Source organism: Streptomyces sp. NPDC053474 (assembly GCF_044544845.1).
Taxonomy (GTDB): domain Bacteria; phylum Actinomycetota; class Actinomycetes; order Streptomycetales; family Streptomycetaceae; genus Streptomyces.
On record NZ_JBITXV010000010.1, the window covers coordinates 1 to 57671 of the forward strand.

Below are 57671 nucleotides of genomic sequence, written 5' to 3' on the forward strand. Positions count from 1 at the left end.
GACCACAACGGCAGCCGACCGACAGCACACGCTCCAGAATCCAGACCGGCATTCCGCGGCGCGACGCGCCCGACGAGTACAGGACGTGGGGACAGCTCTACGAACGGCACCGCCGCTGGCAGCGGAACGGCACCTGGCGCCAGGTTTTCACCCGGCTCCAGTCCCCGGCAGCAGGACGGCGAGGAAACCACCGCAGTTCGAACTCGTGCTGGCAAAGGCCCGCGTTCCCCGCATCAAGCCGGGCCAGCCACGCATCCGCCCCGACCGCGCGAGGGCCGACAAGGCCTACGCCTCCCGCAGAAACCACGCCTACCTGCGCCGCCGCGGGATCCACCGCACTATCCCGGGCAAGGCCGCCCCGGCCCGCAACCGCGACGAACTTGGTTCCCACGGCGGCCGACTTCCGAGGTTTACCCCGGGGGATCACAAAACCCGCCACGCGGTCGAGTGCGCCATCAATCGCCCCACAAGGCACCGCGTCGTGGCCACAAGGTACGACAAGCTCGCGGGCCGCTACGAGGCGACCGTCCTTATCGCGGCCATCAACGAGTGGCTGTGATGGGCATGTTCGATCCACGCCCTAGTCGGGGGGTGACTCGTCGGCGAGCTGGTTGCTGCGGTCGATCTCCGGCATGTGCGTCTCGGCCCAGACCCGCAGGGCGGAGAGCGGCCCTTCGAGGGACAGGCCGAGTTCGGTGAGCCGGTAGTGGACGGCGGGCGGCACGGTCGGTTCCACACGGCGCATGACCAGGCCGTCGCGGACGAGGCTCTGCAGGGTGACGGACAGCATCTTCTGTGAGATGCCCGGGATACGGCGCCGCAGTTCCGCGAAGCGCAGCTCACCCGGAGCCTCCTCGGCCAGCACCTTGACCGTCATCGACGTCCATTTGGTGCCGATGCGGTCGAGTAGCTGGCGGGTCGGGCAGAGCGGATCCAGCAGGTCCCCGCGCGCACCGGGTCGCTGGTCACGTCCGCCGGGCCTCGACGTGGTCACCTGGGGCTCACCACCTGAAGGGAAAGTGCCGTCTTGGAGGAACCAGGTTAGTTCCCTAACGTGACGTGGTCACCATTCCTCACCACACCTGGAGCCTCTCCATGCCCGAGCTGCGGCGCGTGCCTGTCAACGGTGTCGAACTGAACGTCGCCCTCGCCGGATCGGGCCCGGCCGTCCTGCTACTGCACGGCTTCCCGCACACCTGGGAGCTCTGGACGGACGTCATGGCCGGTCTGTCGGGCTGCTACCGCGTCATCGCGCCGGACCTGCGCGGATTCGGCGCGAGCAGCCCAGCCGCCTCCGGATACGACGCGAGAACCCTGGCCGAGGACGCCGCGGCGCTTCTCACCACACTCGGCGTGTCCTCGGCCGCGGTGGTGGGCATCGACGCGAGCACCGCGCCAGCCTTCCTCCTCGCCCTGCGCCACCCCGGTCTCGTCCGGCGCCTGGTCGTCATGGAGTCCCTTCTGGGCAGGCTGCCCGGCGCCGAGGAATTCCTCGCCGACGGGCCGCCGTGGTGGTTCGGCTTCCATGCCGCCGCGCCTGGCCTTGCCGAGACCGTGCTGGAGGGCCACGAGGCCGCCTACGTCGACTGGTTCCTGCACGTCGGCACGCTCGGCGACGGGGTGCGCCCCGCCCTCCGGGATGCCTTCGTCCGCGCATACACCGGCCGCCAGGCATTGAGCCGCGCACTCTCGTACTACCGGGCCCTGCCCGAGAGCGCAGTACAGATCGAGCAGGCCCTCGCCACTGCCCGCCTGACGGTGCCAACGATGGCGATCGGCGCCCGGCCCGTCGGTGCGGCACTGGAACGCCAACTCCGCCCCATCACCGACGATCTCACCGGGCACGTCATCGAAGACTGCGGCCACATCATCCCCCTGCACCGCCCCCGCGCCCTGCTCACGCTCCTGCGCCCATTCCTGGCCGGTGAGGACGCGGAGGCAACGTGACCGGGTCCGAGGGGCTGAGTTTCGATAGAGGCCCTACGGACTCTGGGACGTGCCGCGGGCTGAATCGGCCAGTCGCTCCGCGTCTGAGGTACCGGGTGCGGCGGGTCCGAGCACGAGCTGCTGTTCTGGTGCACCGGTGTAGCGGAAGGTGTCCCAGTCGAGGGTGAGTTCGCCGACGGTGGGGTGGGTAATGTGTTCGCTGCCGAAGTCCTGGTGCGCGACGCGGTACTTGGCCTGCCAGACCCGGAATCGCAGATCGGCGACGGCCAGCTCGCCACAAGAGCCGTGGGGGCTGGATCGGCCGGATTCGTCCCGGCCTCCATCCGCAGGTCCTCGACGCATGTCCGCGCCACGCCGTGCGAGCGTCCCAGCCCGTGATCGCCAGACTCGGTGAACATGCCGCCCAGTGGCTCCACCAACAGCAACCCACTGACGAACCACACCCACCTACAGCAAAACCGCGGTGACCGCCCACTCACGGCCAACGCCCGCTGAACAACCCCTTTGACCAGGCCTGCTCGCGTCGACAGCCCGTAGAAGGCGTCTGGGATTCCTCCCGCACGGGCGTGGCGGATCTCCCGTCACGGTCATGGTGCCTTTGAACAGGGTGCCTTGGAGAGGTGGCCTCGCTGTCGTATCGGCTGGACCACAGCGCGGAACTGCTTCCACTTCTTGACACACCGTTCGATCGCGTTCCGGCGACGGTACGGGGCCTTGTGTGAGGCAGGGGACGATCACCGGCCCGGCACTTCCGTCTGCGGTTGGCTCGCTGGTTGTCGGGCGGGGAGCGATGGACGCCGTCGCCGCGGGTAGGCGCGGTTGTCGCGGCTGGAATACGCCTTGTCGCCGCGGACACGGTCCGGACAGCTGCGCGACCGAGCCCGGCTCCCGTCGCCGGATCCCCTGCCGGGGGCGGTACGGTTCGGCCATGTCCGGCCACGGCACGCCGGTGCGGGCCCGGAACAGCACCGCATTGATCACTTCGCGATGATCGGCCCATTGCCCGCCGGGCTTGCCGTTGGCGGGCAGTAATGGCTCGGTCTCCTGCCCCTGTGTGTCCGTGAGTTCATGTCACCGTGCTACGAGAACCGGCTGCCCAGCACTGCTGCTGGGCGGGCTGGGCTCGCTCAGCGTGAAACTTCGGGAGGGTGGCTGCGGGCCCGCGCGGCGGCCAGGCCGTCGCTGGTGTTCGCGGTGATCAGCCGTGCTGCAACTCGATCCCGCGCTCGCCTGGGGCACGGTGTCGTTGGTCATGGCAGCGATGGCGGGCGCCGCGTGGGGCGTGTTCCGGGTGTGCGGTGGTTGAGTTGCCGCAGTGCGGCGCTGGTCATGTCCGCGGCTCGGCGTACGTTGTCGGCCAGGGCGGCCAGGCGTGGGGCGTCGAGCACGGAGGCGCCGACCGCGGCGATGATGGTCCCGTCGGGCGCGTACACGGGTGCGGCCGCGGTGTGCACGCCCAGCGTGTCGCTGTGGCCGACGGCCAGGCCCCGGTCGCGGGCCCGGGTCAGGAGCCGTTCCCATTCGCGTGCGGAGTACGGCGACGGCGGCTCTGTCCGGGGGGTGTCGATGGACATGATCTGTTCGGCGACCGATCCAGGCGGCAGCAGTGTGCCCGAGCCGCAGGGCAGGATCTCCTCGACCTCGCCGAGGATCCCGCACATGATCATGGTGCGGTCGGTCTCGGCCACGGTCAGGCCGATGCTGGTGCCCGGCGCGAGCGTGGCCAGCTGCCGCAGGGGATGGCCCGCGGCCATGCGCAGGGTGCGTGCGGAGGACTGCCAGGACTGGCCGAGCCGGAACATGCGCGAGCCCATCCGGTAGCGACCGGCCCGGCGGCGCACGGCACCGAGCGCCAAGAGCTGCTCCAGCAGTCGGTGCGCGGTCGCCTTGGGCAGGTTCGCACCGGCCGCCAGCTGCGTCAGACCGGCCTCCCCGACCCGGCTGAGCTCTTCCAGCAGCGCGAACGCGCCCTCTAGCACCCCGCGGCCGCCGCCCCCGGGCGCTGGTGACCTACTGTCCACTGCCGCTCACTCCTCCTCGGTAGGCCCCGGTGCTCCCCGCCGTGCCGGGCGACTCGGGCACGTGTCGGTCCGCTCAGCGGACCGAACCCTGGCCGTGCTGCTCGTGCTCGGAGACCCTCATTCACGCAAGGCCCGTGCGCTACATCAAGTGCACTCGACCAAATCCGGGGGAGCAACACTATGGAACGCACGTCGCTGTCGACGCAGGAGCACGGGAGCCCACACAACGCGCTGGCGCGCGACACCTCGTCGGCCTCACCTCACGCGCCGCCGCTACCACGGCGCCCGCGCCGTCCGCCCGCCGGTCAGGTCACCGGCACGTTCGCGGAACAAGCCCCAGTACACACTCGTCAAAGGCACCGAGCACCATGACGGGTTCGAGGCCCTGGTGAGGGCCGCGAGCAGGCCGTCCCCGGAGGGCGGCCTGGCCGGTGGAACAGCGGGCGACGCGTGCGACCGCCGTCGGCGAGCAGCGGTTCCGTGACCGGACTCCGCAGCCTGGCCCGCACGTCCGGCGTCGCTTAGCTGATCCAGTTACGGGGGGGCGCTCCCGGGCCCGGAACGCGCGGGCCCGGCGAGCCGCGCTCCCCCGGATGAAGTTTCTGCATGACAGCGGTCACTTGAGGGCCGAGACAGGCCTCGTGACCGGCGTACTCCGGGTGCGCGCGACGCGCAGTCACACGCAAAGCCCTCGGCGGCCATCAGCCAGAAGCCGTCGTGCGGCAGGAAGCGTCCGATCAAACGCACGTTTTCCTCGACCGCGTCAGCGTCGCTCGGCCCGAAGGCCCGAGGCGCCCTCAGGCGCCCAGGCGCCCCCCCATCCCCCCCCATCCCAGCCCTCAAGGAGGAGTCATGCCCACACCCACCCTCGCGAGAGGTCCACGCCCGGCGCCTAGCAGCAACAGCCTCGGCCGCCACGGACCGTTGCGGCTCGTCGTGTCGCTCGTCATCGCGACCTGCCTGGCCGTGCTCTTCGGTCCGGCCACGGCGTCCGCCGCGACGGGCACGTGGACCGACCAGCGTGCCTTCGGCGGCAGCACGAGCGCGAGTCCGGCGCTCGCCGAGTTCAACGGCCGCCTCTACGCGGTGTGGAAGGGCACGGGCGACGACCAGCGCATCTTCTACGCCTCCAGTCCCGACGGCAGTCACTGGACCGACCAGCGCACCGTCGGCGGCGCCACCAGCACCGCCGCCGCGCTCGCCGAGTTCAACGGCCGCCTCTATCTGGTCTGGAAGGGCATCGGTGACGACCAGCGCATCTTCTACGCCTCCACCGCCGACGGCACCCGCTGGACGGGGCAGAGCCCGCTGGTGGGCGGCACCAACACCAGTCCGGCGCTCGCCGAGTTCGGCGGCCGCCTGTACGTGATCTGGAAGGGCATCGGTGACGACCAGCGCGTCTTCTACGCGTCCTCCGCGAACGGCTCGGCCTGGTCGGACCAGCAGACGCTGCGTGACGCACGCACCGACAGGGCCCCCACGGCGACCGCGTTCGGCGGGCGGCTCTACGTGGCCTGGAAGGGCGCCGGTGAGGGGCGCGTCCACCACGCGACGAGCTCCGACGGCCTGGTGTGGGACCAGCGCGGCCCGCTCGGCGGCGTCGGCGGCACCAGCCACGGCCCCGCCCTGACGGTCTTCCACGACGCGCTCTTCGTGGCGTGGAAGGGGGCAGGCGACGACCAGCGCATCTTCTACAACGCCAGCGCGAACGGTCAGACCTTCGGCGACCAGGCCACGCTCGGCGGCGGCACGAGCAACGGCCCGGCGCTCGCGCCCTTCGACAACCGCCTGTACGCGGCGTGGAAGGGCCAGGGCGGCGACGGGCGCCTGTTCCTCTCCTCCAGCGCCGACGCCCGCCCCTGAGACGACCGTCTGTCCCTGCCCCTGCCACCACCTCGTGCGGCAGGGGCAACAGGCCCCTGATCCCCAGGTGACCACCTCCTTGGGTCGACCGCGTGGCGAGGCGCCTGTGACCAGGTCCTTTCCTCGCGTTCAGGCTCTCAGGCTGTCGGCCATGTGGTCGCTGAGCTGCGGCAGCCAGTCAGCCCGGGCGTTGCCGAGCAAGTGGTCGCCGTGCGGGACGGACAGGTAGGTGCCGCGCGGTGCAAGGCGGGCCAGGGGCTCGCCGTTGGTCACGCCGGGGATGACGTCCTGGCCGCCGTCCACGACCAGGAGCGGTGCCGCGATGCGGGGCGCCAGTGGGGCGAGGTCCACGTGACGTACGAACGCGCGGGCGGCGTCGGCACCTCCGGCTCGCTGGGCCATGAGGTCGCGTACGGGCGGGGGCAGTTCCCGCCACTCCAGGCGGAAGGGGCCGCTGACGGTGGCGACGGCTGCCACGCGCGGCTCCAGTGCCGCGGCCCGGGCGGCGAAGTAGCCGCCCAGGCTGAGGCCGACGAGACCGACGCGGGCGACGCCGAGGGCGTCGACGACTCGGCCCACGACCCGCTCGTAGTCCGGCACGAACGTCGTGGTGGCCGCGAGTACGCCCTGCCCGGGGCCGTCCATCGCGAACACCGCGAGGCCCCTGGCCAGCAGCGCGGACACCAGATCCAGGAACTCCTCCTTGGCCGAGTCCAGGCCGGGGACGACGACCACGGTTCCCAGCGCGTCGGCGGGGCCGCGCAGCCAGCCGGTGAAGCCCTCGCCGCTCACCCGCCGCACGCCGGGCTCCAGCACCGTGAGGGCCCGGCCCAGGGCCCGGTCCGCTTCTACGGCTGCCCGGTGCGCTTCCGCGTACGGCGCGAGGGTGGCCAGGTGGAACCACCGCACCGCGGTCAGTAGGTACTCCCCCGCCGAGAGGGACGACCCGGCACTGTCCGCGCGCTGGAGGTAGGCGTGCCCGGTACGCAGGAACGCGGGCCCCCAGTCGGTGGCGGAGGCGAGGTCCTCGGTGACGCGCCGGTATTCGTGCGGGTCCACGCCCGCGCCGGTGGCACGGGTCCACTGGGCGGCGGCGAACTCGGTGGCGCTCATCGTGCTCCTCCGATCAAGAGGACGGCCTTGCCGCGTATCCGGCGTTCTCGCAGGTCGACGAGGGTCTCGGCGGTGTGCGCCCAGTCGGCGGTGCGGCCGATCTCCGGGTGCAGTCGACCCTGTTCCACGAGGCGTACCAGTGCGGCGAGATCGGAGTCGTACGGGGCGCCGAAGTAGTGGAAGTGCTGGATCGTGGCGCGCTCGGGCCCGCTGAGGAGCTGGAAGAAGTCGAGGGTCACGGGGGTGCGACTCGCCTGGCCGAACCAGACGAGGGTGCCGCCCGGGCGTGTCTTCGACAGGGCCAGCGGCAGGTCGGGCCCACCCGTGGACTCCAGCACGACGTCGAACGGGCCCCGCGCCGCGGCGACCTCGTGCACGATCTGCGCGCCGAGTTCCGCGAGCCGCTCGCCACGCGGTGGCGTGGCCGTCACCGCGGTCAGCTCCGCTCCGGCCCCGATGGCCAACTCGGTGACGTAGTGGCCGACGCCACCGGAGGCGCCGGTCAGCAGCACCCGTCGACCGGCCAGGGAACCGGCCGTACGCAGCAGCCGCAGGGCGGTGATCCCGGCCAGCGGAAGGGCCGCGGCCCGTGCGCTGGTGATGCTGCCCGGGAGCGCCGCGAGCGAGTGCGTGGGCACGGCGGCGTACTCGGCCCAGCCGCCCTGTGCCGGATGCCCGACCACGCGGGCGCCGATGCCGGGTCCGGAGCCGTCGGCCGCCGCCTGGACGACGAGCCCTGCGACGTCCTTGCCGGGCAGCAGCCCCGACTTGGGGTGTTCGAGGAGGAAGGTCTCGCCCCGGTTGGGCGCGAACGCCTCGACCTTGACCAGTGCCTCACCGGGATCCGGCACGGGCTGGGGTACCTCGGCGAAGGCGACGGGGCGCGTCGCTTGCCCCGTGGGGATCAGTCTTTGCATGCCGACGATGCAACCCCCGCGGCCCCGCCGGAATCCAACAACGGCCGGGCGAAGACCGACAACCATTGGTTGTCACCTATGGTGAGAGCCATGGATCTCGACGTGGCGCAGGTACGTGCCTTCGTGCGCACCGCCGACGAACTGCACTTCGGGCGGGCGGCCGGGACGCTCTCCCTCTCCCAGCAGGCCCTGTCCAAGAGGATCGCGCGCCTTGAATCCCTGCTCGGCACCGAGCTGTTCCACCGCGGCGGCAGCGGCGTACGCCTCACCGAGGCCGGACAGCGCTTCCTCCCACCGGCCCGGCAGGCCGTCGCCGCGGCCGACGCCGCCGTCACGGCGGTGGTCGGCAAGGACCGTCCGCTGCGCGTGGACGTCTGGGGACACCTCTACGCGCCGATGCGGTCGCTGGCCCAGGTCGCCGGACGGGCCGGGGAACTGGCGCTGGGGCACGGGCGCGACCTGCCGTCGGTGACGGCGTCGCTGCTGCACGGCGACACCGACGCGGCCTTCGGCCGCGTCCACCCCCCGCTGCCCGACGGCCTCGCCCACCGCCTCGTCCGCCTCGAACCGGTCGACGCCGTCCTCAGCGCGGACCACCCCCTCGCGGCCGAACCGGCCCTGCGGCCGGACCAGTTGCGCGACAGCGTGCTGTGGGCGCCCGGCACCCTGGACCGGCTCGACTTCCTCCACCAGTTCGCCGTCCGGTTCGGCATCAGGGACACGGCCGCCAGCGTCAACCTGGGGCTCGCCCACTTCCTCGCCGAAGTGGCGCAAGAGCCACGACGCTTCTCACTGGTCCCCGCGGACGTGCCCCTGCCGGAGGTCCCCGGACTGCGCTCGGTTCCCCTCGTCGCACCCACGCCGCTGTACGCCTGGTCGCTGCTGTGGCGCACCGGCAACGGACACCCGGGCCTCGACGGGCTCGCCACCGCCTGCGCGGAGGAGGCGAGGCGGAGCAGGTGGCTGGAGTACGACCCGACCCGGGACTGGCTGCCCGAGCCGCCGCTTCGGTCCGCCGGGTGAGGACCACGAGTGAAAGCCACGGGTGAGGGCCATGGGTAAGGGTCAGTCGCAGAACGCCTCGTCGAGGAGCGCGTCGACGGCGTCGTCCGGGTCGCCGCGGAAGTCGGGCGTGAGCGCGACGGTGACCTGGCGGCGCCGGTCCTCGGTGGTGAACGACCAGGCCTGATAGGCCAGGGCGTCGCCGTCGTTGCCGTACACACGCACCCCGCACGAGGTGTCCTGCCAGCGCAGCCCCAGCCCGTACGTCTTGTCCTTGCGACCGGGGGTCTGCATGGCGTCGAGCAAGTGGCGCGGCAGGAGGCGCCCGCCGAGGAGCGCGGCCATGAACCGGTTGAGGTCGCTCGTCGTGGAGATCATCTCGCCGCCCGCGCCCAGCAGCGACGGATTCATCACGGTGAGGTCGACGAGCTGCCTTCCCGTGGCCCGCTGGATCGGTACGTAGCCGTGCGGGTGCGGCCCTCGAAGGCGCGGGGACGTCCCCGGCACCGAGGTGCCGCGCAACCGCAGGGGTCGGATGATCCGGCGCTCGATCTCCTCGCCGTACGGACGGCCGGTCACCTTCTCGATGATCTGGCCGAGCAGGAGGTAACCGGTGTTGGAGTACGCGTAGTCGGAGCCCGGGGGTTCGAACGTCGGCGGATCGGCGACCGCCCGCTGAATCAGCTCGGCCGCGGACCAGGTCCGCAGGCGGTTGTCCAGGAACTCCGGCGCCGGTGGCATCGGCAGCGCGCGGCGGTAGTCCGGCACCCCGCTCGTGTGGTTGAGCAGCTGCCGCACGGTGATCAGGTGACCGTTGGGGACGACACCGGGCAGCCACGTGCCGACCTTGTCGTCCAACTGCAGGCGGCCCTCGGCCACGAGTTGCAGGACGACGGTGGCCAGGAACGTCTTCGTGATGCTGCCCATCCGGAAGCGGCCGTGTGCCGGGACCGGTCGCGTCGTGCCCAGCTCGGAGACCCCACTGGTGCCGCGCCACACGCCGCCTTCGTCCCGTACCTCCATTAGCGCGCCCACCGCGCCCACCGCGGTGATCTCGTCCAGCCCTCTCTGCAACCCGGTGCGATCCGCTTCCCCCGGCACGGCGAGCGCCGCGGTCGGCGCCGCGAGCACCGCGACCGCCGTCGTCACCGTCACCAGCACCCTGTGTACGCGCTTCATCCCGGCCTCCCCATCAGCAGGACTGACTCGCATCCGTCCTCGGCGCAGGGCCCGTCCTGCGGTCGGCCCCGTGGGACATGAGCTTGCTGGAGCGGCCGTTCAGCCGCGATGGGGCTCGTCGCCGTATCCGGTCGGGGGCTACCCCCACCGCACTGCTGCGGCGCCCTCTGTGCCGGGTCCGCCAGGATCGTCCACACCGGTCGACGATTCGGGCCAGGGCCTGACCTGGCCTTAGGGTGGCGTTTCTGGCAGGACGCAGGTGTATGGGGGCGCGGTGCGGGGGGGTTCGGAGGGTGAGGGGCAGCCGGAGTCGGTTCTCCGTGGCCGTGGCGGTCGTGCTGTGGGTAACCGCTCTGGTCGCCTTCGCGATCCCGCTGCGGCACGCGCTCGTCGCCACGCAGGCCTATCGGGCCGGTTACTGGGCAACGATCACCGACGGGCGCGAGCTCGACGACTTCGCCTGGAAGGACCCGACCGGCCAGACCCTTCACGGGTCCGTCGAGGGCGTTCCCGAGGACGGCGTGTGGGACGAGGAGGGCGAGGGGACGAGTGACATCACCGGTGACCGCGTCTGGGTGTCACGGAACGGCGTTGCCCACATCAGCGAGTCGCCCGTCGAGAAGGACATGGTCGTCGGGTACGCAGGCGCGGGCGCCGTGGGTGGCATCGCCCTGCTGGTGCTGCGCGCCCGGTACGGGCGCCGCACGGAGGGACTGGAGCGGAACAACACCCCCTCTCTGTGGTCGCTCAAGGGAAGGTAACGGCCCGAACCGGAGTCGACGCCGCGCCGGAGTGACAGCAGATCGCTGGCGTCTTCGACGCGTGCCCCGGTCGACGGTGTGCGGTTGCCTGGGCAAGACCCCTGCACAGCCCTGGCGAGCCCGCCCTCACGTACCGTTGCCCCCATGTGCTGGAGCGCAACAGCCGACCTCGTCGCGGGTACGGGCATCACAGCCGTAGGAGTCGCCACCGTGGCCCGGGCGGCGCGACGCCCCCGCGATCTGCCCCTGGCCGCACTTCCCGTCCTCCTGGGGGCTCATCAGCTGATCGAGGCCGTCGTCTGGCACCACAACGGCGGGACCGGGGCCGCCACCACCACGTGGGCCGTCATCGCCCTGCCCCTGCTTCCGCTGTGGGTACCCGCAGCCGTCCTGTGCGCCGCGCCGCCCCGCGCCCGCCGCCGTCTGCTGATCCCCCTCGCCGCGGGGGTCGCAACAGCGGCAGTGCTCGCGTACGCGCTGGTCACTCGTACCGTGAGCGCCGAGATTCGCGGGCACACGGTCGGCTACGCCCTCGGCCTTTCCCACCCGGAGTTGACCGTCGCGGGCTACCTGCTCGCGACCATTGGCTCCCTGCTCGTCTCCGGTGACCGCGTCCTCACCCTCCTCGGGGTCCTGACCGGCATCGGGGCCGCGGTCTCCTTCGTCCTGTGGCGGCAGGAGTTCATCTCCACCTGGTGCGCTGCCGCCGCGGTGGCTTCGGTGCTGCTGTACCACTGGGCCGGGCAACGCCGCTCCGCCGCCCCCGTGGTGACGTTCCGCTGACCGGAACCGCGCTGGCTGCCTTCGGAGCCGTGGGGCAGGGTGAGGGTCCCTCGATGCACCGGAGGCCCAGGGAGGTCCGGTGCCGGGGTGAGTCTTTGGAATCCGTCCTGCGGGCGCTGGTGCGCGTGATCCGCGATGCCGGGGCCCGGCGGAGTGAAGGAGTCACACATGGACCTGAGACAGCCCAAGCCGGGGTCGCCGCGGGACAGCGGCGACACCGAGAACCCGGACCGGCGCGCCATGCTCATCACCGTGCTCAAGGCGACCGCGGGCGCGGCGGGCGCCACCGCCATGGCCGGGGCCGCCCACCGCAAGGCCGGTTTCGACTTCGTCCTGCCCTATCTGTAGACGGGCCTCGGTATCTGTAGACGGGCATCGCTGGCAAACCGTCCTGGCGCGGGCGCCGCGGGGCGCACCACTCACGCGGGTAGGCTGTGCGGATCGCCACGTCGGGCGGTACTTCGCGCGGGGCGCGGTGGTCCGCCGCACGGTGTCACCGCGGCGGACTCACAGGGCGCTCACGGCAGTCACCGTCGCCGCACACGGCCCGGTGCCCCCTCAAGCTCGCCTGTCACTGCCTTGCCACAGCCCTCGTGATGCGTCCCGGCAGCCCATCAGGAGACGGATGGCGGCGGCTGTCACACATTCGCCCGATTACTGTGTGTGATCTTCGCTCGAAGGCCAGGATGGCATCCACGGGAAGTTGGCTGGTTTCTTACCGGCCGATGGGGCGTGGAGGTGCCGGGTGGATCCGTTGGTGATGGCGGCAGGGACAGCGTTGGTGACGGCGATCGCCACCGACACGTGGCAGCAGGCGCGGGCCGGGGCGGTGGCCCTGTGGCAGCGGGTGCACCCGGAGCGGGCCGTGGCGATCGAGGCGGAACTGGACCGCGCACGGGCCGTGTTGCTAGCCGCCCGGCGGGACGGTGACGTACGGACCGAGGGCGCCCTGGCCGACGAGTGGAGGGGGAGGCTGGCTCAGCTGGTGGCCGCCGACCCGGACGCCCTGGCCGAGATACGACGGGTCCTGGAGCAGGTCTGGACGCCGCTGCTGCCTCCGTCCGAACGGCCCGCGGTGCGGCACATCACGATGCACGCCACCGCGACCCGTTCCGGGCGGGTGTACCAGGCAGGCGGCGACCAGCAGATCACGGGGCCATGACCGGGCCGGACAAGCCGGTCCTCGGCGGCGAGAGGACGGTGCTGCGCGCCCTGGCCTCCCGTCGAGCCCGGATCTACCAGGCCGGGCGGGACCTGCACATCGCGGAGCGCGACCTGCACCTGCACTACGAGGACGGTGTCCGCCGGGCCCGGCAGTCCACGTCGGACACCCGCGGCGGGGAGTGCCCCTACCCGGGCCTGGCAGCGTTCGCGGAGAGGCAGGCCGGGTGGTTCTTCGGCCGGGACCGGCTGACCGCCGAACTGCTCGTGCGCCTTGACGAACGGGTGCGCGCCGGAGGAGCGCTCGCCGTGGTCGCTCCGTCCGGCGCGGGCAAGTCCTCGCTGTTGCAGGCCGGTCTGCTGCCCGCGCTGGCTCGTGGAGCCCTGCCCGGGTCGGCGGGCTGGCCGCGGCTGCGGCTCACCCCTACCGCGCGTCCTCTGAGTGCCCTGGCCGCTCAGCTGGCGCGCGCCGCGGGCGTGAGCCCCGAGGCCGCGGCCGAGGCGGTGGCGGACGGTCCCCGGGCGTGTGTGGCGCTGGCGTGCGGCACCGCTGTGCGGGAGGGACAGGACGGCGGCGCGGATGACGGGGACGGCAGCCCGGACTCCGGCCGCGTACGACTCGTCGTCGTGGTCGACCAGTTGGAAGAACTCTTCACCGAGTGCGGCAGCGCGCAGGATCGCCAAGCCTTCCTCGACGTACTGAAGGGTCTGGCGCAGGCGGACTCCGCCGGTGCGGGCCCCGCAGGGCTGGTCGTGCTCGGGCTGCGGTCGGACTTCTACACGCCGTGCGCGAGTGACCCATGGCTGCGGTCCGTGCTGCAGAGCGGCCAGCTCGTCGTAGCGCCCATGACGGAATCCGAGCTGCGCCAGGCCATTGTCCTGCCGTCCCGGGAAGCAGGCCTGGACGTCGAGCCAGGCCTGGCGGAACTGCTGTTGCGTGATCTCGGCATGGCCACGCCCGCCCCCGCCGGTCCCGCAGCCCGCGCTGTCGACCCGGGCCCCGCCGCCCTCCCCGAAGGACACTGCCCTGCGCCCCCGGCCGCCGGCCGCTACGAGACGGGCCGACTTCCGCTGCTGGCCCACGCGTTGCGTGCCACCTGGCAGCAACGGCACGGCCATCTCCTCACCGTGGAGGGCTATCGGGCCACCGGCGGCATCGACCGCGCCGTCGCCACCGCCGCCGATCGCGCCCTGGCCACGCTGGACGAGTCGGGGCAAGCCACCGCGCGGCAGCTGCTGCTGCGTCTGGTGCACATCGGCGACGGCACCGAGGACACCCGGCGCAGGACGCACCGCGACCGGCTGCTCGCCGAGCTGCCCGACCCCGAGCTGGCCGCGCGGGTCCTGGCCGTGTTCTCCACTGACGACGCCCGGCTGGTCACCGTCGGCCAGGACGGCGTCGAGATCACCCATGAGGCCCTGCTGCGCGCCTGGCCCCGGCTGCGCGCATGGATCGACACCGACCGCGCCGGGCTCCTCGTCCACCAGCAGCTGACGCAGAGCGCGTACACGTGGGAGAGCGACGGACGCGACCCGGCCTGTCTGTACACGGGCAGTCGCCTCGCCCTGGCCCGCGACTGGGCCGAGCGGGACGCGCACCGAGCCGGGCTCGGGCCGCTCGCCCGGGCCTTCCTCGACGCCAGCGTCCAGCAGCACACCGCGGAACTGCGCGCCGCCCGCCGCCGTGCCCTCCGGCGTACCCAGCTCACTGTCCTGCTGGTCGTCCTGCTCGCCATGACCCTGATCGGCGGGGGCCTCGCCTTCCAGCAGTGGCAGGAGGCGCGGGGCCAGAAGCGTGACGCCGCCGCCCGGAACCTGCTGTTCCAGGCCGAGTCGCTCCGCACCAAGCAGGCGGGCGACTCCTTGCTCCTCGGCATCGCCGCGGCGCGCACCACCACGGACCCTCGCACACGGGCCAGCCTGGTGACGACGCTGATGGGAACCCACTACCGGGGCACCCTCCCCCGGCATCGCGGTGGGGTCTCCGGTGTGGCCTACCACCCCCGGCAGCCCGACGTCATGGCCACCAGCGCCGACCGGACCGCCCAGCTGTGGAACGTCGCCGACCCGGCCAGACCGCGCCGCCTCGCCACGCTCGCCGGACACAGCGCGGGGGTCAACACCCTCGCCTTCAGCCGCGACGGGACACTCCTGGCCCTGGGCAGCTGGGACGGGACCGCGTCCCTGTGGGACGTCACCGCCCCCGGACGGCCCCGGCTGCTGGCCGTACTGCGCGGACACAGCGAGCCGGTGTTCGCGGTGGCGTTCAGCCCCGACAGCCGCACCCTGGCCGTCGGGAGCTGGGACAAGACGGTGTCCCTGTGGGACATCACCGATCGGGCCAGTCCACGCCGTCTGGTCCTCCTCCCCCACCGCGACACCGTCTCCGCGGTCGCCTTCAGCGCGGACGGGCGCACTCTGGCCACCGGGGGCGAGAGCCGCAAGACGACCCTGTGGGACGTCCGCCGACCGGCCCGCACACGCCGCGTGGCCACGCTCACCGGCCACACCAGCACCGTGTGGGCGGTGGCGTTCAGCCCCGACGGACGCGTCCTCGCCACCGCGAGTGCAGACAGGACCGTGATCCTCTGGGACGTCCGCGAACCCGGGCATCCGCGCGAACTGGGTACGCTCGCCGGTCACGGCAACTCGGTCAGGGCGGTGGCGTTCAGCCCGGACGGACACACCGTGGCCACGGGCAGCTGGGACAGTACGGCCGCACTGTGGGACGTCACCGACGCCGCGCACCCCGTCCGCCTCGACGTCCTCGCCGGGCATTCCCGCGCGGTGGAGGCCGTCGCGTTCCATCCCGACGGGCGGAGCCTGGCCACCGGAGGCGCGGACCGCTCTGTGGTCCAGTGGGATGCCGTGGCGTCGGCTCCTCCGCGTCGGCTGACCTCCCTGCCCGGTCCCGCCGGGGCCGGGCGAGGCGTGGCGCTGAGCTCGGACGGGCGCACGGCCGTCACGACCGACGGCAGCGCCAGCAGCAGAGCCACGCTGTGGGACCTCACCGACCGGGCACGCCCCCGGCGGCTGGCTTCCCTGGCCGGGCACACGGCCGCTGTCGGCTCGGTCGTGATCAGCCGGGACGGTCGGAGGGTGCTGACCGGGAGCACCGACGACACCGCGATCCTGTGGGACATCCACAACCGCCGTCGCCCCCGTCAGCTGGCGTCCTTGAGGGGTCACACCAACGACGTGTACGCGGTGGCCCTCAGCCCCGACGGTCACACCGCGCTCACCGGCAGCACGGACTCCACAGCCCTGCTGTGGGACCTCAACGATCCGCTGCGCCCCCGTCAGCTCGCCACGCTCAGCGCCCACGGCAACTGGGTCAACGGGGTGGCGTTCAGCCCCGACGGCCGTCTCGCGGTCACCGCGGGCGGCGACGGCAGGGCGATCCTGTGGGATGTCACCCGCCCGGCGCGGCCTCGGCGCCTGGGGGCGGCGGTCCACCCCAGCGGCGCGCTGTACCAGGCGGTCTTCAGTCCGGACGGCCGCAAGCTCGCCACAGCGGGTGACAACTCCACCGCGGTGCTGTGGGACATCGCCGACCCCGGCCGGGTCCGGCGTCTGGCGACGCTGAGGGCTCACGCCAGCTCCGTGTTCACCGCGGCGTTCAGCCCCGACGGACGCGTCCTGGCCACCGGCAGCTGGGACAAGACCACGAGTCTGTGGGACATCAGCAACCCCGCCGCGTCCGAGCAACTGACCGTCCTTACAGGCCAGTCCAAGGGCATCGGCGCGGTGGCGTGGAGCCGGGGGCGCCACCTCCTGGTGACGGCCAGCCACGATGGGTCCACCCTGCTGTGGGACGTCAGCGAACTGACCGACGTGGTCGCGGACCCCGTCCGGCGCGCCTGCACGATCACCGACCGCGGCCTCAGCCGCGAGGAATGGGCCGTCCGCGCCAAGGGCCTTCCCTACCGGCGTACGTGTGGCTGACCCGGAGCGCGAGGAGTTGGGGCGGGCCCCGCGGGGACGGGCTTCAGGGGGAGGAATCCTTCAGGAGGTCGAAGGTGAGGCCGCTGGAGCGTTCGCCGTGGCCGGTGGCGCGGTGGGCCGAGAGCCAGACGACGACGCGGCCGTCGCGCCACCGGGTCCTGCTGAAGGCGACGGTGACCCGGGTTCCGGTGCGCGTGCTCGGTGTTGTTGGCCGGGGTGCCCTGGGGCAGCAGCCCCTCCCGCCTCACCTGCCCGACTCGGCCGTGCGCCCGCGCGGCCTGGACCGGCGTTCCAGCGTCTGTTGTCCCGCGACCCGGTAGAACTCGTAGACCCGGTCGATGAACTCACCTCGCCCCCCGGGGCGCGCACGCCCCGCCGCCGCCCCCGCACGAGTTCGTCAGTCGTCCCCGCCGGAGCCGCGCCCCGGCCAGTCGGGGGCGGGGTCCTCGGCCAGCAGGGGCCGCAGGGCCCCGAGGACCGCGCCGACGCAGACGTCGCGCAACTGGGTGCGGGTGCACGTCTCATGGGTGAGCCAGTCGACGCAGAGGACCTGGACGAAGACCAGCCAGCTCTTCAGGACGCTGGAGACGGCCTCGCGGGCGCCCTCGTCCGCGAGGGGGAGGACGTCCAGGAGCCGCGCGCGGAGGGCGTCCAGCTCGTTCGCCATGATCGTCTGGATCACCGGGTCGCCCGCGAGGACCCGGTTCGCCGCGAGGACGGCGTGGCGATTGGCCACGAAGTAGTCGAGGTGGACGTCCATCCCCTGGACGAGCTGTTCCACCAGGGAGTCGGCGCGGTCCAGCCGCGTCCGCGCGAGCAGCTGGTCCGCCGCCTGCTGGTAGACGGCCGCGAAGAGGGCGTGCTTGCTGGGGAAGTGCCGGTAGAGCAAGGCCCGGGAGACCCCGGCCTCTTCCGCCACCTCCTCCATCAGCACCTCGGCGTACGGGCGGGCGGCGAAGAGCCGTGCGCCGACGGCGAGGAGTTGGGCGCGGCGGTCCGCGGGGGCGAGGCGCTGGCGGGGCGTCATGAGGAAAGGTTAGTTGACACACGTCTACTCACGCGCCACCTTAGTAGACGCGTGTCAACTACGCTCCGCCGGGATATCTGGGAGAGATCGTGGCCAAAGCTCTGCGCACACTCATACTTCTGATGGGCTGGGCCTGCGTGGCAATTGGCCTGTTCCACGTGGCGCTCGGCAACGCGGCGCTCCCCGGGGCCGGTTCAGCGGGTGCGACGGTCGACAGCTGGGGCCGCTTCATGGGAGCCATTTTCGTCGGCTACGGACTGGCCTGGATCTGGGCCGCGCGACAGCGCCCGATCCCGGCCCAGGCGGTGCGGTGGCTGGCCGGTGTCTTCCTGCTGGGAGGCGTGGCCCGGCTGCTGTCGCTCGCCGTGCACGGCTGGCCGCACTGGTTCCAGATCGTGCTGGCGGCGATCGAGCTCGGCCTGCCGCCGGTCTTCTTCTGGCTGGCCGGGGCGGAGGAGAAGGGCGGCGCCCGCGCGGCGACGCGGAGGCCGGTCCCGGAGAGCGCGTGAGCTGAGCGAACTCACGCGCAGGCGGGCCCGCCCACGTCCGCCCGAAGACCCCGCCGCAGGCGGCTGGGTTCCGCCTACGCGGCCACCTATTCGTCCGCGGATGGCCCCCTCCTGGAGGGGCTACCCTCCTTCGCCCCATCAAGGCGACGCACCTTCCACTCGATCAGCCCCGGCGCCGAGCCGCGGCCTCGGCGGCAGCGCCCCTCCGACACCGACCACCAGCTGCCGAACCCAACTCCCTGCCCGGGCGACGTTCCCACCGCCGGGCCCATGCGTCCATGGTGCTCCCGGCCGGGATCACCGCTGCCGCCTGATCCACCGGGGCGGGTGGCGACACGGCCCGCCGCGTCCGAGGGGCGGGGAGTTAGCCCCCGGACGCGGCGTTCGTCGAGGTACCTCACGGGCGGGACAGGTCGAGGCGGATGTCGACGACGCCCTCGACCGCACGGGCGGCCCGGGCGAGCACGGGGACGAGCGCCTTGTCTCGCAGGGTGCCCCCGAGCGTGACGACGCCCTGCTGCACGCGGACCTCGATCCCGGCAGAGGACGGCAGAGGGGCGAGGATGCCGCCTCGGATCTCCTCGGCGATCTCCTCGTCCTCGCGCAGGAAGACCTTGAGCAGGTCGCTGCGGCTCACCATGCCTTGCAACAGCCCGGAGCTGTCGACGACGGGCAGTCGCTTGACACGTCGCCGTGCCATGATCCGGGCGGCTTCGGCGAGGGTGGCGTCGGCGTGGACGGTGACGGCGGGGCTCGACATCAGCTCGCCCGCGGTGACCGCTCCCGCCTTGGCCATGTCGGACAGGCGGTGCAGGACGTCGTAGCGAGCGGGGTCTGCATCGCGGAGCTCCTCCTTGGGCAGCAGGTCCGCTTCGGACACGACGCCGATGACACGGCCTTCGCCCTCCAGGACGGGCAGGGCGCTGATCTTCTACTCCTCGATGAGTTCGACGATCTCCTTGAACGGGGCGTCACGGCCGATGGCGATGGTCGTGTGGGTCATCACGTCGCTCACGCGGTACGGGGAGATCACGGGCGGTGGGTCGGTGCGCGGTGCGTCAGTCATCTGAGCCTCCGGTGGTGCGGGTGACGGCCAGGTCGAGGAAGTGGGTGAAGCGGATGTGCGGTGTTGGTTGCGAACCGTGCGTACGCACGGGTCCGTCAGTTCCGCGGAGGCCGGGTCGTCCGCGGCGAGCCCTTGGGACGCGGCGCGCCGCCGGTCGCATTCGATCGCGCCCCTGTTCCGCGCGGTAGGCGGCACGAGCAGGGTGGCGATGACGGTGTCGGCGTTGTCCGGCGTACGGTCCGCCACGAGACGCTGCGGCTGCTCCGGCCGACGACCGTGGTTCCCGGCACGTGGGCATGCGATGGAGGGGGACGTTGGCGAGGGACGCGGCCGCCGAGCAGTGCGAGGAGAGGGCGCCGGTTCGCTGCGGACGCAGGCCACGCTCGACGCCCGGATGCCGAGTGCGGGCCAGGCCGATCGCACTGTCGCCGACGGCGCGGCCCATCGCCATCAGAGCGGCGAGCCCGTCCCTGCGATCACTGCTGCGGCTCCACATGACGGCCATGGCCCCCTCCTCCACGGTGCGCGGTGCGTTGCGATGTCCCGGGCCCGGGACAGGGCCGTACCCGGGGTCCGGGTAGTGCCTCATCGGGCGCCGCTCAGCCCGGCGGGGCCGTCAGCGGCAGGAGCTCGCGCGCGACGTCCTCCGCCCAGGCGGACACCGCGTCGACGTCGCGGAAGTCGCCGCCCGTCCCGGACTTGACGATCATCCGCGCCAGGCGGCCCTCGGCCCGCTCGTCGAGCCGCCCGCCGAACGTCATGTGCCCACGGGCGCCGAGACGGCGTACCAGGCGCCGCACCGAGGGCGGCGGCGGAAGGTTCCGCTGCGCGGCCGAGGCGTCCAGCGGGCCGCTGCTGAACAGCCACAGCGGCAGCCGGGCCAGAGCCACGCGGTGGCGGCGCGCGAAGCGGCGGGCGTCGCGCTGCCACCGCCCGGCGTACAGCGCGCCGCCCAGGACCACCGCACCGTACGGCGCCAGGTCCCGTATCAAACCCGCGGACCGCACCTCGACGAGCAGTCCTTCCTCGCGCAACACGTCGCCGATCGTCCGAGCCAGTTCAGCGGTCGAACCGTAGGTCGATCCGTAGGTGACGAGGACCGTGCGTGGCATCGTGCCACCTCCCTCACAGCTTGCGCAGCCAGTCGTCGGCGACACCCTTGAGGGCCTCGTCGGTGGGCCGCAGATGGGAGTCGTCGTAGTGGTAGGTGAGTTTGTCGACGACATCGACGACGCCGTCGATCTGCTGGGTCATGCGCACGGCCACGGGCATCTCGCTACGGCGCTCCAGCTGTCCGCGCAGGGTCACCACGCCGTCGAGGACTTCCACCTCGATGGTCTGCGGGGCCAGCCACAGCGTGTCCACCAGGACCTGCTCGACGACCTCGCGGCGGATCTCGTCGTCGGGCCGCAGGAAGACCTGAAGCAGGTCCCTGCGGGTGACGATGCCCACGAGACGGTCCTCGTCGTCCACGACCGGCAACCGTTCGACGCGGTGTTTGGCCATGGCACGAGCGGCTTCGGCGATGGTGTCGTCGGCGTACACGGTGAGGGCCGGTTGCGACATCAGCAGCCCGGCGATGCGGGCGCGGGCCTTGAGCGTGCGTTGGCGCGCACCGGGCAGGAGTTTGCGCCACGGGATCGTGCGTGGAGGTGCGTTCGGATCCACGGCCTCCGCCTGGTGCACCATGAGGTCCGTCTCGGAGAGCACGCCGATGACGTGCCCGTCGGACTCCACCACCGGAAGGCCGCTGATGCGGTGGCAGGCCAGGAGTTGGGCCACTTCCTTGAACGGGGTGTTGTACGTCGCCGTGACGACGTCGCTCGTCATGACCGAGCCGACTTTGCTGTGCTTCATGTACGTTCGCCTCCTTGGCGCACCGCTCGGGCTCAGCGGAGTTGTCGCAGTTGTCGCAGGTAGGGGTCGTGGGAGTAGCGCGGCAGGAGCCGGATCCGCGCGTCCAGGGCGGTGATCCGCCCGGGCTGGGCGAGGACCGGGTTGAGGTCGGCCTCGGCGAGCTGCGGCAGGTCGCTCGCGAGCCGCGCGAGCCGCAGCAGCAGTTGCTCCAGGCCTTCGAGGTCGACCGGTCCGTCGCCGCCGCGCCCGAAGAGCAGCGGCGCGCAGCGCGGCGCGGTGATCAGGTCGTGCACATCGTGGTCGGTGAGCGGGGCGAGCCGGGCGGCGTGGTCGGCGAGCACCTCGGTGGCGGTGCCGCCGAGGCCGAAGAGGACCAGCGGCCCGAAGATCTCGTCCTGGACGACGCCCGCGAAGAGTTCGGTGCCGCGCGGTGCGAGCGGCTGGACGACCACGCCGGTCATCAGGTGCCCGAAGCGGGTCTCCAGGTCCCGGAAGGCGGCACGGACTTGGGAGTCGCCGCGCAGGTCGAGGTGGAGCGCGCGCTGCTCCGCCTTGTGCAGCAGGCCCGGCCAGTGTGCCTTGAGGACCACGAGTCCCCCCGGGCCCTTGAGCCGTTCGGCGGCCAGGACCGCGTCGTCCTCGGTCTCGGCCCAGGCCCAGGGCAGCTGGGGGATGCCGTAGCAGTCCAGGAGTTCGGCGCACTCGGCCGGGTCGAGCCAGCCGCCTTCGGGGTGCCGGTCGAGGTAGGCATCGACGGCCGCGCGGGCGCGGGGTGCGTCCACGTCGAGCTCGGGCACGGTGCCGGGGGGCCGGGCCAGCCACCGGCCGCGCTCGGCCGCGTGGGCCAGGGCGCGGGCGGCCGCCTGCGGCTCGGCGTACGCGGGGACGGTGCCGGTGGTGGCGGTCAGCAGGCGTACCGGCTGCTCCTGGTCGATGAGCACCGCGGCGACCGTCTTGTCACGACGCCGGTCCGGGGCGTGGGTGAGGGACCGGACCAGGACGTCGCCGGTCGCCGCGGCGACCGCGGTGGGCACGAGCACCACCAGGACCGCGTCGACGCACCCGCTGGCCGCGACGCGGTCGACGCAGGCGCGCAGCTGCTCCTCGCTGACGGCGGCGGTGGTGTCGACGGGGTTGGTGGCGCTCGCCCCCGTGGGGAGCACGCCGAGCACGTCGTCGATGAGGCACGTGTCGAGCGGCGGCAGGCTGAGTCCGGCCTCGGCGCACGCGTCGGCGGCCAGGACCCCGGCGCCGCCCGCGTTCGTGACCACCGCGACACGGCCTCCCCGCGGCAGCGGCTGGGAGTGCAACAGGGCCGCGGCTTCGAGCAGTTCGGAGACGGAGTCGGTCGCGGTGATCCCCGCCTGGGTGAACAGGGCCCGGCGCGTCATCGTCCGGCTGGCGGCCGCCGCGGTGTGGGACGCGGCCGCGGCGCGGCCCGCCTCGGTCCGGCCGGCGTCGACCGTCAGGATGGGCATCTTCCTGGTCACGCGCCGGGCCGTGCGGGAGAAGGCACGCGGATTGCCGAACGACTCCAGGTGCAGCAGCCCCAGGTCGGTGGTTCCGTCCTCCTCCCACCACTGCAGCAGGTCGTTGCCGCTCACGTCGTACTTGTCGCCGAGGGAGACGAAGCTCGACACGCCGACGCCCAGCCGGGCGAGGCCGCTGAGCAGCGCGATGCCCACGCCACCGGACGCACGGCCACTCCCGCCGTACCCGGGGCGGGGCGCGCGGCGGCGAAGGTGGCGTCCAGGGCGATGTCCGGCTCGGTGTTGGCCAGGCCCAGGCAGTTGGGGCCGACCAGGCGCATGCCGTGGACGCGGCAGGTGTCCAGCAGGGCCCGCGCCTGGGCGGCGTCCAGGCCGGAGGAGACGGTGAGCAGGGCGCGCACGCCGAACTTGCCGCACTCCTCGGCGACGTCCGGGACGCGGTCCGCGGGCACGGCGATGACAGCGAGGTCCGGGACCTGGGGCAGGGAGCCCACGTTGGGGTAGGCGTGGACGCCGAGGACCATGAGCGCGCGCGGGTTGACCGCGAACACCCGGCCCTGGAAGCCACCGGTGCGCAGCTTGCGCAGCACGGCCCGGCCCACCGAACCCGGTTTGCTGCCGGCCCCGACGACCACCACCGACTCCGGGCGCAGCAGGGGCCGCAGGCTCGCCACGTCGGCGGTGCGGCCGCGGGCCTCGACGGAGGTGAGATAGGCCTCGGTCTGGTCGAGTCGGACGACGCACCGCACCTCTCCGCCCTCGAAGCGGCGCGTGGTGCTCAGCCCGAGGTCCGCGAACACCTTCAGCACTTCGTGGTTGTCGGCGAGCGCGTCGGCGGTGAACGCGGTGATCCCCTCGGCACGGGCCGCGGACACCAGGTGCTCCAGCAGGAGGGTGCCCGCGCCCCGGTGGTGCCATTGGTCCGCGACGGCCAAGGCGATCTCGGCGGTGACGGGGCCCGATGTCGCGGTGTCCGCCCCGGTGGTCTCGTACTCGGCGATCCCGATCAGGTGATCCTCGTGCTCGGCGAGGAGCGCGCGATATCCGGAGCGGGAAGCTCCCGTGGAACCGGCGGGCGCGGTGCGCCTGCGCACGCGGGCCGCGGCCTGCGCGGCCGTGCGCTGGCTGGCCACGAAGAACCTGAACCGCAGGTACTCCGGGGAGATCGCCTCGTACAGGCGCAGCACCGCGTCGTGATCGTCCGGCCGTGAGCACCGGATGCGGATGGTGGTGCCGTCGGCGAGCAGGGCGTGCGTGACGCCGTCGGCCGTCGTGCGGGGTGCGGGTGAGCTGGGAGCGGTGCTGCCGGTCATCACGGACCTCGCGATTCGGTTCGATCGGTGGACGTCTCCAGCGTCCGGTCCGGCGGGCCCGCGGAGCAGTGGCCGGGCGGGCAGGGGCCCGGGCCGGGCGGCATCGGCGGGCGGGCCGAACGGCCCTCGGGGGCAGCGGTTCGCCGCGTTCGCCCTCGACCGCGAACGCGGGCAGGCAGCCGTGCGACCTGTGGCGGCCAGGGCCGGTCGGTCCACGCCGGGGGCCGGTACGCCCGTGCCCCTGTCGGTCGTGTCGCGCAACGCTTGCGGCACAAGGAGGTGAGGCAGATGCTTCGGTCGATCGTGGTGGGCCTGGACGGCTCACATGAGAGTGTCGCCGCCGCGGACTGGGCTGCCAGGGAAGCGTTGCGCCGGGGGCTGCCCTTGCGCATGGTGCACGCCGAAGAAGGGCTGCCCGGCACCGGGGAGCCGGTGAGCCTGCCCGAACTGAGCGCCCCTCAGTACTGGGCCCGACGCATCCTGCGGGGCACCGAGAGCCGACTGCGCCAGCGGTACCCGCAGGTGCCGGTGACCGCCGAGCAGATCCACCGGTCGCCTGTCCCGGCGCTGCTGGCCGAGGCCGAGGCCGCAGAGCTGCTGGTTCTCGGCAGTCAGGGATTCGGAGGTTTCAGCGGGCTCCTCGCCGGTTCGGTGGCGATGGCGGTGGTGGCCCATGCGGCGGCTCCCGTGGTCCTGGTGCGGGCGGGTTTCGACGCCGTGGCCGAGCACGTGCCCGAGGGTGCCGGGGCGGCCTCGGCGAGCACGCCGTACCGACCGGTCGTGGCGGCCCTCGACCTGAGCCACGCCTGTGACTCCGTGCTTTCCTTCGCCTTCGAGGCGGCCCGGCACCGTGCCGCACCGCTGCACGTCGTGCACGCCTGGCGACTGCCGAACACGCGCGGCGGCACCGACGGACAAGGGCATGTGCCGACGCAGCGGGATGCCGAGTGGGTGCTTGGCTCCGTGCTCGAACCGTGGCGGGACAAGTACTCCGGCCTGACCGTCCACGCGGCCGCGGACCAGGGCCGCCCGGTGCACGTGGTGCTGCACGCCGCGCGCGGCGCGGGGCTGCTGGTGCTGGGCCGTCAGGTGCGGCATGGCGGGGTGGGCGCCCATGTGGGGCGCGTCGCGCACATAGCCATTCGACAGGTGAGCTGCCCAGTGGCTGTGGCCGCCCACGGCTGAGCTTGACCGGGGAGCGCCGCCAGCGCTCGCGGCCCATCGGCACGGCGGCTACGGCAGGTCCCCGCCGACATCGTCGAGCATCTTGTTCTTGTCGAAGTCTCCGTTCTCGTCGACCCAGCCCGATTCGTCGAGGGCAGCATCGACGACGAGCGCGCTGAAGTCACCGTCCTTCACGCCTACGCACTCCTCGGGGCGTCCCTCGCCCCTCTCGGTGTGCGGCTCCTTCAAGGCTCGGGCGCAATCGTTCACGCGATCGTCGTAGGTCGGCTGAGTGAGCCAGAGGACGGCCCCGGTCAGGCCTCCGGCGACGGCCAGGACTCCGGCGGGGATGAGGATCGTCGAGCGGCGCATGAGTACCCCCGAAGGCTGTTGAAACCCCGGAGCGTAGCGCTGTGCTGGGTCTGATCGGCTGAGAACGTGGATGTCAGCTTCTCGCCGATCACAGGGGGCCTTTCCTGATCACGGTTGGCCTGATCCTCTCAACATCAAGGTGAGGCCGTTTCCGAATTCGTGCCCGTGGTGGGCCAGGTGGCATCCGGCCCACGGGCCGGACGGGCCGTCGGCGAGGATCCCGTACCTGGCGTGGCAGTGGAACCGTGTTCGACGCTGGCGGAGCCGCACGGGCAGGGCGACCAAGAGGACCACGTCGTACGCCCGCACGCGGCGGAGGGCCCCGGCCTCATCCGATCCGCGCGAATTCCCCGCCGACTGACCCTTCACCGCCCCCCCCATCGACCGACCGCTCCCCGCGTCCTACCAGCGACGTTCCACAACTCCACGGAGGAAGGAAGCACACCGCCATGGTCAAGTACATGTACGCGTTCACCGAGGGCACCCGCGACATGGCCGACCTGCTCGGCGGCAAGGGCGCCAACCTGGCCGAGATGACCCGGCTCGGCCTGCCCGTGCCACCCGGCTTCACCATCACCACCGAGGCCTGCCGCGCCTACCTGGCCACCGGAACCGAGCCGGACGGCCTGGACGACGAGATCGCCGCACACCTGGCCGCCCTGGAGGGGGAGTCCGGGCGGCGGCTCGGGCAGGCGGACGATCCGCTGCTGCTGTCCGTGCGGTCCGGGGCGCGCTTCTCCATGCCCGGCATGATGGAGACCGTCCTCGACATCGGCCTCACCGACGACTCCGTGCGGGGCCTGGCCAAGGTGTCCGGTAGCGAGCGCTTCGCCTTCGACTCCTACCGCCGGCTCATCCAGATGTTCGGCAGTACCGTGATGGGCGTCGACGCCGCCCTGTTCGAGGAGGCCATCGCCGGCCTGAAGGAGTCCCGGGGCGCCCCGGACGACCTGCACCTGGACGCCTCCGATCTCGCCCGGCTCGTCGAGACGTACAAGGACCTCATCCGCGAGCAGACGGGCCAGGACTTCCCCCAGGACCCCGCCGAGCAGCTGCGCCGCTCGATCCGTGCCGTCTTCGCGTCCTGGAACGGCGAGCGGGCGCGCCTCTACCGCCGCCGCGAACACATCGCCGACGACCTGGGCACCGCCATCAACGTGCAGCGCATGGTCTTCGGCAACGTCGGCCCCGACTCGGGCAGCGGCGTCGCCTTCACCCGCGACCCGGCGACCGGCCGCAGCGGGCCGTACGGCGACTACCTGTCCAACGCCCAGGGCGAGGACGTGGTCGCGGGCATCCGCAACACTGTGCCGCTGACCGAACTCCAGCTCCTGGACCCGCCGTCGTACGCCCTTCTGCGTCAGCATCTGGCCACGCTGGAAGCCCACTACCGGGACCTGTGCGACATCGAGTTCACCATCGAGCGCGGCACGCTGTGGATGCTGCAGACCCGGGTCGGCAAGCGGACCGCCGAGGCGGCGTTCGCCATCGCCGCCGCACTGGTCGACGAGGGGCTGATCACTCCTGACGAGGCGCTGGCCCGCGTCGGCGGCGAGGGCCTGGCCCGGCTGATGTTCCCGCGGTTCGACGCGTCCGCCGTCGGTGAGGCGCTGGCGCACGGCCTTCCGGCGTCGCCCGGCGCCGCGGTGGGCGTGGCGGTCTTCGACTGCGCCGAAGCCGTGCGCCGTGCCGCTACGGGGGAGAACGTCGTCCTGGTACGGCAGGAGACCACCCCGGACGACCTGCCGGGCATGGTCGCCGCCCGGGCCGTCGTGACCAGCCGCGGCGGCAAGACCAGCCACGCGGCCGTCGTCGCCCGCGGCATGGGCAAGGTCTGCGTGTGCGGCGCCGAGGCACTGGCCGTGGACCCGCTGGAGCGTCGCTTCACGGCGGGCGGTGTCACCGTCGAGGAGGGCACGGTCATCTCCGTCGACGGCTCCACGGGGGCGGTGTACGCCGGGGCGGTCCCGCTCGTCGACTCCGTGGTCATGCGGTACTTCGAGACGGGTGAGCGCTCCGCCGGGCTCGTCGACGCCGTGGCCCGCGCCATGGAGCGGGCCGACGGCGTCCGGCGCATGGAGGTACGGGCCAACGCCGACACCCCTCAGGACGCGGCGCGGGCCCGCCGCTTCGGTGCGCAGGGGATCGGCCTGTGCCGCACCGAGCACATGTTCCTCGGTGACCGACGACGGCTGGTGGAGGCGATGATCCTCGCCCGTACCGAGGAGGACCGCGAGCGAGCCCTCGACGCGCTGCTGCCCCTGCAACGGCAGGACTTCGTCGGCATCCTGGAGGCCATGGACGGCCTGCCGGTCACCATCCGCCTCCTCGATCCGCCGCTGCACGAGTTCCTGCCCGACCGCACCGACCTCGCCGTCCGCATCGCCGCCGCCGAGGCGCACGGTGACGGATGCAGCGAGCACGACGCCGAACTGCTCGACGCCGTGAACCGCATGCACGAGGAGAACCCGATGCTCGGCCTGCGGGGCGTGCGTCTGGGTCTGGTGGCTCCGGGCCTGGTCGCCATGCAGGTACGGGCCATCGCCGAAGCAGTCGTGGAGCGCAAGCGGGCCGGAGGAGACCCGCGGGCCGAAATCATGGTCCCCCTCATCGACACGGTCGAGGAGCTGCGCCTCGTACGCGAGGAAGTGGAACAGGTGCTCGCCGAGGTCTCGGCGGCCGCGGGCGTCCCGGTGTCGTGCCCGGTCGGCACCATGATCGAGCTTCCCCGGGCGGCGCTCACCGCCGGGCACATCGCCCGCGAGGCCGCGTTCTTCTCCTTCGGTACGAACGACCTCACCCAGACCACCTGGGGCTTCTCCCGCGACGACGTCGAGGCGGCCTTCTTCTCCGCCTACCTCGACAAGGGCATCTTCAAGGTGTCCCCCTTCGAGACGATCGACCGCGAGGGCGTCGGCCGCCTGGTCCGGATCGCCGTCGCCGAGGGCCGGGCGGCTCGGCCCGGCCTGAAGATCGGTGTCTGCGGCGAGCACGGCGGCGACCCCGACTCGGTCGGCTTCTTCCACGCGGCGGGGCTCGACTACGTGTCCTGCTCCCCGTTCCGTGTGCCGGTGGCCCGGCTGGAGGCGGGCCGGGCAGCGCTCGCCGGTACGGACACGAGCGACAGCAGGTGACGCCCCTCTCGGGGCCGATCGGCCCTCCCCCTCAGGGCCGTCAGCCCATCACTCGTGGCCCAAGGGGGGATCGGCTCCTGCCCGGGACATGAACGAAGCTGCTGGTGGTGGGGTTCCGACGCCCCGGAGCCCCCCTTTTTCTCGCCAGCCGCGCCGCGGCCCGGCCCTCGACGACGGAGGCCCACTCTCATGACCCTCCACACCGACTCCGCGACCGCTTCCGGCACGGGTGAGCCGTCGGGCACCGCTGCCACGATCGACCAGCTGGTGTCGGCCGGGCTCACCGCTCTTACCGCGTACGAGCACCTCACCCAGGAACAGGTCGACCACATCGTCAACAAGGCTTCCGTCGCCGCCCTGGACCAGCACACCGCGCTGGCGCGCCTCGCGGTCGAGGAGACCGGGCGCGGCGTCTTCGAGGACAAGGCCGTGAAGAACATGTTCGCCTGCGAGCACGTCACGCACAGCATGGGTCCGATGAAGACGGTGGGTGTCATCTCCCGTGACGACACCGAGGGCATGGTCGAGATCGCGGAACCGGTGGGTGTGGTGTGTGCGATCACCCCCGTCACGAACCCCACCTCCACCACGATCTTCAAGGCGCTCCTCGCCCTGAAGACCCGTAACCCCGTCGTCTTCGCCTTCCACCCGGCAGCGCAGCGGTGCAGCGCCGAGGCCGCGCGGGTCGTGCGTGACGCGGCCGTCGCCGCAGGGGCGCCGGAGCACTGCGTCCAGTGGATCGAGGCCCCGTCCGTCGAGGCGACCGGCGCGCTGATGCGCCACCCTGGCGTCGCACTGATCCTGGCCACCGGCGGCAACAGCATGGTCAAGGCCGCCTACTCCGCGGGCAAGCCTGCCTTGGGCGTGGGTGCGGGCAACGTACCCGCCTACGTCCACAAGAGCGCCCGCCTGCGCCGGGCGGTCAACGACCTGGTGCTGTCCAAGGCGTTCGACAACGGCATGATCTGCGCCTCCGAGCAGGCCGTCATCCTGGACGACGCGGTCTACGACGCGGCCCTGGCGGAGTTCCGCACCCTGCACGCCCACCTGGCCACGGCCGAGGAGAAGAGGAAGCTGGAGGCGTTCCTGTTCCCCGCAGGGGCGGCGGGCTCGGGCTGCTCGCCCAAGGTGAACCCGGCGGCCGTGGGCCAGAGCCCAGCCTGGATCGCCGAGCAGGCGGGCTTCACCGTGCCCGCCGACACCTCGCTCATCCTGGTCGAGGCCGAACAGGTCGGCCCTCAGGAGCCGCTGACCCGCGAGAAGCTGTGCCCGGTGCTCACCGTCCTGCGCGCCGGTTCCGAGGCCGAAGGCTTCGACCTGGCCGCCGCCATGGTCGCCTTCCACGGCCAGGGCCACAGCGCCGTCATCCACGCCGAGGATCAGGAGCTCGCGGAGGCGTACGGCAGGCGCCTGCGGGCCGTGCGGATCATCGTCAACGCCCCGTCCTCGCAGGGCGCCATCGGCGGCGTCTACAACAGCCTGCTGCCGTCGCTGACCCTCGGCTGCGGCTCATGGGGCAGCACCTCGGTGTCCAACAACGTCTCCGCCGCGCAGCTGTTGAACGTCAAGCGCCTGACCACGCGCCGCAACAACCTCCAGTGGTTCAAGGTCCCGCCGAAGATCTACTTCGAGCCGCAGGCCATCCGCTATCTCGCCGACATGCCGGACGTCCACCGCGTCGCCGTCGTCACCGACGCGACCATGACCCGTCTCGGGTTCGTCGACCGAATCCGGCACGTCCTGCGCGGCCGTCCGCAGAACGTCACCGTCCAGGTCATCGACAACGTCGAGCCCGAGCCGAGCATCGACTCCGTCCAGCGCGGCGCGCGCCTCATGCGGGACTTCCGCCCGGACACCATCATCGCGCTCGGTGGCGGCTCGCCCATGGACGCGGCGAAGGTGATGTGGCTGCTGTACGAGCAGCCCGAGGTCGACTTCGCCGACATGCGGCACAAGTTCTTTGACATCCGCAAGCGCGCCTTCCGCTTCCCGGTCCTCGGCGAACGGGCCCGCCTGGTGTGCGTGCCCACGACGTCCGGCACCGGCGCCGAAGTCACCCCCTTCGCGGTCATCTCCGACCCGGCCACCGGCAAGAAGTACCCGCTGGCCGACTACGCGCTCACCCCCAGCGTGGCCATCGTCGATCCGCTGCTGACCACCGAGCTGCCACCGGCCCTGGCAGCCGACAGCGGCTTCGACGCCCTCACCCACGCGATTGAGGCGTACGTGTCCGTGTACGCCAACGACTTCACCGACGGCCTGGCCCTGCACGCGATCCGCATGGTCTACGACCACATCGAGGCCGCGGTCAACGACCGTGCCCGACAGCCGGAGGCCAGGGAGAAGATGCACAACGCGGGCACCATCGCGGGCATGGCGTTCGGCAACGCCTTCCTCGGCATCGTCCACGCGATGTCGCACACGCTGGGCGCCACCTTCCACATCGCACACGGACGCACCAACGCCGTGCTGCTGCCGCACGTCATCCGCTACAACGGCACGGTCCCCGCGAAGCTCACCGGATGGCCCAAGTACGAGCACTACCGCGCCCCCGAACGCTTCCAGGACATCGCCCGCACCCTCGGCCTGCCCGCCACCACCCCACAGGAGGGCGTGGAGTCGCTCGCTCACGCGGTGGAGCAACTACGCGGCGCCGTGGGCATCGAGCCGTCCTTCCAGTCCCTCGGCGTCAACGAACAGGCCTTCCTCGACGCACTGCCCCAACAGGCCCTGAACGCCTACGAGGACCAGTGCGCGCCCGCGAACCCGCGGATGCCGATGCTGGACGACATGCAGGGGCTGATGCGGGCGGCCTATTACGGGGCCACCGACGGAGTGCCCGAAGCCGCGGCCTCGGAGTGAGCCCTCTGCTTCCCACGAAAAGTCTGAGGCTGTCACCTGCCGACGCATCAGAGCACACCCTGTTCACAGGGCTCCCGGCCGCAGACTTGCGGTCGGCACGGCAACCCATGATTGGCCTACTGGTACGACTCGATGCGCCAGCGAGAGCTGCTGGTGGGCCACCGCGAGTTCGGGCTCGTCCCCGGCGGTGGCCGGCGGCGTCGTCTACGTCGGCAGCGATGACGACAACCTGTACGCGGTTGATGCAGCAACCGGTAAGAAACGCTGGACCTTCCCCACTGGTCATAGTGTGGGCTCGTCCCCGGCGGTGGCCGACGGCGTCGTCTACTTCGGTAGCAACGACAACAACCTGTACGCGGTGCAGACATGAGAGTAGATGCCACAGCAGCAGGCAGGTCCGATTCGGCATCTCGATATCAGGCCCAGGGTCTCACGTCCGCACCCAACCCAAGGGAACGGGACAACAAAGCCACACGCGGTACGCATTGAACGAAACCCTGCCCCTGTGGTGCCTGCGGAGCTGAGCTGATCATGAACCACGTGGGTGCGGCCGCCCGGCCGCGCGTTGGCCTCGCGGCCCTCTATGACCACCAGGACGATGCGGTCGCCGCCATCATGCGGGCCTGCATCCCCTCCCCCAGGGCGCGGCGCCCGCAGTTCCGGGCCCAGTTGCACATGGCGCCCGGGCTGGGGAAGACGCGGGTGGCTGCGCGCGTCGCGGACCTGGTCGCTGGGCGGGGGTCGTTGCTGATGGTGGGGCCCACGCGGACGCTCCTCGAGCAGACCTACCATGTGCTGCACGCGGCCGGGCGTAGCGGGCCGGTGATCGCGGTGTACTCCCTACGGGGTGCTGCCTTGACGGGTGAGCCGGGGGTGCGGGTGTCGACGCATCCGCAGGTGGTGGCGTGGCACGCGAACGCCTTCGCCGCCCAGGGCGAGGGGCGGTTCACGGTGCTGGCGACCTACGCGAGCGTGGAGAACTCGCTGATCGCCGGGCACCGGCTGAGTGTGGAGCGGGACGCGCGGCCGTTGCCGGAGTGGGACCTGCTGGTGTGCGACGAGTCCCATCACACTGAGACCTCCCGGGTCTGGGGGCGGATCAACGAGCAGCACCTCGTGCCCGCGTGGCACCGGTTGTCGATGACGGCCACACCACGGCTGCTGGGGGCGGTGCGCTACGACGAGCAGGGGCGTTTGGTCGTTTCTGATCCGGTGGTGCGGCTCTCGGAGCGCGAGCACGGCCCCGTCGCCTACCGGCTGGGACTGCGCGAGGCGCAGCGGCGCGGGAAGCTGGCGCGCAGTCCCGTGGTGGCGGCCGAGGTCGACGAGGCGCGGCTGCGCGAGCTCGTCGCGGCCCGGGGGCGGGCTGATGCGGGAGTGCTGGCGGAACTGCTCACCGCGTCGCTGGGGGCGGTACTGCGGGCGGCGGGACGGGTGGGGCGCCGTCGGCTGCTGGCCTACCACTCCACCGTGGCCGGAGCGCGCGCGGCCGCGGCATCACTGCCGCAGCTCGCGCGGGTGTTGCACGGGCAGGGGATCTCGGCACCGCGGCGGGTGTGGGCGGTGGCCCTGCACGAGGGCACCCCGGCCGAGGAGCGGCAGCGGGCGCTGGCAACGTTGGCGGCGGGGACAGATCTTCGGGGGCGGCCGGTGGACCTGGCGGTGGTCTGCTCGGTACGGCTCTTGAGCGAGGGCGTGGATGTCCCGGCCGTCGACGCCGTCGCCCTCGTGGACCCGCGCGCGGCGCAGGGCGACCTCCTGCAGATCGCAGGACGCGCCGTGCGCTACGACTGGGAGAACCCGGACAAGGTCGCCTCCATCATCGTGCCCGTACTCCACCTCGCGCGGGCCGCGGACGGCACGCTGGTCGGGCCGGACTGGGTGCCGGTGATCAACATGCTGCACGCGCTGGAGTCCTACGAACCCGACCTCATCGACCAGGAGGACCAGGCTGACGGGGACGGTCATGGGGCGCTCGCGCGGCGGCTGGAGCGCGCGGGGCGCAGCACCAGCCGCGGCCCGTATCAGGGGCGACTTCGGCAGCGCCCCGGTAGTGCGCGATTTCATGGCGGGAGACTCCGCGTCGGGCTGCGCAGGTGGGTCGAGAGCACCTTCCTCATCCCCGAGTACCGCACCAGTCGGCGTGGCGTCATGGTCGAATTCCACCACGACGGCTCGGTTGTCCTTTGCGTCGATCTATCCACTCGCCTGGAGGCCGATTCCGGTGTCCCCGTCGACGCCGCCGTGGTGAGGAGTCTGGCACGGGAGGCCGTGTGCGCGGCAGACGCCCACCGGCAGCATCGCGCGCCTGACACGACGGCCGAGATCACTGCAATCGTTGTCACAGCGGACGAGAAGCAGCGCCTCATCCCGGTCGACTACGGCTTCGGCGGCCCCCAGCCGGTCGAAGGGACCCGTCGCCCACTACGGCTGAGACCAGCCTCCACCGAACTCCCACCCCACGCCGACGACCAGATCCTGCAAGAGAGCGCCACGGAACTCACTGAAGGCCTCTTGCACCAGTTCGGGCTCAACCATTAGCTCACGACAGGAGCAGAGGCCTGGCAGACCGCGGTTCTGTACCGCACCGCATCTCCCACACTGGCGTGATATCGGCTGGCATGGTCCCCAACTGGTACGGATCGGCAAGGATTTCGGCATCGCCTGCTTCTCCGGCGGCGGGTTCGACGGCCTGGCCGGCAAGCACGACGCGGCCGTGCGATCGATGGAAGCAAAACCCTCGTACTCCATCTGGGCGACTACGACCCGAGTGGTGAGCACCTGTTCAACTCGCTTGCCGAGGACGTGATCGCGTTCGCGGAGGCATCGGGCGCCGAGGTGGGGTTCGAGCGGCTCGCGGTCACCCCCGCGCAGATCGCCGCCTACGACCTGCCGACCGCCCCGCCCAAGGCGACCGACCGGCGCTCGTTCTCCGGCACCGCCACCACCCAGGCCGAGGCCCTGCCACCCGACATCCTGGCCACGCATCGTGCGCGAGGCCGTCGGAGCCCACCGCGACCCCGAGGTCCCGGCGAGGCGGTGTCTGGGAAGGATGGAGGGGGCAGCCGGGCGGTTGGCCGCCTGGCTGCCCCCTCAGGGGCACTTCGGTCAGTTCTGGGTCTGTACGAGCGTGGTCACGTCTGTGTTTGCGCCGCACAGCACCACGCAGACCTTCTCACCGCTGCCGGGCCGATAGCTGCGGCTCGCCGCGGCGGGTCGGGTCGGCAGGTCCCGGTCGGCGACGTGCCGGTCCGGGGACGTGAGCGCGGCCAGGGCGGTGGCGGCGCCGTGCTCGACGGCGACTCGCCGGTGGTCCCACAGCGCCCGCCTGGCCAGGACGATCTCGCTGTCCGGCACCAGCAAGGACTGGACACCGTCCTGCTGGGCGGCGGTGAGGGCCATGGTGGAGGTGCGGCGGGCGCCGAGGGAGTCGGCGGCGATCGAGTCCACGGTGACGTCGACCACGCGGCCGACCTCGATCGCGGCGTTCAGCGCGCGACAGTTCTCCGGCTCGACCGCCACGGTGCGGATGCCGTGGTGCTGGGCGGCGGTGGCGACGCCGGTGAACAGGCCGCCGCCGCCGACCGCGACCACGATGGTGTCCAGGCCGGGGATCTGGGCGTGGATCTCCTCCAGCAGTGTGCCGGCCCCGGCGGCGATCAGCGGGTGGTCGTAGGCATGCGAGGCGAGCGCGCCGGTGGCGGCGGCGAACTCCTCGCACGCGGCCAGGGCCTCGGCGTACTCGGAGCCGACCAGCCGCACCTCGGCGCCGTAGCCACGGAGCTTGGCCACCTTCACCGCCGGGGCGGTGGTGGGCAGGAAGACCGTGGCGGTGACGCCCTGCTGCTGGGCGGCCCAGGCGCACGCCAGGCCGGCGTTGCCGCCGGAGGCGATGGTCACCCCAGCGTCGGGGAGGGTGTTGGCGTCGCGGTGGGCCTGGATGAAGTTCTGCGCGCTGCGGGCTTTGAACGAGCCGGTGTGCTGCATGAACTCCATGGCCAGCCACACCTCGCACGGGGTGACCTCGCGCTCGCCCAGGGGGTCGCGGTGGGCGGTGCGGACCGCGCCCGGGTCGACCTGGGCCAGGGCAACGCGGCGGATGCGTCCTGCGATGCGGTCGGTAGCGGCCTTGATGTCGCCGTACGTGAGCTGGTGCACTTCGTTGCTCCTGCGATGAGTTGGTCACGACCAGGCGATGAGCTGGCCGGTGGCGGTCAGGCCGAGGAAGAAGGCGAAGGCGATCCGCCGGCCACTGGGGTTCGGGGAGACCGCGTGAAAGTTCGCCGGTTGAACAGCAGCCCGTCGCCGAGCTGCGGCGTCAGGTCGACGCGCTGGCAGTGTTCGACCGCCTCTCCCCGGAAGCCGTACGCCTGGCGGTACTGCTCGTCGGTCGGCTCCCAGCGGTGGCGCCACACGGTGGTCGCCCCGCCGGTGGTCGGCACCGACAACCAGACGTTGAACGCGAGCTGAGCCAGCGCCTCCTGGTCGAGCAGTCCGGGGGGAACTCGCGGTTCAGATCGTCGTAGTGGACCAGGGCGCCCGCGTTGATCCCGCGCAGGGTGCCGCCGAAGTCCGGGCGTCCGGCGATGGTGGCCGGGGCGACTGCCGCGCCCCAAGCGGAGCCCAGGCGGGCCAGCGAGATGGCGATCGGGTCCGGGCGCATCCCGGCCCGCTGCCAGGCCGCCCGCGCGGCCTCTGCGTCGCGCCAGTACCGGCCGACGTCCTGCCCGCCACCCTGGTCTCGGTAGTCGTTGAGGGCCGGGCCAAAGCGCACGATCCGGGTGGGCACCCGAGCCGGGGCGTAGCCGGCGGTGGGCAGCCGGTGCAGCGCGGCCATCGCCGTCTGGCAGGTGTCCGGGTCGAGGAAGTCAGGGACGCGGACGACCGCGAGGGTGCCGACCGCGAGGTTGGCCAGATGCCGGTCAGTGAAGGCCGTGCTGTCCACCACGGTGAACAGCGGGTCAAGCGCCGTGGTGTGGGGCACGTCGCCTCCGTAAGGAGAGGGAAGCCTAGCATGACGATACGCCGTACCGTACACTGACTCGTATGCCAAGGCAATCCACTCCCCTGGACCGCGCGACTCCCGAACGGATCGCCGAGCAAGCCCTGTTGATCGTGGATCAGGACGGGCACACCGCACTCAGCTTCCGCACCCTGGCCGCCGCGCTGGATATCTCCGTCGCCTCCCTCCAACGCCGCTGCACCGACCTGGCCGGATTGCTCGACCTGGTCACCGACCACCTCGCCGCCCAGCTCCCGGACGTCGAGCCCGGCACCGACTGGGCCGAGGCAACCGAGCGGCGGTTCACCGTGCTGTACCAACTGCTGACGGCCCATCCGGGCCTGGTCGCCCTGCGCGGCGGACGCCCGTGGCTCGGCCCGCAGCTGCTCAAGCGCCTGGTGGAGCCCCAGCTCGCCGACTCGATCGTGGCCGGCATGAGCCTGGAGGAGGCGATCGTCACCTATCGGCGGCTCTACCTGCTAACCCTGGGCAGCGCGAGCTTCGTCGACCACCGCGCCCCCAAGGCCGCCCAGGCCGCCACCCGCCAGGCCCTGGCCGCCCTCGACCCGGACGAATTCCCCGTGCTGACTGGGCACCTGGCCCAGGTTCTGCCCGCCATGGTCGACCACGAGGTCTACTACGGTGCCCTCCGACAGCTGATCAGCGCCGCCGACCCGGCCCGGGCCGCCCTCGTGCCCGGACAGTCAGCTAAGGGGAAGTAGCCGGGCGTGGACAGCACCGCACCTGACTGTTTCGGCGCCGGATCCCGTCCCGGCCGCCGGACGGGGCCGCCCGGCGACGAGTGCTATCCGTCCCGGCGTCCCGCCCAGCACGGCCCGCGCCGCGGCTTGCCGTTCGCCGTCGAACGACGTGGTCCGGGCGGTGGTTCAGGGAGCTGACCGAGCCGGTGCCCTTGGCGACAACCGCCCGGAAGCTGTCCGGCGACTTCGTCTCGAGGCTGACCCCTCCAAGGTGGCCAGCTCGGCGGAGGCGGTCATCTCGGCCTTCTACCGTCGCCCGTACGTCATCAGGACGCATCCTCGCCGCCCTTGTCCGAACTCCTTCGGCGAAAGGGCACAGCGCCGTGCACCGGCGCATGGGCGTCAGGGGGAGCGTCTGCCCGTAGCCCTGCCGTCCCTGCGCGTCCATCCTCAATGTTGGGGATGGAGCGGCTCACAGTGTGCGCGCCATCCTCATCACAAGCGCTCACACCGCCACGGGCCTGCGGGTGATGCCGCACTAGAGGGTGCGCCTCAGCCGCAGGAGCATGTCTTCGAACGACGACCGAGACAGCATCAACTCAGCCCCGCAGGACCGGCACACGCCGGTCCGAAGGCCGGCCGTCTGCGGCCGGTGGCAGAGCCACCGCTGTGCCTGGTGGCTGTGCTGCGCGGGGCATGCAAACGCCGCGGTCTCCGGGACTTGTTGGTCCGGTGAGCGGAACAGAACCTTGGAGAAGCAGCGTGGCACGCGCATTGTGAACGAAGGAGGGCGGCTCAACAAGCTGCTTCGCGTGTTCTTCGTCGCTACTCAACGACGCGGGCACGGGTTTCCTAGTCGGAGTTTCGAGGTTGTAAATGTCGAAAGCTGTCGATCGCGGGAGGGAGGGGACGGCATGCAGATCGAGGTCTTTGACCGCGCTTCCGAAGCAGGCGCGGTGGTGTGCGGGGCGGGCTACGGAGGCCGTTAGCCATCTCCAGCGCCCGAGGTGTGCAACCTTCTTCCCGGGCTGACGGAGAGACACTGATGCGGCCACGGGAGTAACCGTCGGACTTCTGTATCGAAGGGAGGGGACGGCATGCAGATCGAGGTCTTTGACCGCGCTTCCGAAGCGGGTGCAGTGGTGTGCGGGCTGGGTTACGGAGGCCGTTAGAGCTGCCTGTAACTGAGGCGTGCAACCGTCTTACTGGGCTGGCGGAGAACGCGGCCGCCAGCCCACCCGCATGTCAACGTAGGAGTTTCGAGCCCGTCGGTGCAGCAATGCGCGCGGGCACGGCGCCCGCGTGGGGAGGAAGGATCCATGCGCATCATCAAGGGGGAGAGCTGTTACTGGGCTGTGGGCAGCCACAGCGTCGCCAGGCTCCCCAACTCGGCGGTAGACGCAGACGGCACTCTCGTCGAGGAAGCCCGGGAGCTGCTGCGGAATTCCGGAATCAACCAGGATCGCGGCGCGAGTATCTACCACGTGACCGCACTGATCACCACCAAGTGCAATCTCGCCTGCTCCTACTGCTTCCAGAACACTGAAATACCTCCAGCCGGCAGAAAGGGTGTACCTGTCCGGATTCCTGGCACGACCCTGGACGCCGCCCGCATCGACGACATCCTCGGCTTCGTCGACCGGCAGATGCGCCGGTACGGGGCACGGGAACTGGATGTGATGCTTTTCGGGGGAGAGCCGACCCTGCACATGGACATGTGCCTGCGGCTGCTCACAGGAGCGCGGCGCCTCGGCCCCGTCACGGCCTCGATGATTTCCAACGGCACGCTCTTCACCGTGGCGGACATGCGCCGTCTTGAAGAGGCCGGACTACGGTCCGTACAGGTCACACTCGACGGTGACGCGGCCACGCACGACCGGTCACGGATCACGATAGGAGGGCACGGCACCTTCAACAAGATCATGCACAACCTGGAAGCCGTCTCCGAGCGCACGGAGATCGCCTGGCAACTGCGGGTCAACCTGACTGCGGAGACGATCGCCGGCGCGGACACGCTGATCGACCGGATCTCCGCCCGGCTTGACCCCGCGAAGTGCGCCTTCTCCTTCGCGCTCGTCAATGACCCCGGCCTCGGCTACGCCGACGCGATGGCGCACTCACCAGCCCTGGCCCGGCTCGTCGGCGCACTGTACGAGCACGCCGTGGCGGCGGGGTTCGTGGTGCCGGTGCCCAGCACGGCAGCGTGCATGGCCTGCGGTGAGGTGGGCGGGCGCAGTGGTGCGGTGGTCAACGCGGACGGAACGCTCTACAGCTGCTGGGAGTCAGCAGGACGCGACGGAATGGAGGTGGGCACGGTGGCCGAGGGGTACCTGTCAGAAGAACTCGTGGTCTCCCGCTGGGTGGCCTGCGAGTACAACGCCCGCAAGAGCACCGACCCGCAGGCTGAGCGGGCCTACCGTGACACCCTCGACGCCCTCGTCCTGGACAGCCTCTACCGCACGGGCCGGCTCGGTGCGGCAGCTGTCCACCGGGCGGCCGGAATGAAGACGGCTTGACGTGCCGCGCGCCACGCGGAACCTGCATCTGCTGGTCGCCGCCAGAACGTGTTCGCTGTGCGGGGACCTGGTCGTCCCCATCGCCGTCCCTTTCGCCGTCCTGGACGTGCTGGGCGGAGGCCCCACGGAGATCGGTCTCGCTCTAGGAGCCCAGTTCGCAGGGGTGCTCGTCTTCCTCACCGTGGGCGGGGTGTACAGCGACCGTTCCGCGCCCCATCACGTGATGATCGTCTCCGACTCCGTGTCCGCGCTCCTCCAGACAGCCGTCGCAGTACTTCTCGCCACGGGCCGGATGAGCGTGCCCCTGCTGGCCGCGCTGATGTTCGCCACCGGATCCGCCTCTGCCTTCCACCGGCCGGCCACCCGGGCCCTGGTGCCCCAGATCGTGGAACGTGAGGCGCTCCAGGCCGCCCACTCCCGTCTGGGCGCGACCGGCGCGGCGGCCGTCGTGCTCGCCCCGCTGGCCGCCGGCGGGCTCATCCCGATCCTGGGGCCCGCCGGGGTCATCGCCCTGGACGCCGCCACCTTCGTGGGCAGCGCGCTGCTGATCACACGGATATCTCCGTGCGTACCCGCGCAGCCGCCGAGCACCCGTCGCCAGGGCGTGGCACAGGAGGTCGCCGAAGGGTGGCGGGAGCTGCGGGCACGGCCATGGCTGTGGGGATCGATCGCCGCGGCGGCCGGAGTGGAACTGCTTCTGTCCGCTCCGCTGGCCACCCTCGCGCCCATCGTCGCGGACCGGCTCTACGGTGGCGCCCGGGGCTACTCGTGGCTCATCGCAGCCTGTGGCGCGGGCGCCGTCGTGGGCGGTCTGACGGCAGCCCGGCTGCGCCCGCGCCGCCCCGTCCTGGCCGCCAACGCGCTGGTTCTTCCGATGGCGCTCGCTCCCCTCGTCCTGGCCCTGGAAGCGCCGGTGGCCGGGGCCGTCGTGGCGTACGGCGTGACAGGCGTGTGCCAGGGCCTCTTCATCGCCTTGTGGTACACGGCCGTGAGCCGGGCCGTTCCCCAGGAGGTGCAGGGGCGGATCAGCGCGTGGGACGAACTGGGCTCCTTCGCCCTGCGTCCCGCCGGTCACGCCATGGCCGGCATGGCCGCCGGCGCGGTCGGCACCGCCCCGATCCTGGGTACGGCCGCTGCCGCGGGACTGCTCCTGCCGCTGCCCGTCCTGCTCCTGAAAGACGTCCGGACGCCGCTCCGCGAAATCGACGCACAACACACCGCTTTGTCACCGACACCTCCGAGGTAGCACCATGCGCGTTGTTCTCGTCAACATGCCCTGGGCCTCGGCCGAGGTGCCCTCCCTGGCGCTGGGCATCCTCAAACGGGCCGTCACCTCTGCGCTGCCACAAGCCAGCGTCGAGGTGCTGTACGCCAACCTCGACTTCGTCGACTGGATCTGCGACCGCCGGTCCTTCACGGCCGACGACTACCAGTTCTTCTCCCACGGCTCCTACTTCGAGGGCGCCGGCGACTGGGTCTTCTCCTCCGCCCTCTACGACGACCGCCACTGGCGTACGGAGGAATTCACCGCCGCCAAGAAGGACCGACTTCCCGACGACCGCCTGGACCTCTGCCGCGACCTTCACCACGTCGTACCGGACTTCATCGACGACCTCGCCGCCCGCATCTGCACCGGGCCAACCCCGGACGTGGTGGGCTTCACCACCACCTTCCAGCAGAACACCGCTGCCCTGGCCGCCGCCCGGCGCGTCAAGCAACTCTCCCCACGAACGCTCGTCGTCTTCGGCGGCGCCAACTGCGACGGAGCGCAAGGCGAGGCGCTCCACCGCAACTTCCCATTCATCGACTACGTCCTGCGCGGCGAAAGCGAAGTCTCCTTCCCCCGGCTGCTCGACGCCGTACAGCACAACAGGGCAACCGATGACATCCCGGGGCTGTGTCACCGCCTGGCCGACGGCTCATCGAAATCGGCCCCCATGGCCGCCGAACCTTTGCCCCCCGCCGCAGTACCGGGACCCGACTACGACGGCTACTACGAACGGGTCACCACCTCCCAGGCGCGGCGCTGGTCAGACCCCCAACTGGTCCTCGAGGCCTCCCGAGGATGCTGGTGGGGAGAGAAGCACCACTGCACGTTCTGCGGACTGAACGGATCCTTCATGCAGTTCCGCAGCAAACGTCCCGAGGTCTTCTTCGACGAGATCACCGACCTCGTCGCCCGCCACCGCGTCCTGGACGTCGTCGTCGTGGACAACATCCTGGACATGGGCTACCTCACCTCGCTCCTGCCCCGCATCAGCGCCAGCGGCTACGACCTGCGCCTGCACTACGAGATCAAGTCCAACCTGCGGCGCGAGCAGCTACGCGTCCTGGCGGACGCCGGACTGCTCCGCGTCCAGCCCGGCATCGAGAGCCTCTCCAGCCATGTCCTGAAGCTGATGGACAAAGGCGTCACCGCTTGCCAGAACGTTCGCATGCTCCGCGACGCCGCCACCGTCGGACTCGTCCCCGAGTGGAACTACCTCTACGGCTTCCCCGGCGAGACCGATGCGCACTACACGCCCGTAATCACCCAACTGCCCGCCCTGCACCATCTCACCCCGGCGGAATCCGTCGGCCGGATCGCCATCGAGCGGTTCAGCCCTTACTTCGACCGCCCCGACCTCGGCTTCGACGACCTCCGTCCAGACAGCCAGTACGAGCTCATCTACGACCTGCCTCCCACACAGCTCATGGACTTCGCCTACCTCTTCGAAGCCACACCGCAGGGCATCAGCGAGCACACGGCCGACGCCCTGCGCGCTTCCATGCAGGCATGGGAGGACGCCTGGGCCTCCAGCCACCTCGACCACGTCGACCTGGGCGACCGCGTCGTCCTGACCAACCGGCGCTCCCAGTTCGACTGGAGCCTGCACCAACTCACGACCCCACTGGAGATCAAGGTCTTCCATCTCCTCGACCAGCCGCGCACCGTCGCCTCCCTCGAACGCCGGACCGGAGCCGACTCCCAGGAGATCTCGGCACTGCTCGACCGGTGGCGCGAGCTGGGGCTCCTCTTCACCGAGGGCGAGCACGTCGTGCACGTCGTGCCCGCCGCCGCCAACCAGGAACTCCTGCGACTGCGACCCGAACGCCTGCAAAGCGGCGGCTCTTGGCCCGCGCCCGCGATCAACGGAAGGAACGGATGACATGGCGCAGTGCATCCTGCGTCGGCACTACGCGCCCGACACGGCCGGAATGCCAGGGATGGACCTGGGAACGCTCACCGTGGGCGCCACCGGCTCGGCTGGCGCCGCACGCGATGCGTATGAGGGCGGAGCCCGGCACGCCCTGCTGCCGCAGACCATCGACCTCGACGGACCCGATCACGCGGACACCGTCGCCGCCCTCGTCCTCGTACGCGACCTGACCAGCTACGGCATCGTCGTGGACTGGAGGCTCGCCCACACCGGCGCTGGAGCGACGTGGCGCCAGCTCGCTCACCTCCACCCGCCCCGTGAGCTGCTCGCCCCGGACGGGGCGGACGCCTTGAGTACGTGGCGGGCGAGCCACTGCGTGGGGAAGTGCTTCTTCCGTAACGGCCCCGGCTTCGTCCAGGTCCGGGACTGGCGCACCGGCCAGTTGCGCAGGATCACCATCAACGAACCGCGCCACAGAGCAGCCATCACCCAACTACTCGAAGGCGCCCGCGCCCGAGAAGTCGACCAAGAGGTGCTCGCCGACTACACGGCCGCGGGCCTGGTGGACACGCTGGGCGCCCACGCGTGGTGGATGCCCTACCGCGTGCGAAGGTGGCCGCAGTCACACACCGCAGTGTGAACCCACCCCGGCCCCGCCTCCGGAAGCCGGGAGCATCCCCGGCGCTCCCGGGGCGGGCGTTCTTTGGCGTGATGGGGCGCGGTCAAGGTGACGGTGTGGCAGGGATACTCCGGGCATGAGGGACATGACCCGCCCGGTTCACCGCCTGCGCGCGGCCGCCGGGGAGCAGTTCGTGCAGGACGAGATGGCCGAGTTGGTCTCGCAGGCGATCGGTCCTCGGGTGGCGCACGACGCTCTGCGACTGTTCGGCATGAACCCTGCCACGGGTGCGGTGTCCTACGGGTTCCTGCACAGCTTCCCGCCCGCCCTGCTGCACGCGCAACTGGTCGACTCCTACACCGGTGACGATCCGTTCAGCCCTGCCGAGATCGGCCGTCTGCCTTTCGATACGGGGCTGCTCGGCGGTGACGACCCCTCCCTTCCCGGTCACCGGCAGGCGGCCCGCACACTGGCGGCATACGGCGCCGGAAGTGAACTGCGGCTGCTGCTGCGCGAGGGCAGGCACCGGCCGTGGGGGCTGCTCGCCCTGCTACGGACGGCGGGTGGCAGACCATTCGCCCAGGAGGACGCGCGGTGCCTCGCCCAACTCAGCGAACCTCTCATCGCGCTCCTCAAGGGATACGCCGCGGCCCGCGCTACCGCCATCGGCCCAGGGGCACGGTTCCTGCCGCCGGGCGTAGTGCTCGTGGGGCCTGACGACCAAGTGCGCTCCGTCAGCCCGCAGGCACGCGCGTGGCTGGCGGAGATAGCGCCCGAACGGGGCCTCGCACCGCCGTGGATGCCCGCCGCGTCAATGCGCGAGATCGTGCTGGCCGCCCGCCGTCACGCCATGATCCCTGGGGCACCGCCCGCGCTGGCCTGTAGCCCCGCGGCATTCCTGGGGCGCCGGGTCGCAGTCCACGCACAGTGCATGGATGCGTCCGGGAAAGGCGAGGTCGCCGTGGTCCTCCAGGAGGCAAGTGGTGCGCTACTGCTGCCGACATACGCCGCCTGGCACGGCCTGACCGCACGGGAGAGCGAGGTCGTCGAGCGACTCTGCTCAAGGGAGACGCCCCGGCAGATCGCACGCGTCATGCAGGTCTCGGTACACACGCTCAACACCCACGTACGGAACGTATACCGCAAGACCGGGACTTCCGGCCGGGACGATCTGGTCGCCGCACTCAACTGCTGACCTGGAACACCACAGCTGGCGGAGGAAGACGAGCAGGAACTGGCGCCCAAGCTCGCGCAGGAGCCGCAGGTCGTGGTCCGGTTGGGGTGGGAGCTGGAGCGGGCACACAGGCAGTGGCGCCGTGACCGCGACGACCTGCGCGCCCTGGTCGCCGGACACTGCCCCGAGGAAGGCCTGTCCGTCTGGCGGGAGCGGTCGCGGCGGGTGCCTGCGGATCTGGCCGCCCTGCTGGGCGAGTACGGGTTCGCGCGGGAACCCCGAGCCTCAGCGAAGCAGCTCTTGGTCGAAGCAGCGCGCGTGTACGCGCACCGGTACGGGCCTGCTGCCCGGAGTCGCCGAAACCATCAGCGTCGACGGGCAGGAAGTGAGGATCGGAAGGCTGCTCAGCGAATGCCGCAGGCCCACCTGGGGCGCACGGGGACCAGGAGCAGGATCTCCCGCGTGCTGGACGGGCTCGGGGTCTGGCGGGTGCGGGACGGCGCGTCCTGGAACGCGGGCTGGGAACGCAAACTCATCCTCCTCGAAGCCTTCCACGCCGAAGGCGGACGCCGCGGCGAACTCCTCACCGGAGAGCGCGTGTTCCGCGGGGGCGACCTCGGCAAGTGGCTGTGACCAGCACCGCAGGTGGCCCCGGCTGGGGGACGAGCAGCGCGCGGCGCTCCTGGAGCTGCGGATGGGACCGGCCACGGGCGACCGGCGGGTCAAGACCGCAGGCGCGGCCCGCGTGCCGCGCTCCCGTACCGAGCGGCTGATGGAGATCGTCACCGCTGCCCGCCAGCATCTGGAGGAAGTCGGGCCGCTGGTCGGCGAGGACGGCAGGACTTGCGTCCACGACACCTGCCGGCCCCGCATCAACGGCGTCGAAGTACAGCTCCGCAGGCGCCTCAATGCCGCCCGCGCACGCTATGACACCTATCCTCCGGAGCTGCAGGCCCTCTTCCAGGGGCTCGGCCTGCCCTGGGCACAGACCGCAGCCAGCGACGCGCGGCCGGGCGGGCCGGAGCCGGAGCAGGACGCCCTCTGACTGAGTGTTTGGTCCTGTGGTGGGTGTCTGGCTCTAAGGAGTCAGGTTCCGCGCCAGTTTTGGGTGGTTTCGCCGGTGAGGCGGCGGGTCATGAGGTCGATCATTGCGAGGTGGATGAGGGCTTCGCTGCGGTGGGGGTGGGTTTCGTCGTCACGGGCGAGACGGCGGTGGCGCATGAGCCAGCCGATGCTGCCTTCGATGGTCCAGCGCCGCGGAATGATCACGAAGCCGCGGCGCCCCGGTGGGCGGGCGACGGGTTGGACGTCGATGCCCAGGCCGGCGCCGTGGTCGATGGCGGTGGTGCGGTAGCCCGCGTCCACCCAGGCCTTGGTCACCCGCGGGTGGGCAGCGGCGATCCGCGACAGGAGGGTCACGCCGGCCGCGGTGTCGGAGACGTCGGCGGCGGTGACCAGAACGGTCAGCAACAGGCCCAGGGTGTCGCAGCCGAGGTGGCGTTCGCGGCCGATGACGCGTCTCCCGGCGTCGGTGCCCTGGCCAGAGCGGGGGACGTTGGCGGAGGTTTTGATGGTCTGGGAATCCAACACGCAGGCGGAGGACTCGCCGCTTCGGCCCCCGGCCTCGCGGACCAGGCGCCGCAGCAGGCCGGTGAGCTGGGTGAAGACACCGTCGCGTTGCCACTGGGCGAAATAGCCGTAGACGGTCTGGTGGGGCGGGAAGCCGTGGGGCAGGCAGCGCCAGGGGACGCCGGTGCGGTCGACGTAGAGAATGGCGTCCATGAGGCGCCGCAGGTCGTGCACGGGCGGGCGGCCGAAGCCCAGGGCGTTTTGACGCTGCCGGGTCCGCCAGGCGGTGAGCACGGGTTCGATCAGTTCCCAGCGGTCGTCGGACAGGTCGCTGGGATACCCCTCGCGCGGAGTCATGTCTTGGATGTACCGCGCGGCGGGCTTCTTCGCGAGGGCCGAAGGCCCCTTCACCACCCCGTCCTGGAAGGAGACAGGAGGTGCCGGGATGAAACGTGCCTCTGCCGTCACGCCCTGGCCGATCGGCTCACCGGTCCCTCCTGTCTCGAGCCAACGGACTGCCCAAACCTCAATAGGAAGCGGTGAGACAGGACCAAACACTCAGTCAGACATTCCTTGTCTCCCAGCACACTGACGACCGCCCTGCAGATGGCCGACTCGCCCCGCTACACACGGCGTAGCCCGTTACTCCGCACGCAAACCGGTCGGCAGCCAAGCCTGCACGCCGCATCAGGCAAGCCGTCATCCCCACGGTCGGAGCCGATGCCGTCGATGGTGCCCCGGCGGCCCCCTCCTCACCAAGGTCGACGGTCAGGTGGGCGGTCGCAGCGCTCTCGAGGATCGCGTTTCTTTCCAGCCCGGAGGCTGAATTGAGGGCGGCGAAGCGGCCCTTCGAGCTGCCCTCACCCGCGTAGATCGAACCCGGGCGCCTGAAGAGAACTACGGCATGCGGCGAAAGCGGCAGGGAAAGAACGGGGATACGGCACGAAAGAGCGTTCAACTACCGCTCCCCTCTTTAGACCGCGCCACTCGCAGGGGAACCGTGCAGCATTAGGCGGCGGACTACAGAACCGAGGCGTGATGTGCCACTGGCCCAGGCATGGTGTTGAGAGGCTGGGAGGCCCTTGCGCGAGGACCAAGCATCCGCGTGCTCGAGCCTCAAGGCGGCCACCCGGTAGCGGCACGCCAGCAACGCGTAGCGCCGGGCACTCCCCAACCCGCGGTCACGCCTCCCGTAGACCTCGCCTACCGCGATGTCGTGGGTGTGACGGTCGATCACTAACGCGTCCGAGCCCTCCGGGTCGAGAATGCAGGGGAAGAACGGGCCCGTCGTTCGCTCCCAGGGCGGCACGTCCCCGGGATCCACTCCCGCCATGATCTTCGTAGCTTTAGCCAAGGCATCCGGGAGGCGACCGGACGGCACACCGGACTCATACGCCCGGCGGGCCAGCCGAAGAGTCTCCGACCATGTTGTATTCGCGGATGGCGCGGCGATCACACCGGTCGCAAAAGGCGACGTTGGTGAAGGTCGCGGACGCAGAGGCGTTGAGATTCGGTCGGCGAGTGCTTGGCCAGCCTGTCGCGCTGGGGTCAGCAACCCCGGAGCCTGCCGCTCCAGCTTCGTCAGGTCGACCATGACGGCCTCTGGCGTCGTGGAACCGGTCTGTGCAGGCAGCAGGGCGGCGGGCTCGGGGTCGGCATCAACGCCGTAGTCGGTTGCCAATCCCGCAAAGCCAGAGGCATACCGCTGTCCCCCAGCCCGGACCTTGCAGTCCCGAAGTGAAGTCCGGCGCGGTGAATGAGAACGCCGGGGGCCCGCTCAGGCAGATCGTAAGCTGAGGCGCCCGAGTGAAGACTGCGCCGGGCTGCAGCGGATCAGCACTTGCGACCACCACGACACGGTGCACGTCGGCAGGCAGACGAGAAAGTTCCACGGTCACCGCCGCGCCCGCAACCGATACACCGTCCTGGACCGGATGGTTGTAGAAGACCAGGTCATGATCGCCACGAACCTTGCCGTCATGACCGAGCAGCGGCGCGGAGACATCCGCAGACAGCCCCTGGACGGCCCGCCGACAGCACAGTCAACTCCGTCGACAGCGCCGCGTTTCCCCTTGCGTAGCGGCATCGTCCGCATCCTGCCCCCCGTAGATCACTGAGGAAGCCACGGTAGATACCTGTTGCCGACAATGCCGCCCCTTTGCCGTATTCACCACGGAAGCGTGGACGCTGTCGAGCTAGGGCCGCGCCGCATGATCTCGTGTGCAGCGCCTCGGCATGCTGGGTGTACTGCGTACGTCAGCGCCTTACGGCCGAGCCTCCACCGTTCCGGTGAACCCGCACCATAGAGACCCCAGTAGCCGCGACCGGACCGCACCGATCCGCGAGGCCACCGCTGACTGGTGCCGCTGGGAGGACGCGGTCCTGTCCGGAGAGACCAACGGCACCTCCAACCCGCACGGCGACCGTCCCCCGGTCGCGCGACTCGCCCTGGTCCGCGTCTGCGCGCACCACTTCTCCCACGGCGCGTTTCTGGAGGAAGGCGCACTACTGCGCGACGCCCCTCGCCTGGCCGGTATCCCCGCGGTCCTCATCCACGGCAGGCGCCCGTGGCCGCGGCCGTGCTGGTTCCCGGTACGGTGGCCGGGACGAGTCGAGACCAGGAGTGGGTGGGAAGTGACGGCAGGCACGGTCCGGCCGCGTGGGCCGGAGGTCGGCGGCTCGGGTGCGCCGCGGTGAACGCCGCGGCAGCCACCGCGATGCTGCACTTGATCGCGGCCGAGCCCACGCTGCTCGCTGCGGCGCCCGGTGACGTGTCCCGGTCCGCGCTGGCCCGCCGGGCTCGCGACGGTGGCCATCCGTGCCTGGGATGCGGCCGCCCGGCCACCGCCGCGATCATCGTCAACTCGTCCACGGCGGGACCGCGGTGGCTCGACCTGTGTTCTGACTGCTGGCACGTCGTCCGGGAGGCCAACGAGACCCTGCCGTGACCTGCCTGGTCGGGGTCACGGCAGCGCGCGGGATGCCCGGGTCATGAACGTCCGGGGACAGGGTGCTAGCGCGTGGACGCTATCGCCGGATGACCGAGCGGATCCAGGAGAGCTGCTGGGACACCTCTCCGGCCTCGGCGCTCTTCTCCCGGTCGGAGCCGTTGAAGACGCCGATGAGGGTTTCCTTGCCGCGCGGGCCGATGGTCATCACCGGGCCTCCGGAGTCGCCTCCGGCGGGAATCCCGGACACCTTCTTCATGCAGAAGTCGGGGCCGCCCGGTGCGGTGTGGCCCGCGCACAGGGGGTCGTTGGGCCGTACGACCTTCAGGTCGGACTGCTTGAGGACGCGGGACTGGCAGGCGCTCTCGTCCGTGGTGCAGGTGGCGCCCCAGCCGTACTGCCGCACGATCTGGCCGCGGCGGACGCCGACCTTGGACAGGCGTGCCGTGGGGACGTTCATCGGCGCGACCTTGATGAGCATCATGTCGGCGTGCGCGCTGCCCACGCGCTTGCGGGGAATGGGGCGGACCGTCTTGCCCTTGCGCATGTCGAGGTTGCCCACCCGGAAGGAGATCCGCTTGTCGGCGACCGGCTGCGCCTGCTCGTAGAAGCAGTGCGAGGCGGTGAGTATCCACTGGCGGCTGACCGCCGTCCCGGTGCACGCGGGCTTGCCGTCGACGAGCATGCGTACCGCCCACGGGCCGTAGGTGCTCTTCTTCCCGCCGATGACGGCGAAGGCGGGGGGCGATGACATCACCGAGCCCGCGACCAGCGCCAGGGCGGTCACCAGCAGTACACGAATGCGACGCACCAGAACAACTCCTCTTCCTCTTAGGGGTACAGCCGTACGGATAGAGAGAGACCCCGCCGAGCAAAAGCGTTCCGCGCAAGCCCTACAACTTCAGGGCAGCAGTATGGCAGGCTCCGGTTGTCACGGCCGACGACCAGTGGGGCGTCCACCCTCGCCCAGGACGATCAGCGAGAGGGGCCGCCTACCCGCTCGGAGGGGCACACGATCAGCCAGAGGCCGTCGCACACCCCTCCGCACGTCTGCCGTCGGGCTCCTGCCCGAGCAGAGCCTCAGGCGAGGGTGCCGCTCTCCTTGATGACGATGTCGGAGCTCGGGGTGCCGCTCTGGGAGCCGAGGGCCTCGATCTGCTTGACGAGGTCCTCACCCTCGACGACCTCGCCGAAGACGACGTGCTTGCCGTCGAGCCAGGGGGTGACGACGGTCGTCACGAAGAACTGGGAACCGTTGGTGTTCGGGCCACGGTTGGCCATGGACAGCAGGAACGGCCGGTCGTGCTTCAGCGAGAAGTTCTCGTCGGCGAAGGTCGCACCGAAGATACTCTTGCCGCCGGTACCGTTGCCGTGCGTGAAGTCGCCTCCCTGGAGCATGAACTGCGGGATGACACGGTGGAAGGCCGAACCGGCGTAGCCGTAGCCGTGCTGACCGGTGGCGAGCTCACGGAAGTTGCGCGCGGTCTCGGGCACGACGTCGTCGAACAGCCGGAAGACGATCCGCCCGGCGTCCTTACCGTCAATGGTGATGTCGAAGTAAACGTTCTGCATGGTCCCCATCTTGACATCAACCGCTTCGCCGCCCGGACCGCCCCCTGGAGTGAGGCCGCCGGTCTCTCCCGTACTGCTGGAAATGCGTGTCGGGCTGTCGTGGGACCGGCCGCCGCCGGGGGGGGGCGGGCAGCGGCGGCCGGGGGGCGTGTCAGCTGCTGTAGCAGTAGCGGTTGCTCAGCGGAACGTTGTCGAAGCGCACTGTTCTCCACGCGGTGATGGGAGTCGCGCCCCACAGGACGTTGACTCGCACCACGAGGCACCCTCCCCGGTTGTACGCGGCGCGGGTGTTGTTGAAGGCGCTGTTGTAGTAGTAGGCGATGGCGATGGCGCATGCCCCCTTGGCCACGGGGTGCGGCAGGTTGCCGCAGATGACGGTGCTAGCCGTGGCGACCTTCCAGCCGTGGTTGTCGAACTGCGATTTCATCCAGCGCGTGGTGGCCTTGCTGAAGTACCAGGAGCAGGTGACGATGCCGCAGTTCCTCTTCACCCAGGGGTCGGCGACCACGGGGAAGCGGGGCGAGACCGTGGCACCGGAGGTGTCGGTGACCGGTGTGAGGTCGATGTTGAGCTTGAGGGTGTCGCCCTCGATGGCGTAACTGGTCGGCCAGGTACGCCCGTTCGCGTCCTTGGCCCACGGCTTCTGGATCCGGGTCACCTCTTCGAGGAGCACGGCGGGTTCCGTGGTGCTGGCGTGCTCCTTGACGATGAGGGCGCTGCCGTCCAGCTCGTCGATGGCCAGCTGCGTGCCGGTGGGCAGGTCCAGCGGGAAGGAGTAACTGGTCGGAGCGGAGGCGTCGTCGAGGTGGGTGAAGGTCCGGAAGCCGCCGTCGGTGGTGGGCTGCACGCCGATCGAGTGGTTGGCGCTGGTGCCGTCGTAGACGATGGTTCCCCCGGACGTGCGGGTGGCGGACCCGGAGGCGGGCAGCTTGAGCGTGGTGGTTCCCGCGTCGGTGGTCACCTTGATGCCCTGCTGCGGGTCCCGGGGCACCTTCACCGTCGTCGTGCCCGAGTCGTCGGTCTTGGAGGTGATGGCGATGTTCTCGCTGTCGCTCTCCACGGTGCCGCTGACGTCCGCGGTGCCGGTGATGTTCTCGATGGCCTCACCAACGGTGGCCGGGGTGGGGAACCTGCGGTCGACGAGCTCGGCGTAGGACAGCACGTCGACCCAGACGGTCACCGGGCTCGATCCGGTGTTGTGGAGGTTGACCTTCCCGTCATCGCCGAGCTTGGCGAGAGTGAAGCCGGTGGCCTCGGTGTCGGGGACGTAGCTGACGGTGGGGCCCGGCGCGGCGGTCGTCCGGGTGGGGTGCACCTGGACGGCGCCCGATCCGGTGCCGAAGGCGGTGACGGCGATGCCGACGGCCGTGGTGTTGAGAACGGGGACACCCGCCACGCCGCGCGGGTCCACGTTCTTGTCGCCGCCCGCCGGGATCACCAGCTTCTCGGCGACCCTGGCCGGGGGCACCGAGCGCAGGCCGGCGCGCTGAGCGGTGCCGGTGGAGCGGGTGAAGTAGCCGACCACGTCGACCGCGACGTCGGCGCTGCCCCAGCCGAGGTTGTGGATGTTGACCGCGCCGTTGGTGCCGATCTTGACGATGGCGAAGTTCTGCTGGGCCGCGTCCTTCGGGTAGTCGATGGTGGCGTCGGCGGGCCAGCCCTCACCCGCGGGATAGACCCGTATGGTGCCCGTCGAGGCGCTCTTGGCCGTGACGGTCAGCGCGACGGCGGTGACGTCGGTGGCGGGTACGCCGCCCTTGCCCAGCGGCTTGAGTTCAAGGTTGCCTCCGCCGTTCACGCTGGTGGGGGTCAGGACGCGCTGCGGCGGCAGGGCCACGTAGGAGGAGCCCTGGCTGTCGTCCTGCCGCAGGGTGTAGCCCTGGACGTCCAGGTAGACGCGTACGTTGGCGGTGCCTTGGTTGACGACCTTGACCTGGCCGTCGGAGCCGACCTTGGTCACCAAGGTCGTGGATGCGTAGTGCGCCTTGTCGTAGCTCACGCTGGCGGCGTCCGGCTCCAGCTCGCCCGACGGGTAGACGACCACCGTCCCGGAGTCGCTGTCGCCCTTGGCGGCCACGTTCACGGCGACCGAGTCGAGTCCCGCCGCCGGAAGTCCCGCGGTTCCGGACAGCTTCACCGTCAGCGTCGCGCCGGGCTCCACCGCGACGTTGTCCAGTACGCGGGCCCTCATGGGGACGTACTGGCCTCCCGCGGGGTCGGCCGCGGCCTCGGATCTTGGTGCCTCTTGTGTGCCCTGTGCTCCTGATGCTGCCTGTGTGCTCTGTGCCGGGGCATCGGCCCTCACAGACGTGGCCCCGGCTGTCGGTGCGTTGATCACCAGGCCGGTGGACAGCAGAAGGAAGGCCGTGAGAGCGGACAGAGCGGAACGGCGAATGCGCACGTGACTCCCCCTGTTCTCGGGTTGGTCGCGAAACGAGAAGTGCCTGCGGACGCGTCAGCACACACACTGTGGCGGTCCGGCAGCCGGGGTGAGGGTGGCAGGTGTGGCCCTGGATGAGAAGACCGAGTGAGGACTATGAGGGAAATGTGATGCTGGCGGCCGGAAAGCAGGAACCGCATCCGGCCAGTGATCGAGCAACCGGTGGCGCCACAGGGGGACGCGGGAGGGACGGGCCGGATGACAAGCCCGGTCGATACCGGGCCTTACGGGGACCCTGCAGCCTCCCCTCCCCCATAAGGGTGAAGAAAGCCCATCACCCTCCATTCAGACGACGATCGAAGGTGTAATCGAAGTGGCCCCTCGTCGTCGGCACTCCCCGGTACGCGGCAGCTGCGGGTCCGGCCAGTCTGGACGGTTGCGTGTCCGGACAGCCCGGACGTCCGCACACCCAGCCGTCCCGGACGCCGATCCGTCGGCCCGGCGTCCGGGACGGCCGCTGATCGTGCGCATGCGGATATCCGACCAAGGAGCATCCCCCATGACTGCCGAACTCTCCCCGCAACCCTTGGACGCCTTTCTCAGATCCGTCGCCTCAACCACGTACGAAGAGGCACGCCGACTGCCTGGCGCCGCCGTCGCGAGTGCCCGGGACTTCGACGAGATCCAGGCGTACGTCATGGACCTGTACGCGGGCGTCAACGCCGTCGAGAGCTACGTCGAAACCGACGGCCAGGTCGTCGACTGCATCCCCGAGGACGCCCATCCCGCCGCGCGCCGCTGGGGAGGCCTCGCCGTCGCCCCCGACCAGGGCCCTCCTCAACTGGCCGAATCCGACGAGCCGATGACGCCGGACCCGCGATCGCGGGACACCGTGAGTCCGCCACCGCCCGACGTCCTGACCGCCCGGACCGCCCCCGCGGGCACCACGCCGCTGTACCGCACCACCCTCTCGGCGCTGTGCCGGTTCCCGAATCTCGCGGCGTCCTCGGCAAAGGAACGGCCGCACGACCTCACGGCATCCGCGGGCACCGAAGCACCCGCAGCCGCGCTCGGCAAGCGATACGCGACCGGCGAGCAGACCCTCCCCTGCCTCGGCGGAGCAAGCCGCGTCAACGTGTGGAGCCCGTTCGCCGCTGCGTCGAACCAGTCGACCTTCAGCCAGCAGTGGTACTACGCAGGTCTGGAAGGCCCCTTCCTGCAGACCGTCGAGTGCGGCTGGCACGTCGACATCACGCGGTACGGCGACGCCGCGCCCCACTTCTTCATCTTCACCACCCGGCGGAACTACGAAGCGAGTCACTCCTTCTACAACCTAGAAGGCCAGGTGTTCCAGCCGGTCTCCAACCCGTACGTGCGCCCGGGCGTCCCGCTGGCGGTCTCCCAGAGCGGCGGCACACAAGTCGAGTACAAGATGGGCTTCTACTTCACCAACAACGCGTGGTGGCTGTACTTCGACGACCACGCGATCGGTTGCTACCCGGCGGCATGGTTCGACAACGGGCCGATGGCCACCAACGCCACCCGCGCCAAGTTCGGCGGCGAGGTCGGAACCCTGATCACCCAGTGGCCCCCGATGGGCTCCGGAGCGCACGCGTCGGCGGGCTTCAGGCAAGCGGCGTACCAGCGCGTCGCGACAGTGAACCCCGTGAGCGGAGGCGCCGCCCACGCGACCCTGTCCGAAGCGGGATCGGTGAGCGGCCCCTGCTACTCCCTCCAGATCACCAACAACTCGGGGTCCGACTGGGGCAGCTACCTGTTCTTCGGGGGGCCGGGCGGGGACCCCTGCTGAAGACCGACGCCGCACGGGGGCCAGGACGGACCACGCTGTCGGGGCGGCAGTGGAATTCGTGGCGTGAGGCGACCTCAGGAGCCTACGCCGACCAGCTTGCCGTTCGTGCCGGGTGGCAGGAGGGTCTCCGCGCCGGTCCGCAGGTCACGCAGCGACAGGCCCTGCGGCTGCCGGTCCGCGTTCCCGATGTTCACGAGTACCTGCGAGCCGTCCTTCCCCGCATCGGTGGCCGCCCAGCTCCTGGACGAGGAGGGCCAGTTCATGGCCGAGTTCGACAACTTCATCGAGTCGGCCTCAGCGCCTTGACCGGGGACTGGATCACCTGGCCCGGGGCGCACGCAGCTCGGCGGGGGTGTAGCTCAGCCCGGTGGCCTCATCGGTGAGGCCACCGGTCGTGGCGAGCGTCCAGAGCGGCAGGGTAGAGCCGCGAGCCGTCGGCGATCAGATGAGAACCCGCCCGTGAATCTCGGGTGATTGCTGTCAGGAGTCGCTGGCACGCTGCACCCTCGGGCGGCGCTGTGGTGTGGCAGGAGTTCTGGGGAGAGCTTTCACGTGCCGCGCGTGGGCGCAGGAGGCGCCTTGGCAGGTCGGCTCCGGGGGCAGATTCTGCGCGTGAAGCCGGTGCCGGAGTTGTCACAGCCAGGAACGGCGGTGCCCCGGACGAACTGTGGGCGAGGGTGGCTCCGCTGCCGCCTCGCCCTCCGAGGCGTTATCGCCATCCCGGGCGGCTGCCCGCCGGCGACCGGCCCGCGCTGCGCGGCATCGTGTACGTGCTGCACAAGGGCGTGAGCTGGCAGGACGTACCTGCGGAACGGACCGGGTGCAGCGGGATCACGGCCTGGCGGCGACTGCGGAACTGGACCGAGGCTGGCGTGTGACCGCGCCTGCACGAGGTGCTGCTCGCCGAACTGCGGGCGGTGGGGCTGCTGGAGAGGGACGAGGCGGCGATCGACGGCTCGCACGTCAGGGCACTCACAGGGGGGCGCACACCGGACCTTCGCCGGTCGACCGGGGCAGGACGGGCAGCAAGTACCACCTGATCGTTGACCGGCACGGCACTCCGCTCGCCGTCACGCTGACCGGCGGGAACCGACACGACGCCACGCAGGTGCTGCCGCCGCTGAACGCGATCCCACCGGTCCGGGGCCCGCGCGGCAGGCCCCGTCGACGGCCACGTCGGCTGTTCGCCGACCGCGGCTACGACTACGACGGGTACCGCCGCGTCCTCCGCCGCCGCGGCATCACCCCGAGGATCGCCCGCCGCGGCGTTGCCCACGGCTCCGGACTCGGCAAGACCCGCTGGGTGGTCGAGCGGACCTTCGCCTGGCTCCACCAGTTCAAGCGCCTGCGGATCCGCTACGAGATGCGCGCCGACCTCCACCTCGGCCTGCTTCAGCTCGCCTGCAGCGTCATCTGCCTCCGACGACTCCGAACGGCCTTGTGAAGCGATCGGCGAGTCGGGACGCGGCTAACCTGCCGCAGGCGGGATCTCACTCGGCTGGCCATACAGCCGCACGTCGCGGGCAGTTGCCAGCGACATCAGCCGGGCGAGGCCAATCTCGCGGAAGTGGTCAGAGTCGCGGTGAGCTGCGAAGGCGGCGCTGTCAACGTACTTCTCGATGCTCACGTACCGCTCGGGTGAGTCCTCGGAGCGGAACACGTCGTAGGAGAGACAGCCCGGTTCCTCGCGACAGGCAGCGGCGAACTCGTGCAGGACCTGGCCGAACTCAACAGCATTCTCCGGACTACATGACACATCGGCGATGACAAGCACGTGCGAATCCATGGCACACATCCTACGTCGAGCGTGGCCGAGGGGTTGTTGGGCGGTGGAGATCCTGCCTGCCCAAACTCCGGGAGGCGCGATCCACCTCCGGCGGTTTCGGCCGACATTCTGAAACCCTCAGTTAGTCGGGTCGGGTGTCCCGGCCGCGGTACGAGGAGATCGTCGCAGAAGTCCGGGAGCCGGTGTCGGCGGAGTCGGAGATCCAGTTCAAACTGGGTGACCTCGCCTTGGAGATGGAACCGTTGCGTGAGCGCGGGGGGGTTCACAGCCCGCTGCGGGCGAGGACCTGTTCGGCGTGCGGCAGACGCTGGAGATGTTCCGCGTACGACTACGGCACGAGCATGAACCGAGCCGCTTCGGCACGGCCGTGTCCCACGCCGCAGCCATCGTCCACATCACCCGAACAAGGGGTCACGGCGTTCGTGCCGTACGCGAGCCTCGACGCGATCCGGATCGGCGAAGGTGCCCAGGGAGAGACCGAGGAACTTGCCGATCGAGGTGGTCGAGCGGCCCGGATCAGGCAGCAGGTCGCGGGCAGCGCGGATGATCTCCTCGGTGGCGACCCCGACAGCAATCACCCGAGGGTCCCGGACGGGTTCTCAGCTGCTGGGGACGGCCGTCTCCGGATCGGCGTCGAGTGCGTCGAGCACCGCGTCGCCGTGCGCCCTCGCCCACTCGGTCAGCATGTGGATCGGCTCGATCAGCGTCTGGCCGAGCGGGGTGAGCTCGTACTCGACGCGGGGTGGCACCTCGGCGTAGGCGTGGCGGCGGACGAGCCCATGGGCCTGAAGTCGCCGCAGCGTCTGGGTGAGCATCTTGCGGGAGATGCCGCCGATCAGGTCGATCAACTCGCCGTGACGGACCGCGCCTTGGCTGAGGCCGTAGAGCACGACCACGGTCCATTTGTCGGCGATCAGCTCGACCGCCAGACGCGCCGGGCAGTCGGCGAGGAAGGGGCCACCGGGGGT

At 71.1% G+C, this 57671-nt stretch carries 44 protein-coding genes and 5 pseudogenes (1 of these 49 running past the window's edge); 26 read left to right on the forward strand and 23 right to left on the reverse strand.

Annotation, left to right across the window (positions count from 1 at the left end):
- Positions 1–559, forward strand: a pseudogene (locus ACIG3E_RS23890) (IS5/IS1182 family transposase); the annotation flags it as partial.
- Positions 560–580: 21 nt separating this feature from the next.
- Here ACIG3E_RS23890 and ACIG3E_RS23895 read toward each other — a convergent pair.
- The gene (locus tag ACIG3E_RS23895) at positions 581–994 is read right to left on the reverse strand and encodes a winged helix-turn-helix transcriptional regulator (protein ID WP_399619884.1); all 414 of its coding nucleotides are present in this window, start codon (positions 992–994) and stop codon (positions 581–583) included.
- 101 nt (positions 995–1095) lie between these two features.
- Here ACIG3E_RS23895 and ACIG3E_RS23900 point away from each other — a divergent pair, with 101 nt between their 5' ends.
- Positions 1096–1947: an alpha/beta fold hydrolase gene (locus ACIG3E_RS23900; protein ID WP_399620623.1), complete on the forward strand. Its 852-nt coding sequence runs from the start codon at positions 1096–1098 to the stop codon at positions 1945–1947.
- A gap of 33 nt (positions 1948–1980) precedes the next feature.
- On the opposite strand, the gene ACIG3E_RS23905 is transcribed toward ACIG3E_RS23900, so the two are convergent.
- The 3 genes and pseudogenes from ACIG3E_RS23905 to ACIG3E_RS23915 all read right to left on the reverse strand — a co-directional run bounded on the left by ACIG3E_RS23905 (position 1981) and on the right by ACIG3E_RS23915 (position 3968).
- Positions 1981–2289, reverse strand: coding sequence for a hypothetical protein (locus tag ACIG3E_RS23905; RefSeq protein WP_399619886.1), 309 nt, complete (start codon positions 2287–2289; stop codon positions 1981–1983).
- Positions 2290–2534: 245 nt separating this feature from the next.
- Positions 2535–2976 (reverse strand): annotated as a pseudogene (locus tag ACIG3E_RS23910) (hypothetical protein).
- Between the two features lie 221 nt (positions 2977–3197).
- Positions 3198–3968, reverse strand: a complete 771-nt coding sequence (locus ACIG3E_RS23915; protein WP_399619889.1) for a helix-turn-helix domain-containing protein — start codon at positions 3966–3968, stop codon at positions 3198–3200.
- Positions 3969–4820: 852 nt separating this feature from the next.
- Here ACIG3E_RS23915 and ACIG3E_RS23920 point away from each other — a divergent pair.
- Positions 4821–5831, forward strand: coding sequence for a hypothetical protein (locus ACIG3E_RS23920; RefSeq protein ID WP_399619892.1), 1011 nt, complete (start codon positions 4821–4823; stop codon positions 5829–5831).
- Between the two features lie 129 nt (positions 5832–5960).
- Here the strand turns inward: ACIG3E_RS23920 and ACIG3E_RS23925 are convergent, their stop codons facing one another.
- Together ACIG3E_RS23925 and ACIG3E_RS23930 are read right to left on the reverse strand one after the other, a co-directional pair.
- Positions 5961–6944, reverse strand: coding sequence for an alpha/beta hydrolase family protein (locus ACIG3E_RS23925; protein WP_399619894.1), 984 nt, complete (start codon positions 6942–6944; stop codon positions 5961–5963).
- Positions 6941–7861 (reverse strand): zinc-binding dehydrogenase, encoded by a 921-nt coding sequence (locus ACIG3E_RS23930; RefSeq protein WP_399619897.1) that lies wholly within the window; start codon positions 7859–7861, stop codon positions 6941–6943. Before ACIG3E_RS23930 ends, ACIG3E_RS23925 begins: the two co-directional genes overlap by 4 nt.
- Positions 7862–7951: 90 nt before the next feature.
- On the opposite strand from ACIG3E_RS23930, the gene ACIG3E_RS23935 reads away from it, so the two are divergent.
- On the forward strand, positions 7952–8884 hold the full coding sequence (locus ACIG3E_RS23935; RefSeq protein ID WP_399619900.1) for a LysR family transcriptional regulator: 933 nt from the start codon (positions 7952–7954) through the stop codon (positions 8882–8884).
- Positions 8885–8926: 42 nt separating this feature from the next.
- Here ACIG3E_RS23935 and ACIG3E_RS23940 read toward each other — a convergent pair whose 3' ends face one another.
- Entirely contained in the window at positions 8927–10042 is a 1116-nt protein-coding gene (locus ACIG3E_RS23940; protein WP_399619903.1) for a serine hydrolase domain-containing protein, read from the reverse strand.
- Positions 10043–10362: 320 nt separating this feature from the next.
- Between ACIG3E_RS23940 and ACIG3E_RS23945 the strand changes: the two genes are divergently transcribed.
- The 5 genes from ACIG3E_RS23945 (at position 10363) to ACIG3E_RS23965 (ending at position 16692) form a co-directional block, all read left to right on the forward strand.
- Positions 10363–10803, forward strand: a complete 441-nt coding sequence (locus tag ACIG3E_RS23945) for a hypothetical protein (RefSeq protein WP_399619906.1) — start codon at positions 10363–10365, stop codon at positions 10801–10803.
- Between the two features lie 144 nt (positions 10804–10947).
- On the forward strand, positions 10948–11586 hold the full coding sequence (locus tag ACIG3E_RS23950; RefSeq protein WP_399619908.1) for a DUF6629 family protein: 639 nt from the start codon (positions 10948–10950) through the stop codon (positions 11584–11586).
- Positions 11587–11754: 168 nt separating this feature from the next.
- A complete protein-coding gene (locus ACIG3E_RS23955; protein WP_399619911.1) occupies positions 11755–11934 on the forward strand; it encodes a hypothetical protein in 180 nt (59 codons plus the stop codon).
- A gap of 412 nt (positions 11935–12346) precedes the next feature.
- Positions 12347–12748 carry a hypothetical protein gene (locus ACIG3E_RS23960; RefSeq protein WP_399619914.1) on the forward strand — a complete coding sequence of 134 codons (402 nt, stop codon included), beginning with the start codon at positions 12347–12349 and terminating at the stop codon, positions 12746–12748.
- A complete protein-coding gene (locus ACIG3E_RS23965; RefSeq protein WP_399619917.1) occupies positions 12745–16692 on the forward strand; it encodes a DNA-binding protein in 3948 nt (1315 codons plus the stop codon). Before ACIG3E_RS23960 ends, ACIG3E_RS23965 begins: the two co-directional genes overlap by 4 nt.
- Positions 16693–17089: 397 nt before the next feature.
- Here the strand turns inward: ACIG3E_RS23965 and ACIG3E_RS23970 are convergent, their stop codons facing one another.
- Positions 17090–17719: a TetR/AcrR family transcriptional regulator gene (locus ACIG3E_RS23970; protein WP_399619919.1), complete on the reverse strand. Its 630-nt coding sequence runs from the start codon at positions 17717–17719 to the stop codon at positions 17090–17092.
- An 89-nt stretch (positions 17720–17808) separates the two neighbouring features.
- Here ACIG3E_RS23970 and ACIG3E_RS23975 point away from each other — a divergent pair, with 89 nt between their 5' ends.
- Positions 17809–18228 carry a DUF4345 domain-containing protein gene (locus ACIG3E_RS23975; RefSeq protein ID WP_399619922.1) on the forward strand — a complete coding sequence of 140 codons (420 nt, stop codon included), beginning with the start codon at positions 17809–17811 and terminating at the stop codon, positions 18226–18228.
- Positions 18229–18625: 397 nt separating this feature from the next.
- Here the strand turns inward: ACIG3E_RS23975 and ACIG3E_RS23980 are convergent.
- The 4 genes and pseudogenes from ACIG3E_RS23980 to ACIG3E_RS23995 all read right to left on the reverse strand — a co-directional run bounded on the left by ACIG3E_RS23980 (position 18626) and on the right by ACIG3E_RS23995 (position 23954).
- Positions 18626–19231: pseudogene (locus ACIG3E_RS23980) on the reverse strand (CBS domain-containing protein).
- 662 nt (positions 19232–19893) lie between these two features.
- Positions 19894–20406 (reverse strand): flavodoxin domain-containing protein, encoded by a 513-nt coding sequence (locus tag ACIG3E_RS23985; protein ID WP_399619925.1) that lies wholly within the window; start codon positions 20404–20406, stop codon positions 19894–19896.
- A 13-nt stretch (positions 20407–20419) separates the two neighbouring features.
- Entirely contained in the window at positions 20420–21151 is a 732-nt protein-coding gene (locus ACIG3E_RS23990; protein ID WP_399619927.1) for a CBS domain-containing protein, read from the reverse strand.
- Between the two features lie 32 nt (positions 21152–21183).
- Positions 21184–23954 (reverse strand): annotated as a pseudogene (locus ACIG3E_RS23995) (GNAT family N-acetyltransferase).
- Positions 23955–24242: 288 nt separating this feature from the next.
- Between ACIG3E_RS23995 and ACIG3E_RS24000 the strand changes: the two are divergent.
- Positions 24243–25139 (forward strand): universal stress protein, encoded by an 897-nt coding sequence (locus ACIG3E_RS24000; RefSeq protein WP_399619930.1) that lies wholly within the window; start codon positions 24243–24245, stop codon positions 25137–25139.
- Between the two features lie 48 nt (positions 25140–25187).
- On the opposite strand, the gene ACIG3E_RS24005 is transcribed toward ACIG3E_RS24000, so the two are convergent.
- Positions 25188–25490 carry a hypothetical protein gene (locus tag ACIG3E_RS24005; RefSeq protein ID WP_399619933.1) on the reverse strand — a complete coding sequence of 101 codons (303 nt, stop codon included), beginning with the start codon at positions 25488–25490 and terminating at the stop codon, positions 25188–25190.
- Between the two features lie 449 nt (positions 25491–25939).
- On the opposite strand from ACIG3E_RS24005, the gene ppdK reads away from it, so the two are divergent.
- The 4 genes from ppdK (at position 25940) to ACIG3E_RS24025 (ending at position 34027) form a co-directional block, all read left to right on the forward strand.
- Positions 25940–28624 (forward strand): pyruvate, phosphate dikinase, encoded by a 2685-nt coding sequence (gene ppdK, locus ACIG3E_RS24010; protein WP_399619936.1) that lies wholly within the window; start codon positions 25940–25942, stop codon positions 28622–28624.
- A 189-nt stretch (positions 28625–28813) separates the two neighbouring features.
- Positions 28814–31486 carry a bifunctional acetaldehyde-CoA/alcohol dehydrogenase gene (adhE, locus tag ACIG3E_RS24015; RefSeq protein ID WP_399619938.1) on the forward strand — a complete coding sequence of 891 codons (2673 nt, stop codon included), beginning with the start codon at positions 28814–28816 and terminating at the stop codon, positions 31484–31486.
- A gap of 46 nt (positions 31487–31532) precedes the next feature.
- Positions 31533–31856, forward strand: coding sequence for a PQQ-binding-like beta-propeller repeat protein (locus tag ACIG3E_RS24020; protein ID WP_399620626.1), 324 nt, complete (start codon positions 31533–31535; stop codon positions 31854–31856).
- 161 nt (positions 31857–32017) lie between these two features.
- Entirely contained in the window at positions 32018–34027 is a 2010-nt protein-coding gene (locus ACIG3E_RS24025; protein WP_399619941.1) for a DEAD/DEAH box helicase, read from the forward strand.
- Between the two features lie 567 nt (positions 34028–34594).
- Here the strand turns inward: ACIG3E_RS24025 and ACIG3E_RS24030 are convergent.
- Together ACIG3E_RS24030 and ACIG3E_RS24035 are read right to left on the reverse strand one after the other, a co-directional pair.
- Complete coding sequence (locus ACIG3E_RS24030) at positions 34595–35644, reverse strand: threonine/serine dehydratase (RefSeq protein ID WP_399619944.1); 1050 nt, start codon at positions 35642–35644, stop codon at positions 34595–34597.
- Between the two features lie 160 nt (positions 35645–35804).
- Positions 35805–36470 carry a hypothetical protein gene (locus ACIG3E_RS24035; RefSeq protein ID WP_399619946.1) on the reverse strand — a complete coding sequence of 222 codons (666 nt, stop codon included), beginning with the start codon at positions 36468–36470 and terminating at the stop codon, positions 35805–35807.
- 62 nt (positions 36471–36532) lie between these two features.
- On the opposite strand from ACIG3E_RS24035, the gene ACIG3E_RS24040 reads away from it, so the two are divergent.
- The 8 genes from ACIG3E_RS24040 to ACIG3E_RS24075 all read left to right on the forward strand — a co-directional run bounded on the left by ACIG3E_RS24040 (position 36533) and on the right by ACIG3E_RS24075 (position 45683).
- A complete protein-coding gene (locus tag ACIG3E_RS24040) occupies positions 36533–37210 on the forward strand; it encodes a TetR/AcrR family transcriptional regulator C-terminal domain-containing protein (RefSeq protein WP_399619949.1) in 678 nt (225 codons plus the stop codon).
- Positions 37211–38508: 1298 nt separating this feature from the next.
- A complete protein-coding gene (locus ACIG3E_RS24045) occupies positions 38509–39705 on the forward strand; it encodes a radical SAM protein (RefSeq protein ID WP_399619952.1) in 1197 nt (398 codons plus the stop codon).
- A gap of 1 nt (position 39706) precedes the next feature.
- Positions 39707–40951 carry an MFS transporter gene (locus tag ACIG3E_RS24050; RefSeq protein WP_399619955.1) on the forward strand — a complete coding sequence of 415 codons (1245 nt, stop codon included), beginning with the start codon at positions 39707–39709 and terminating at the stop codon, positions 40949–40951.
- Positions 40952–40955: 4 nt separating this feature from the next.
- Positions 40956–42854, forward strand: coding sequence for a RiPP maturation radical SAM C-methyltransferase (locus ACIG3E_RS24055; protein ID WP_399619958.1), 1899 nt, complete (start codon positions 40956–40958; stop codon positions 42852–42854).
- A 1-nt stretch (position 42855) separates the two neighbouring features.
- Positions 42856–43485 (forward strand): DUF5825 family protein, encoded by a 630-nt coding sequence (locus ACIG3E_RS24060; protein ID WP_399619960.1) that lies wholly within the window; start codon positions 42856–42858, stop codon positions 43483–43485.
- Positions 43486–43600: 115 nt separating this feature from the next.
- Positions 43601–44659, forward strand: a complete 1059-nt coding sequence (locus ACIG3E_RS24065) for a helix-turn-helix transcriptional regulator (protein ID WP_399619963.1) — start codon at positions 43601–43603, stop codon at positions 44657–44659.
- Between the two features lie 441 nt (positions 44660–45100).
- The gene (locus tag ACIG3E_RS24070) at positions 45101–45271 is read left to right on the forward strand and encodes a hypothetical protein (RefSeq protein WP_399619966.1); all 171 of its coding nucleotides are present in this window, start codon (positions 45101–45103) and stop codon (positions 45269–45271) included.
- A gap of 61 nt (positions 45272–45332) precedes the next feature.
- A complete protein-coding gene (locus tag ACIG3E_RS24075) occupies positions 45333–45683 on the forward strand; it encodes a hypothetical protein (protein WP_399619968.1) in 351 nt (116 codons plus the stop codon).
- Between the two features lie 41 nt (positions 45684–45724).
- Here ACIG3E_RS24075 and ACIG3E_RS24080 read toward each other — a convergent pair whose 3' ends face one another.
- Positions 45725–46564 (reverse strand): IS5 family transposase, encoded by an 840-nt coding sequence (locus ACIG3E_RS24080; protein ID WP_399620629.1) that lies wholly within the window; start codon positions 46562–46564, stop codon positions 45725–45727.
- A 1301-nt stretch (positions 46565–47865) separates the two neighbouring features.
- On the reverse strand, positions 47866–48249 hold the full coding sequence (locus ACIG3E_RS24085) for a TerD family protein (protein WP_399620632.1): 384 nt from the start codon (positions 48247–48249) through the stop codon (positions 47866–47868).
- A gap of 651 nt (positions 48250–48900) precedes the next feature.
- Between ACIG3E_RS24085 and ACIG3E_RS24090 the strand changes: the two genes are divergently transcribed.
- Entirely contained in the window at positions 48901–49155 is a 255-nt protein-coding gene (locus ACIG3E_RS24090) for a hypothetical protein (RefSeq protein WP_399619970.1), read from the forward strand.
- 79 nt (positions 49156–49234) lie between these two features.
- Here the strand turns inward: ACIG3E_RS24090 and ACIG3E_RS24095 are convergent, their stop codons facing one another.
- The 3 genes from ACIG3E_RS24095 to ACIG3E_RS24105 form a co-directional block, all read right to left on the reverse strand.
- A complete protein-coding gene (locus tag ACIG3E_RS24095; RefSeq protein WP_399620635.1) occupies positions 49235–49969 on the reverse strand; it encodes a S1 family peptidase in 735 nt (244 codons plus the stop codon).
- A gap of 266 nt (positions 49970–50235) precedes the next feature.
- The gene (locus ACIG3E_RS24100) at positions 50236–50727 is read right to left on the reverse strand and encodes a peptidylprolyl isomerase (RefSeq protein WP_399619973.1); all 492 of its coding nucleotides are present in this window, start codon (positions 50725–50727) and stop codon (positions 50236–50238) included.
- Between the two features lie 151 nt (positions 50728–50878).
- On the reverse strand, positions 50879–52918 hold the full coding sequence (locus ACIG3E_RS24105; protein ID WP_399619975.1) for a hypothetical protein: 2040 nt from the start codon (positions 52916–52918) through the stop codon (positions 50879–50881).
- A gap of 748 nt (positions 52919–53666) precedes the next feature.
- Here ACIG3E_RS24105 and ACIG3E_RS24110 point away from each other — a divergent pair.
- Positions 53667–54917 carry a neprosin family prolyl endopeptidase gene (locus ACIG3E_RS24110; RefSeq protein WP_399619978.1) on the forward strand — a complete coding sequence of 417 codons (1251 nt, stop codon included), beginning with the start codon at positions 53667–53669 and terminating at the stop codon, positions 54915–54917.
- 665 nt (positions 54918–55582) lie between these two features.
- Positions 55583–56361, forward strand: a pseudogene (locus ACIG3E_RS24115) (IS5 family transposase).
- 24 nt (positions 56362–56385) lie between these two features.
- On the opposite strand, the gene ACIG3E_RS24120 reads toward ACIG3E_RS24115, so the two are convergent.
- The 3 genes from ACIG3E_RS24120 to ACIG3E_RS24130 all read right to left on the reverse strand — a co-directional run.
- Positions 56386–56703, reverse strand: a complete 318-nt coding sequence (locus ACIG3E_RS24120; protein WP_399619981.1) for a putative quinol monooxygenase — start codon at positions 56701–56703, stop codon at positions 56386–56388.
- Between the two features lie 395 nt (positions 56704–57098).
- Complete coding sequence (locus tag ACIG3E_RS24125; protein WP_399619984.1) at positions 57099–57281, reverse strand: hypothetical protein; 183 nt, start codon at positions 57279–57281, stop codon at positions 57099–57101.
- Positions 57282–57302: 21 nt separating this feature from the next.
- Positions 57303–57671, reverse strand: the 3' portion of a protein-coding gene (locus ACIG3E_RS24130) for a winged helix-turn-helix transcriptional regulator (protein ID WP_399619987.1). 12 nt of this gene lie beyond the right edge of the window; the window shows 369 of its 381 coding nt (coding positions 13–381); its start codon lies off the right edge, out of view — the gene reads right to left on this strand; the stop codon is at positions 57303–57305.

What these genes read in the sequence shown, in the direction of transcription:
- ACIG3E_RS24075 (WP_399619968.1), top strand. Translation starts at nt 45,333, where the DNA reads ATGGGACCGGCCACGGGCGACCGGCGGGTCAAGACCGCAGGCGCGGCC.
- ACIG3E_RS24045 (WP_399619952.1), top strand. Translation starts at nt 38,509, where the DNA reads ATGCGCATCATCAAGGGGGAGAGCTGTTACTGGGCTGTGGGCAGCCAC.
- ACIG3E_RS23955 (WP_399619911.1), top strand. Translation starts at nt 11,755, where the DNA reads ATGGACCTGAGACAGCCCAAGCCGGGGTCGCCGCGGGACAGCGGCGAC.
- adhE (WP_399619938.1), top strand. Translation starts at nt 28,814, where the DNA reads ATGACCCTCCACACCGACTCCGCGACCGCTTCCGGCACGGGTGAGCCG.
- ACIG3E_RS24100 (WP_399619973.1), bottom strand. Translation starts at nt 50,727, where the DNA reads ATGCAGAACGTTTACTTCGACATCACCATTGACGGTAAGGACGCCGGG.
- ACIG3E_RS23950 (WP_399619908.1), top strand. Translation starts at nt 10,948, where the DNA reads ATGTGCTGGAGCGCAACAGCCGACCTCGTCGCGGGTACGGGCATCACA.
- ACIG3E_RS24065 (WP_399619963.1), top strand. Translation starts at nt 43,601, where the DNA reads ATGAGGGACATGACCCGCCCGGTTCACCGCCTGCGCGCGGCCGCCGGG.
- ACIG3E_RS24105 (WP_399619975.1), bottom strand. Translation starts at nt 52,918, where the DNA reads ATGAGGGCCCGCGTACTGGACAACGTCGCGGTGGAGCCCGGCGCGACG.
- ACIG3E_RS24025 (WP_399619941.1), top strand. Translation starts at nt 32,018, where the DNA reads ATGAACCACGTGGGTGCGGCCGCCCGGCCGCGCGTTGGCCTCGCGGCC.
- ACIG3E_RS23925 (WP_399619894.1), bottom strand. Translation starts at nt 6,944, where the DNA reads ATGAGCGCCACCGAGTTCGCCGCCGCCCAGTGGACCCGTGCCACCGGC.
- ACIG3E_RS23990 (WP_399619927.1), bottom strand. Translation starts at nt 21,151, where the DNA reads ATGAAGCACAGCAAAGTCGGCTCGGTCATGACGAGCGACGTCGTCACG.
- ACIG3E_RS24005 (WP_399619933.1), bottom strand. Translation starts at nt 25,490, where the DNA reads ATGCGCCGCTCGACGATCCTCATCCCCGCCGGAGTCCTGGCCGTCGCC.
- ACIG3E_RS23900 (WP_399620623.1), top strand. Translation starts at nt 1,096, where the DNA reads ATGCCCGAGCTGCGGCGCGTGCCTGTCAACGGTGTCGAACTGAACGTC.
- ACIG3E_RS23970 (WP_399619919.1), bottom strand. Translation starts at nt 17,719, where the DNA reads ATGACGCCCCGCCAGCGCCTCGCCCCCGCGGACCGCCGCGCCCAACTC.
- ACIG3E_RS23985 (WP_399619925.1), bottom strand. Translation starts at nt 20,406, where the DNA reads ATGCCACGCACGGTCCTCGTCACCTACGGATCGACCTACGGTTCGACC.
- ACIG3E_RS23935 (WP_399619900.1), top strand. Translation starts at nt 7,952, where the DNA reads ATGGATCTCGACGTGGCGCAGGTACGTGCCTTCGTGCGCACCGCCGAC.
- ACIG3E_RS24000 (WP_399619930.1), top strand. Translation starts at nt 24,243, where the DNA reads ATGCTTCGGTCGATCGTGGTGGGCCTGGACGGCTCACATGAGAGTGTC.
- ACIG3E_RS24055 (WP_399619958.1), top strand. Translation starts at nt 40,956, where the DNA reads ATGCGCGTTGTTCTCGTCAACATGCCCTGGGCCTCGGCCGAGGTGCCC.
- ACIG3E_RS24060 (WP_399619960.1), top strand. Translation starts at nt 42,856, where the DNA reads ATGGCGCAGTGCATCCTGCGTCGGCACTACGCGCCCGACACGGCCGGA.
- ACIG3E_RS24110 (WP_399619978.1), top strand. Translation starts at nt 53,667, where the DNA reads ATGACTGCCGAACTCTCCCCGCAACCCTTGGACGCCTTTCTCAGATCC.
- ACIG3E_RS24040 (WP_399619949.1), top strand. Translation starts at nt 36,533, where the DNA reads ATGCCAAGGCAATCCACTCCCCTGGACCGCGCGACTCCCGAACGGATC.
- ACIG3E_RS23905 (WP_399619886.1), bottom strand. Translation starts at nt 2,289, where the DNA reads ATGCGTCGAGGACCTGCGGATGGAGGCCGGGACGAATCCGGCCGATCC.
- ppdK (WP_399619936.1), top strand. Translation starts at nt 25,940, where the DNA reads ATGGTCAAGTACATGTACGCGTTCACCGAGGGCACCCGCGACATGGCC.
- ACIG3E_RS23930 (WP_399619897.1), bottom strand. Translation starts at nt 7,861, where the DNA reads ATGCAAAGACTGATCCCCACGGGGCAAGCGACGCGCCCCGTCGCCTTC.
- ACIG3E_RS23940 (WP_399619903.1), bottom strand. Translation starts at nt 10,042, where the DNA reads ATGAAGCGCGTACACAGGGTGCTGGTGACGGTGACGACGGCGGTCGCG.
- ACIG3E_RS23965 (WP_399619917.1), top strand. Translation starts at nt 12,745, where the DNA reads ATGACCGGGCCGGACAAGCCGGTCCTCGGCGGCGAGAGGACGGTGCTG.
- ACIG3E_RS23960 (WP_399619914.1), top strand. Translation starts at nt 12,347, where the DNA reads ATGGCGGCAGGGACAGCGTTGGTGACGGCGATCGCCACCGACACGTGG.
- ACIG3E_RS24120 (WP_399619981.1), bottom strand. Translation starts at nt 56,703, where the DNA reads ATGGATTCGCACGTGCTTGTCATCGCCGATGTGTCATGTAGTCCGGAG.
- ACIG3E_RS23920 (WP_399619892.1), top strand. Translation starts at nt 4,821, where the DNA reads ATGCCCACACCCACCCTCGCGAGAGGTCCACGCCCGGCGCCTAGCAGC.
- ACIG3E_RS24080 (WP_399620629.1), bottom strand. Translation starts at nt 46,564, where the DNA reads ATGACTCCGCGCGAGGGGTATCCCAGCGACCTGTCCGACGACCGCTGG.